At 53.2% G+C, this 57,671-nt stretch carries 47 protein-coding genes; 31 read left to right on the top strand and 16 right to left on the bottom strand.

Translation table 11 applies throughout. The annotated features are described in order from the left end of the window. Positions 1–138 precede the first annotated feature (138 nt). The 3 genes from JIN87_RS18175 to JIN87_RS18185 are packed head-to-tail and all read right to left on the bottom strand — an operon-like array spanning position 139 to position 2,138. Positions 139–1,041 carry a PDZ domain-containing protein gene (locus JIN87_RS18175; RefSeq protein ID WP_200357028.1) on the bottom strand — a complete coding sequence of 301 codons (903 nt, stop codon included), beginning with the start codon at positions 1,039–1,041 and terminating at the stop codon, positions 139–141. 55 nt (positions 1,042–1,096) lie between these two features. Next, on the bottom strand, positions 1,097–1,624 hold the full coding sequence (locus tag JIN87_RS18180) for a hypothetical protein (RefSeq protein WP_200357029.1): 528 nt from the start codon (positions 1,622–1,624) through the stop codon (positions 1,097–1,099). Then, entirely contained in the window at positions 1,614–2,138 is a 525-nt protein-coding gene (locus JIN87_RS18185; RefSeq protein ID WP_200357030.1) for an RNA polymerase sigma factor, read from the bottom strand. Before JIN87_RS18185 ends, JIN87_RS18180 begins: the two co-directional genes overlap by 11 nt. Positions 2,139–2,285: 147 nt before the next feature. Between JIN87_RS18185 and JIN87_RS18190 the strand changes: the two genes are divergently transcribed. From JIN87_RS18190 to JIN87_RS18200, 3 genes are all read left to right on the top strand, one after another. Next, complete coding sequence (locus JIN87_RS18190) at positions 2,286–2,855, top strand: hypothetical protein (protein ID WP_200357031.1); 570 nt, start codon at positions 2,286–2,288, stop codon at positions 2,853–2,855. A gap of 168 nt (positions 2,856–3,023) precedes the next feature. Continuing rightward, complete coding sequence (locus tag JIN87_RS18195) at positions 3,024–5,165, top strand: hypothetical protein (protein WP_200357032.1); 2,142 nt, start codon at positions 3,024–3,026, stop codon at positions 5,163–5,165. Between the two features lie 40 nt (positions 5,166–5,205). Next, entirely contained in the window at positions 5,206–5,733 is a 528-nt protein-coding gene (locus JIN87_RS18200; RefSeq protein ID WP_200357033.1) for a hypothetical protein, read from the top strand. A gap of 9 nt (positions 5,734–5,742) precedes the next feature. Here JIN87_RS18200 and JIN87_RS18205 read toward each other — a convergent pair whose 3' ends face one another. Next, positions 5,743–6,702 (bottom strand): DUF3137 domain-containing protein, encoded by a 960-nt coding sequence (locus JIN87_RS18205; RefSeq protein WP_200357034.1) that lies wholly within the window; start codon positions 6,700–6,702, stop codon positions 5,743–5,745. A gap of 30 nt (positions 6,703–6,732) precedes the next feature. After that, positions 6,733–7,293 carry a LemA family protein gene (locus JIN87_RS18210; RefSeq protein ID WP_200357035.1) on the bottom strand — a complete coding sequence of 187 codons (561 nt, stop codon included), beginning with the start codon at positions 7,291–7,293 and terminating at the stop codon, positions 6,733–6,735. A 573-nt stretch (positions 7,294–7,866) separates the two neighbouring features. Between JIN87_RS18210 and JIN87_RS18215 the strand changes: the two genes are divergently transcribed. From JIN87_RS18215 to JIN87_RS18240, 6 genes are all read left to right on the top strand, one after another. Next, on the top strand, positions 7,867–8,829 hold the full coding sequence (locus tag JIN87_RS18215) for a dioxygenase family protein (protein ID WP_200357036.1): 963 nt from the start codon (positions 7,867–7,869) through the stop codon (positions 8,827–8,829). Between the two features lie 38 nt (positions 8,830–8,867). Then, a complete protein-coding gene (locus tag JIN87_RS18220) occupies positions 8,868–11,261 on the top strand; it encodes an ankyrin repeat domain-containing protein (protein WP_200357037.1) in 2,394 nt (797 codons plus the stop codon). Positions 11,262–11,328: 67 nt separating this feature from the next. Beyond that, positions 11,329–12,084, top strand: a complete 756-nt coding sequence (locus tag JIN87_RS18225; protein ID WP_200357038.1) for a hypothetical protein — start codon at positions 11,329–11,331, stop codon at positions 12,082–12,084. Between the two features lie 151 nt (positions 12,085–12,235). After that, positions 12,236–13,600 carry an FAD-binding oxidoreductase gene (locus JIN87_RS18230; protein ID WP_200357039.1) on the top strand — a complete coding sequence of 455 codons (1,365 nt, stop codon included), beginning with the start codon at positions 12,236–12,238 and terminating at the stop codon, positions 13,598–13,600. Between the two features lie 23 nt (positions 13,601–13,623). Beyond that, positions 13,624–14,952 carry an MFS transporter gene (locus JIN87_RS18235; protein WP_200357040.1) on the top strand — a complete coding sequence of 443 codons (1,329 nt, stop codon included), beginning with the start codon at positions 13,624–13,626 and terminating at the stop codon, positions 14,950–14,952. Then, entirely contained in the window at positions 14,945–15,709 is a 765-nt protein-coding gene (locus JIN87_RS18240) for a glucose 1-dehydrogenase (protein WP_200357041.1), read from the top strand. The genes JIN87_RS18235 and JIN87_RS18240 overlap by 8 nt, the downstream gene beginning before the upstream one ends. A gap of 146 nt (positions 15,710–15,855) precedes the next feature. On the opposite strand, the gene JIN87_RS18245 is transcribed toward JIN87_RS18240, so the two are convergent. From JIN87_RS18245 to JIN87_RS18255, 3 genes are all read right to left on the bottom strand, one after another. Further along, positions 15,856–16,323, bottom strand: coding sequence for an energy transducer TonB (locus tag JIN87_RS18245; protein WP_200357042.1), 468 nt, complete (start codon positions 16,321–16,323; stop codon positions 15,856–15,858). A gap of 356 nt (positions 16,324–16,679) precedes the next feature. Next, entirely contained in the window at positions 16,680–20,003 is a 3,324-nt protein-coding gene (locus JIN87_RS28840; RefSeq protein WP_200357043.1) for a sensor histidine kinase, read from the bottom strand. A gap of 254 nt (positions 20,004–20,257) precedes the next feature. Continuing rightward, positions 20,258–21,145, bottom strand: coding sequence for a LysR family transcriptional regulator (locus JIN87_RS18255; protein WP_200357044.1), 888 nt, complete (start codon positions 21,143–21,145; stop codon positions 20,258–20,260). A gap of 128 nt (positions 21,146–21,273) precedes the next feature. On the opposite strand from JIN87_RS18255, the gene ahpC reads away from it, so the two are divergent. The 4 genes from ahpC to JIN87_RS18275 all read left to right on the top strand — a co-directional run bounded on the left by ahpC (position 21,274) and on the right by JIN87_RS18275 (position 25,423). Then, positions 21,274–21,837: an alkyl hydroperoxide reductase subunit C gene (gene ahpC / locus JIN87_RS18260; RefSeq protein WP_200357045.1), complete on the top strand. Its 564-nt coding sequence runs from the start codon at positions 21,274–21,276 to the stop codon at positions 21,835–21,837. Between the two features lie 152 nt (positions 21,838–21,989). Further along, positions 21,990–23,561 carry an alkyl hydroperoxide reductase subunit F gene (gene ahpF, locus JIN87_RS18265; RefSeq protein ID WP_200357046.1) on the top strand — a complete coding sequence of 524 codons (1,572 nt, stop codon included), beginning with the start codon at positions 21,990–21,992 and terminating at the stop codon, positions 23,559–23,561. 282 nt (positions 23,562–23,843) lie between these two features. Continuing rightward, positions 23,844–24,185: a YciI family protein gene (locus tag JIN87_RS18270; RefSeq protein ID WP_200357047.1), complete on the top strand. Its 342-nt coding sequence runs from the start codon at positions 23,844–23,846 to the stop codon at positions 24,183–24,185. Then, on the top strand, positions 24,182–25,423 hold the full coding sequence (locus JIN87_RS18275; protein ID WP_200357048.1) for an RNA polymerase sigma factor: 1,242 nt from the start codon (positions 24,182–24,184) through the stop codon (positions 25,421–25,423). The genes JIN87_RS18270 and JIN87_RS18275 overlap by 4 nt, the downstream gene beginning before the upstream one ends. A 34-nt stretch (positions 25,424–25,457) precedes the next feature. On the opposite strand, the gene JIN87_RS18280 is transcribed toward JIN87_RS18275, so the two are convergent. Further along, positions 25,458–26,243, bottom strand: coding sequence for a hypothetical protein (locus JIN87_RS18280; RefSeq protein WP_200357049.1), 786 nt, complete (start codon positions 26,241–26,243; stop codon positions 25,458–25,460). A gap of 278 nt (positions 26,244–26,521) precedes the next feature. On the opposite strand from JIN87_RS18280, the gene JIN87_RS18285 reads away from it, so the two are divergent. The 8 genes from JIN87_RS18285 (at position 26,522) to JIN87_RS18320 (ending at position 38,243) form a co-directional block, all read left to right on the top strand. Beyond that, positions 26,522–27,598: a family 20 glycosylhydrolase gene (locus JIN87_RS18285; protein ID WP_200357050.1), complete on the top strand. Its 1,077-nt coding sequence runs from the start codon at positions 26,522–26,524 to the stop codon at positions 27,596–27,598. Between the two features lie 22 nt (positions 27,599–27,620). Further along, on the top strand, positions 27,621–28,805 hold the full coding sequence (locus JIN87_RS18290) for a heparan-alpha-glucosaminide N-acetyltransferase domain-containing protein (RefSeq protein ID WP_200357051.1): 1,185 nt from the start codon (positions 27,621–27,623) through the stop codon (positions 28,803–28,805). A gap of 103 nt (positions 28,806–28,908) precedes the next feature. Continuing rightward, on the top strand, positions 28,909–29,535 hold the full coding sequence (locus JIN87_RS18295; RefSeq protein WP_200357052.1) for a TetR/AcrR family transcriptional regulator: 627 nt from the start codon (positions 28,909–28,911) through the stop codon (positions 29,533–29,535). Further along, positions 29,532–30,890: a TolC family protein gene (locus JIN87_RS18300; RefSeq protein ID WP_200357053.1), complete on the top strand. Its 1,359-nt coding sequence runs from the start codon at positions 29,532–29,534 to the stop codon at positions 30,888–30,890. The genes JIN87_RS18295 and JIN87_RS18300 overlap by 4 nt, the downstream gene beginning before the upstream one ends. A 23-nt stretch (positions 30,891–30,913) precedes the next feature. Continuing rightward, a complete protein-coding gene (locus JIN87_RS18305; RefSeq protein ID WP_200357054.1) occupies positions 30,914–32,083 on the top strand; it encodes an efflux RND transporter periplasmic adaptor subunit in 1,170 nt (389 codons plus the stop codon). Positions 32,084–32,106: 23 nt separating this feature from the next. After that, on the top strand, positions 32,107–35,286 hold the full coding sequence (locus JIN87_RS18310) for an efflux RND transporter permease subunit (RefSeq protein WP_200357055.1): 3,180 nt from the start codon (positions 32,107–32,109) through the stop codon (positions 35,284–35,286). 93 nt (positions 35,287–35,379) lie between these two features. Next, positions 35,380–37,464 carry a glycoside hydrolase family 52 protein gene (locus JIN87_RS18315; protein WP_200357056.1) on the top strand — a complete coding sequence of 695 codons (2,085 nt, stop codon included), beginning with the start codon at positions 35,380–35,382 and terminating at the stop codon, positions 37,462–37,464. A 29-nt stretch (positions 37,465–37,493) separates the two neighbouring features. Then, complete coding sequence (locus JIN87_RS18320; protein WP_200357057.1) at positions 37,494–38,243, top strand: hypothetical protein; 750 nt, start codon at positions 37,494–37,496, stop codon at positions 38,241–38,243. On the opposite strand, the gene JIN87_RS18325 is transcribed toward JIN87_RS18320, so the two are convergent. After that, positions 38,240–39,421, bottom strand: coding sequence for an aldo/keto reductase (locus JIN87_RS18325; RefSeq protein WP_200357058.1), 1,182 nt, complete (start codon positions 39,419–39,421; stop codon positions 38,240–38,242). The genes JIN87_RS18320 and JIN87_RS18325 overlap by 4 nt on opposite strands. A 219-nt stretch (positions 39,422–39,640) precedes the next feature. Between JIN87_RS18325 and JIN87_RS18330 the strand changes: the two genes are divergently transcribed. The 3 genes from JIN87_RS18330 to JIN87_RS18340 are packed head-to-tail and all read left to right on the top strand — an operon-like array spanning position 39,641 to position 44,106. Continuing rightward, complete coding sequence (locus JIN87_RS18330) at positions 39,641–40,453, top strand: fumarylacetoacetate hydrolase family protein (RefSeq protein ID WP_200357059.1); 813 nt, start codon at positions 39,641–39,643, stop codon at positions 40,451–40,453. Between the two features lie 32 nt (positions 40,454–40,485). Next, positions 40,486–42,066 carry an aldehyde dehydrogenase (NADP(+)) gene (locus tag JIN87_RS18335; protein WP_200357060.1) on the top strand — a complete coding sequence of 527 codons (1,581 nt, stop codon included), beginning with the start codon at positions 40,486–40,488 and terminating at the stop codon, positions 42,064–42,066. Between the two features lie 27 nt (positions 42,067–42,093). Then, a complete protein-coding gene (locus JIN87_RS18340) occupies positions 42,094–44,106 on the top strand; it encodes a YjhG/YagF family D-xylonate dehydratase (RefSeq protein WP_267909416.1) in 2,013 nt (670 codons plus the stop codon). Here the strand turns inward: JIN87_RS18340 and JIN87_RS18345 are convergent. Continuing rightward, on the bottom strand, positions 44,091–45,026 hold the full coding sequence (locus JIN87_RS18345; RefSeq protein ID WP_200357061.1) for a hypothetical protein: 936 nt from the start codon (positions 45,024–45,026) through the stop codon (positions 44,091–44,093). The genes JIN87_RS18340 and JIN87_RS18345 overlap by 16 nt on opposite strands. Before the next feature lie 172 nt (positions 45,027–45,198). Here JIN87_RS18345 and JIN87_RS18350 point away from each other — a divergent pair, with 172 nt between their 5' ends. The 3 genes from JIN87_RS18350 to JIN87_RS18360 all read left to right on the top strand — a co-directional run bounded on the left by JIN87_RS18350 (position 45,199) and on the right by JIN87_RS18360 (position 47,920). After that, positions 45,199–45,582, top strand: coding sequence for a Dabb family protein (locus JIN87_RS18350; protein ID WP_200357062.1), 384 nt, complete (start codon positions 45,199–45,201; stop codon positions 45,580–45,582). 180 nt (positions 45,583–45,762) lie between these two features. After that, positions 45,763–47,016, top strand: coding sequence for an NnrS family protein (locus JIN87_RS18355; protein ID WP_200357063.1), 1,254 nt, complete (start codon positions 45,763–45,765; stop codon positions 47,014–47,016). A gap of 58 nt (positions 47,017–47,074) precedes the next feature. Further along, the gene (locus JIN87_RS18360; protein WP_200357064.1) at positions 47,075–47,920 is read left to right on the top strand and encodes a CvfB family protein; all 846 of its coding nucleotides are present in this window, start codon (positions 47,075–47,077) and stop codon (positions 47,918–47,920) included. A gap of 367 nt (positions 47,921–48,287) precedes the next feature. Here JIN87_RS18360 and JIN87_RS18365 read toward each other — a convergent pair whose 3' ends face one another. Further along, a complete protein-coding gene (locus tag JIN87_RS18365; protein ID WP_200357065.1) occupies positions 48,288–48,704 on the bottom strand; it encodes a hypothetical protein in 417 nt (138 codons plus the stop codon). A gap of 486 nt (positions 48,705–49,190) precedes the next feature. Here JIN87_RS18365 and JIN87_RS18370 point away from each other — a divergent pair, with 486 nt between their 5' ends. The 4 genes from JIN87_RS18370 (at position 49,191) to JIN87_RS18385 (ending at position 53,119) form a co-directional block, all read left to right on the top strand. Continuing rightward, a complete protein-coding gene (locus JIN87_RS18370) occupies positions 49,191–50,078 on the top strand; it encodes an SDR family oxidoreductase (protein WP_200357066.1) in 888 nt (295 codons plus the stop codon). Continuing rightward, entirely contained in the window at positions 50,075–50,506 is a 432-nt protein-coding gene (locus tag JIN87_RS18375; protein ID WP_200357067.1) for a DoxX family protein, read from the top strand. Before JIN87_RS18370 ends, JIN87_RS18375 begins: the two co-directional genes overlap by 4 nt. A 215-nt stretch (positions 50,507–50,721) precedes the next feature. Beyond that, on the top strand, positions 50,722–51,414 hold the full coding sequence (locus tag JIN87_RS18380) for a TorF family putative porin (RefSeq protein ID WP_200357068.1): 693 nt from the start codon (positions 50,722–50,724) through the stop codon (positions 51,412–51,414). A 148-nt stretch (positions 51,415–51,562) separates the two neighbouring features. Further along, on the top strand, positions 51,563–53,119 hold the full coding sequence (locus JIN87_RS18385) for an adenylosuccinate synthetase (protein ID WP_200357069.1): 1,557 nt from the start codon (positions 51,563–51,565) through the stop codon (positions 53,117–53,119). Between the two features lie 41 nt (positions 53,120–53,160). On the opposite strand, the gene JIN87_RS18390 is transcribed toward JIN87_RS18385, so the two are convergent. The 4 genes from JIN87_RS18390 to JIN87_RS18405 all read right to left on the bottom strand — a co-directional run bounded on the left by JIN87_RS18390 (position 53,161) and on the right by JIN87_RS18405 (position 57,625). Next, the gene (locus JIN87_RS18390; protein ID WP_200357070.1) at positions 53,161–54,066 is read right to left on the bottom strand and encodes a 2-dehydropantoate 2-reductase; all 906 of its coding nucleotides are present in this window, start codon (positions 54,064–54,066) and stop codon (positions 53,161–53,163) included. A 664-nt stretch (positions 54,067–54,730) separates the two neighbouring features. Beyond that, a complete protein-coding gene (locus JIN87_RS18395; RefSeq protein WP_200357071.1) occupies positions 54,731–55,609 on the bottom strand; it encodes a diacylglycerol/lipid kinase family protein in 879 nt (292 codons plus the stop codon). Between the two features lie 62 nt (positions 55,610–55,671). Beyond that, a complete protein-coding gene (locus tag JIN87_RS18400) occupies positions 55,672–56,808 on the bottom strand; it encodes a glycosyltransferase family 4 protein (protein ID WP_200357072.1) in 1,137 nt (378 codons plus the stop codon). A gap of 25 nt (positions 56,809–56,833) precedes the next feature. Continuing rightward, positions 56,834–57,625 (bottom strand): FKBP-type peptidyl-prolyl cis-trans isomerase, encoded by a 792-nt coding sequence (locus JIN87_RS18405; protein WP_200357073.1) that lies wholly within the window; start codon positions 57,623–57,625, stop codon positions 56,834–56,836. Positions 57,626–57,671: the final 46 nt, after the last annotated feature.

The following is a 57,671-nucleotide window of genomic DNA, read 5'->3' on the forward strand; positions in this document are numbered from 1 at the left end:
ATTAAGATCGCGGCACAAGGCCGCTTCATTCAGTAGATTTCGTAAGGAGGAAAACTCTCCCCGCAAAATAGCGATGAACCCAAAAGATGGGTGACTGCCAGCTTTGAGCTCATTAAAAAAGGTCCTAGCTGAAGCGCTCTAGAAAGACTCTTGATGCGGGTGATCCTTGACCCAAATCGGAGCAGCCATCGTCTCGATGCGAACCATTTTCTGGATACGATTCACTTCCTTGAGCACGTTTTCCGGAAGCATTTCCTTCGCTTCATCTGTCATCGGTCCGTTGTAAGTCTCGTTTCCTTCCGCGTCTATGATCTTCACCGATTTTTCGCCATCTACTTCCTTAACCGTGTAGCTCATCCCATCATCCCCGCAAAACTCGAAAACGCGTTCGTCATCGTGTAACACAATTGTGGGCACATTTACTCCTTCGATGTCCTTTACAGCCATCTGCACTCGCTGAACCATGTGCTCGATTTCCTCGTTGAGCTCCATGCTGCGCTCGAGATCGAACTCTCCTCCGTCCCCTACCACTACGATTCGGTTGCCATCCTCAAGCTCGAGTTCACGCAAAGCCCTCATAGCATGCTCGCGAGATAATTCCTGAACTCGGGGAGGCACAGGCGCAGCAGGAGCAAGACGACTCTGTTCGATCTTCTTCTTTTTCTCCTTCTTCTTACTTCCCAATGTCACGCTGAGTGTCTCCTTTTCTCCCTTACGGATGATCGAAAGCTCATGCTCGCTCCCTGGCTCGCTGATTTTAACAAGTGTTACAGCCTGCTTCGTGCCGATCAAAAGCTGGTCGTCAAACTTCATGATGATGTCGCCTTTCTGCAGCCCCGAAGACTCGGCTGGCCCACCCGATACAAGCCCTTCAACGACCACTCCGACTCCGGGTTCCAATCCCAAGTGATCACTCAAAATCTCCGGCACGCTTTCGATATATACTCCCAAATAGCCGTAAGTGCCTTCTTCCCCTGCATGAACAGCCGGCCAAGTCGCCAATGCCAGCAAGGCCACCAATCCTAATTTAACACGCTTCATAATTCCACTTTCTCTCATAAATTCGTAGGTTCTGTTTCAATACACAATTCGCATTCTAAAAAGACTGGGCGGGAATCACGCGAATCTCGTTGCGATAGGTTTTCACCGTATAGGTACCTTCGCCCTCTTCCATCTCCCATACCTCCGTATCCAGATAACGGAGCGCGACACGCTGCACGGGCTTACCGTCCTCCAAGTAGTAAACGGGACTGGGCTCCGCTCCCACTAGCGTCGCGTAGCGTTCGATCGGGTGGGCGGCCACTTCAAAGGTCGCAGATTCAGAGCTTTCAGTAAAAGCTAGGGCGCCTCCGGCTTCATCAGCGATTCGCGGCGGTCCGGAACGGTGATCTAGTACCAAGAGCACCGCCCAAACCGCCGCCATTGCTGAGACCAAAGCCGTAAAAGTGGTTCCCCATACTATCTTCCCCCTCGAGCCACGCTCAGCCTGCGACTCATCTGTCTTTCCTGTTTCCCTTTCGAGAGCCTCTATATCTGCCGCGATCCGCGCTTTTAGAAAGCTGCTAGGACGCTTCGGTTCCATTCCGCGCAAACGTTTCTCAAAATCTTTCGATTCAATCTGCATAATCAAAAATCCTCACTTCTCTCCTCAAGGCCTCCAACGCGTAGCGGTAGCGGGAGGCCGCTGTATTTGGCGAAATCCCCAACGAATCTCCAATCTCCTGCAAGGTCAGCTCCGCCCAAACTTTCAACACGACCACCTCGCGTTGCTCGGGAGGCAACTTCGCGAGCGACGCCTCCAGCAACGCTGCCGTCTCCTGGTTCTCTACTGGACACTCGAAACTCTCCTGGCTTCCCGTAAGTGCCGCTTCGTCCGCCGAGTAGTTTTCCTCCCTGACTCGAGCACGCTTGGTCCGCCTTAGATAATCCAAAGCAGCCCAACGCACGCAGCCATAAAGGTGCGACTCCCGCTTCTCTTCCGGGTGAGACATTCGACTCTTCCAGAAACGCAGAAATCCCTCCTGGACCACATCCTCAGCGGTGGCCACGCATCCAACAAACTGTTTGGCAAAAAGCAGCATTTTTCCGGAGCGCTCGTCATAGAGGGCTTCCCAGTCCTGTAATGTGGTTTCGTTCAAGGTCTCTAGTCTCGAGCAATTTCTACCCCCAATACGCCACCCTCGCTACCCTTCGTCTAAGTTTTTTCGAAAATTCTCGGGCAATCACTGCATAAGCCGTGAATTCTCCCTTCACCATTCCCGCCCAACCACTCATTCTCCTGTTCCATGACACCTATCCGACTCCTGCTCGCTCTCGTAATTCTCCCCGTCCTTCCCCTTCAAGCCCAAGCACCTACGGACCAGCTAAGCGAAGAGGAATTCAAAGCAGCCGGCCTGCACAAACTCACTCCCGAAGAACTCGCCACTCTCAACCAACTCCTGACCCGAGCGCCCTCGCCCCCCGTCACCAGCGAACCCAACGCAGCTACAGCATCCACAAGCCAAGCAGCGCCGCAACCTCCCCCAGTCCAACCCGCTGCGTCCGCTCCAAAACCAAGCCCCACACAAACGGCTTCTCGCTCCGCTGACGACCTCTACGGCAAGGAGCAAGTGACCGTCGACACCAAGAAAGCCCCCAAGAAGATCGAATCCCGTCTTCAAGGCACTTTTAGCGGCTGGTACGGCAGCACAACCTTCAAGCTCGAGAACGGCCAAGTCTGGATGCAGCGAATCCGCGAAGTGCAAAAATACTCACCGTCCGAAAACCCGAAAGTCACCATTTTCAAGTCGCTTGGCGGCTATCGAATCCGCATCGAGGGCTACCGCCAAACCTGCCCCGTGAAACGCATCAAGTAACAGCTCTTCCAGCTCCCCTTACCTCACACCTTCCTCTAGCCCCCTAGATGTGACAAAATCAACGAAATCTGAAAGATTTCCTATAGAGTTCGCCCTTCACGTGTCGTAGATCGCCGATAAGATCCTGTGCAAAAATACGCGACTGTGAAAGCAGCCGTAATTGACCCCATGCACAGACTTCTCCGCAGCATATTCGTTCTAGCCACCGTTTTCTCTCTGACGAAAATCCACAGCCAAGAGCTCTCTATTAGCGCCCCTAAAGGCAACCAGCAGATCGACTACGCCTTATCGGTTCTAAGTTCCCAGCTCAAGTCAACGCCACGCAATCATCGAAGCTCAGGAGAAGAGCTCATTGTCGAAATCCAAGACTCCTCATTCTCGGAAATCCCGCCAGAACGCTTCAGAGTCACTCACGAGAAAGGAAGCAGCAAAATCATCGCCTCCGACTCGCGAGGTGCCATGTACGGAGTTCTTCAATACGCCGAGCTTCTATGCCAGAATCGCCCTGCAAACGAATTGAGATCCTCGAGCAACGAGCCCACCCTTCCGTTTCGCGCCATTAAATTCAATCTGCCCTTCATGTCCTACCGCACGGGAGAGGGGCTACAGTCCAACTACGAGACCTGTCGCGATCTCTCCTTCTGGGAAGACTTCCTCGATATGATGGCGGCCAATCACTTCAATACCCTCACCCTGTGGAGTCTTCACCCTTTCCACTACATGGTACGACCCAAGAACTTCCCAGAGGCGTCTCCTTGGTCCGACACCGAAATGGAAGAATGGCGTTCCCTTTGGAAGGGCATCTTCGCTATGGCCAAAGAGCGAGGTATTGAAACCTATCTAGTAAATTGGAACACTTTCGTGTCACCCGAGTTCGCCCGAGCGCACAACATCGCCGAGTGGAGCGAAACCTGGCAGCACTACGGGGCCAAGGTCGACGACCAGTCAGACGCCGAGCACGAGCTCGTCATCCGCTACACCCGCCAAGTCGTTACCCAAGTCATCGACGAATACCCCAACCTGACCGGGCTCGGAATCACGCTTGGCGAATTCATGGGCAGCATGGACGCAGATCAACGCCGCACCTGGCTCGACCAAACGTTCTTCGCTGGCATCGAGGACGCCTCGCGAAAGATAAAGTTTCTCTATCGAGCCCCTTTGTCCGCCAACAAAACCTCATCGCCTTCAACCAGCGCCGAAAACGACCGCAAAACCCGTGCCCAAATCGAGAGCCTCGACAACATCATCGACACCACGTATGTATCTTTCAAATACAACTGGAGTCACGGGCATTCCTCGCCGGACCTTTTCATGGTGCACGGAGGTCCGCTCTCGGATGCATACTGGAATCCAGAACCAGAAGAAGCGAATATCATTTGGACCGTACGCAACGAAGACTTCCACGTCCTACGCTGGGGTCAGCCAGATTTCATCCGCGAGCACCTCGAAACAGCCGTTAAACCCTATGTAGGAGGCTATATCGTCGGTTCGGAAATCCACATTCCCGCCTTCGACAATACTACTCGCTCCGGACCTCACAAGACATGGACCTGGCAATACGAGCGCCAATGGCTGCTCTGGAAATGCTGGGGACGCCTCCTGTATGATTCCACAACACCTGACACCGTCTTTGAGAAGGAGCTATCACATCGCTTTGGATCAGACACCGGAAAACGCCTCCTGCAGGCTTGGAGACTCGCCAGCCAAACACCTCTCCGATTCGCCTCCTTCTACCAAGGACGAAACGACCTCTCACTTTACACTGAGGGGCACGTCACATGGGACGAACCTGTACCCCCGGAGTTCATCAGCATAGATCGCCTCATAAACCGCCCAGTCCTCGACGCCAATCGCTATGTCAGCATCAAGGACTGGACGCACGGCGGCGAAACGACAACAGGGACACAGATCAGCCCACTCCAGCTAGCGGACGTGCTCTACGCCGACGCGAGAAAATCCATGTTGCTCGTCGACGAAATCAAACGAACTGCACCAAGCAATCCAACCTTGTCAGCAGAACTCGCAGATATCGAATGCTGGTACTGGTACGCCAAATACTTCGCCAACCAAATTCGCGGCGGCGTGTCCCTCGAGCGCTACCGTCTCAGCGGAGACAAGAGCCAGCAACAAGAAGCCGTCAGGCACCTCCGCAAAGCATCGACTCAATGGCGTATGCTCTCGCACACGATTCGCCGCTACAACCACCAGGAGATCCCTTTCTACGCTGGAGTCCCCTTTTCTTGGATCGACTATCTTCCCGCTACCGTGAAAGATATCGAGACCGCCCAACGCGCCACGCCATACCAATAGGAAGGCAACGCTCCATCGTTGCCACAACCCCCGTCAGACGATGAAGCAAACTCTACAACTTGCCCTTCTCCTTTTATTTTCTACCTCCCTTTCCGCTAACGAGGCCACACTTCACCCGAAACTCGAGCCCTTCCGCCCCATTCTTGGCATCACCTACTCAGGAGAATTCGCCCAATCCACTCCCGACAAGCCAGTCATAGACGTGGTCCGAAACGAACGCATTCTCAACGGCCAAGCCATTCGTTCCGTACATTCCTTAAACAATGGAGCCTACGGAGGCGAAACGATCTATCGGTGGGACGAAGAAAAACAAAGAATCGTCTACCACTACTTCACCACTCAAGGATTCATGACCACTGGCACCTTCAAACTTCAAGATGGCGTATTCACCGCCTTTGAAGAAGTCACTGGCGCCGCCAACGGAATTGTAGCCGTTCGCTCTTCTGGCAGTTTCACCCCGGAAAAGATGACAGTAAAATCTGAATACCAAAGCGAAGACGGCAGCTGGACCCCTGGACATACCGCTACTTACACTCCAACCCCAGAGGCAGAGATCGTTTTCAAGTAGCCGCTCGCCCTATTCCTTGGTCCAAACCCGATTGTTCAAATTCAGATCTTCGATCACCCCAAGCACCAGATCGAGGTCCTCTTTAAACTCGCGAACCAAAGCCATATCGACCGGGCCAAACATTTTCGGCTCGAAGCGGTTCTTTGTGCTACTGATCGCTATGTAGATTTTTGAATACAAAAACGAGATGTAGATTTGATCACCGAATTTACGTTTCAGCCTAACGATTCGTTCCATCAAAGCAGGAGACAAGATATAACGGGCCTCCACCTGATCATCCCCGTAGACGCAAAACTCCCGCTCAAACACCGGGTCTTCGAGCCGAATCACATCGGGCCTAGCAAAATTCCAGTCCTGCAATTTCCGCCCAAGAAAACCAAACATCTTTTCGGCAGTGTCCGGCAGCACGATCGTACGGGATGAGAAATCCTTGTTGAAATCGGCCACGAAAAATACGCCCTTGAAGATGGTATGCCAGCTCGTCTTCCGATTTTTGCCGCTGCCGCTAGTCGTTTTGTACTCCGCATGCAGCTCCGAAAACTCGAACTCCGTCTTGTCCAGCTTCCCACGTACATGATCCTCCACCCGGTAGCGATCAATTCCCTTCTGGAACAACTCACTCGCCTTGAAGGTGCTCTTTCTAACCCCAGAACCCGCTCCATACACAAAGCTATCATCGTAGGCAGATACCACCGCCCCCACGACCTCCTGTTTGAACGCTCGCTTGAATGGCCCCGTTATCGAAGCAAACACGATCCCTGCGATAACAACACCCGCAATCGCCACAAATGCGAGCGCATCCCCCTGCCCGTTCGCCGCCAGCATTACAGCAGCGAGAGCCGCAATCCCCACAACCGCGCCAGCACCTATTGCAGCCTTCTTCAAGACTTGACGCCGACGCTCTTCGAAACGCTCCAAAACGGGCTGAATCTGCGCTTCGAATGACTCCTTCGTATCCGCGTAGCTCATACGTTCACTTGATTTTGTAAAGCGAAACTACTAGCTCCCAAACAACTTGCCTACATCCACATTAGCACGCTCTACCTCCGGAATCTCGAACACTGCCTTCCTCTTATAATTCATCGCGTTCGCCATCATGTTGGAAGGAAACATCTCGATCGCGTTGTTATAGCTCGTCACCGAAGCATTGTAAGCTCTACGTGACGCGGAAATCTGCTCCTCTACTTCATTCAGTGAACGCTGCAGCTGAAGAAAATTCTCGTTGGCCTTAAGTTCCGGGTAATTCTCGACCGCCACCATGATGCCACCCATCGCTTTGGAAATTTGATTATCGAGATCAATCCGCTCATCTGCAGACAGCCCACCTCCGATCGCTTTCGCCCGGAGTTCAGTCACCTTGGTCAGGGTCCCTTCTTCATGCGACGCGTATTGCTTCACCGTAGCGACCAGGTTCGGGATTAAGTCATAACGCTTTTTCAGCATCGTATCCATGCCAGCAAAGGCGTTCTCAACCTGGTTCTTCTTTCCAACAAGACCGTTGTACATAACGACCAAGACCAGAAGTATCAGGACAACAATTACAATAAAGGCAATAGACATAACAAGCTATAGGGTTGGGATTCGTTTCGCGGTATTAGCGGATAGATTGTCCGCCACGCACATTATAAGACGAGAGCAAAGTCCCACGCGGATGTCCAACCACAAATAGCGTCGTGCAAAGCTAAGCGATGCACAACAATGCATCTTAGCATTGACCATCAGACAGATCCCCGTAACGTTTTGTTTACCCGAACAACCCACCAAGGCTGGTTTCCCCAGCCTTTTTCCTCAACCGAGGTCTGTTTCGCAATTTATCAGCTAACTTACCCTAAGCTGTTTAATCCACCTCTCATTTTATCGCGACCCTTCGTTCGGAGAATGATGCCCCTCAAGGTCTGGCAACACCCACATTCCATTTCTGGAACCCAAGCGTTTCGAAATCGGAACAGAGTCGGTTTCATCCTGACGTGCCCGAGACCTCTCTTATCACGAAGAGAGAGTAACCATCGAGGCTCGATTATTTAGAGCAATAGGTTGGCACAACAAATGCGATATTAGCGTAACATCTGCCGCTGCGAGACAGGATCATAAAAGAAACGAACCATAGCTCCTCTCAAAACAGGAAATCGAGCCATGTCAACTGACCCAAAAATCAATCGTCGTACCATGCTCCGCACCAGTCTCGGAGTTACTGCAGGAACCGTAGCAAGCACTCTCAGTATCGGAAAAGGAGATACAACGGACTGTACCGTTTCTCCAAAACAAACCGAAGGTCCTTTCTATCCGATTCACGAACAAGAGGACAAAGACGTCGACCTCACCCGAGTTAAAGGCCGCAAAAAACGAGCCAAAGGCAAAGTCGTCAATGTGCGCGGTCGGATACTCGACCAAAACTGCGAACCGCTTGCAGGCGTCATGGTGGAGGTCTGGCAAGCAAACGCCGCTGGGCGCTACAGCCACGAAAAAGACACGAACCCAGCTCCTCTAGATCCAAATTTCCAAAGTTGGGGTCAGACCACAACCGACCAGGATGGTTACTACGGTTTCAAAACCATAAAACCAGGCGCCTACCCGTTGAATCCAGAACGCGGCGAGAACAGCCCACGCCGCCCTCCACACATACACTTTAGAGTCGCAAAGCGAGGCTACCACGAACTCGTAACGCAGTGCTATTTTCCCGGCGAGGCGCTCAACGAGACCGACAGTATTTTTCAGGCTCTAAGCAAGAAAGAACAGAAGAAGCTAATTCTCGTTGCCCAAGACTCACCAAAGGAAGCGATCTACCATCTTGATCTGCACCTGCAAGCAGCTGAATCAGCAAACAGTACAACAGACTCTCTCGAGCAATACGTAGGACGTTACCAACTAGAGGAAAGCGGTACGCTTAAATACATTTCGATCACGCGTGAAGGCACAACCCTCTATGCCGAAATCGACGCTTTCTTCCCCAAAATCGAAATCATACCGAACGAACGCCGACGCTACTCGCTGGATACACGACAAAATGGATACGAAATCGATTTCGATACAAAGCGGCAAAAGCTCACCCTCTATCGATCCGACGCCCCCACGATTGAGGGTACGCGAACCAGTTAGACGTTGGTCCAAATCCGAACCTCAGCTCGATCCCCGTCATGTGCCCGTCACGTCTACCATTGTCTTCTAAGCCGCTAGCGACTCTATCAATCCTCACTTGCCTTATCCTGAACGTTTCCTCGGCCTCAGTCATCAAAGCGATCAGAGATGGTGATTACTCCCTTGCTCGAGCACTTGTTGATAGTCGTACGAATATCAACGCACGCGATGAATTCGGCAACACCGCTCTCCATTGGGCTGCGCTAAATCAACAGCCCCAGCTCATCAAAACGCTTCTGAAAAGCGGATCCAAGGTCGATCCTCAAAACAACTCGAAGGCAACACCGCTTATCTACGCAGTCGGTAACGCGAAAGCAGTTCGACTCCTTCTCGAACATGGTGCTAATCCAAATCACCAGACCGATTTTGGTACGACTCCGATTTTAGCTGCTGTTGAAAACGCCCAATCAAACGAAGTCATTAAGCTCTTACTTGAACAAGGAGCCGATCCCCTTCTTACCCCTGAGAGGTCTCCGCTAGACGCAGCTGCATCAAATGGAGACCTAGAATCGGTCAGACTACTGCTCGCCTCTGGAGTCCCCGCAACCAACGTCATTGATCCCGCCTGGAGGGGGTACGCTGACATAGTGAAAACGCTCTTAGACGCTGGGGCCGATATAAACGCGCCAGATCAATTCTCCGGGAACGCCCTCAACGCAGCCCTGTACGGACAAAAGCCGGAGATGGCGAAGTTCCTCATAGAGCAAGGAGTTGATCTCACGACACGCGCGCCGCGAGGCCCTGATGAAACTCCCACATTGCTCTGGGCCGCCTACAATATTGCAGGCGATTCAAGCGTAGCAGAATTAATGTTACACAAAGGAGCCGACCCGAATATATCCTCGGCACTTGGCGAAACCGCCCTTGATTGGGCACGGCTTAGAAACAACAAAGATCTAGAAAAGGTCCTGCTAAATGCTGGTGCAGAACCCGGAACCAAGAAAAAGAAGAAAAAGCAGATCCCTAACAATCAGATCCCGAGTGATTCTCACAAGCGAGATACATATATCCGTAAATCAATTACAAATGGGATCGATATACTGCAGCGAACTTCAGATGGCTATCTAAACGCAGGGATAGTCCAAAAACAACAGTGCGTTTCCTGCCATCAGCAGACCTTGCCAGCAATTGCCTTTGGGGCCGCCATGGAGCGAGGATTCGAGTTGGATAAAACCTCGATTGCTCGGCAAGTACAAGACCAAGTAATATACTGGTCTAACCACAACCGGATCGCGAAAGCCTATGAGATGATAGCGCCGCAACCGAATCCGTCAGTGGTAGTTGGATACGGTTTGTTAGGACTGTCAGCACTCGGTTATCCAAAAGACAGACTGATCGACTCGATGGCACGTCATCTAGCGAACAAGCAAACGCTGAACGGATCTTGGGCCGCGGACGACGTACGCCCTCCGATGGAAGGAGGCCCCATCGTTGGAACAGCCCTGGGAGTGTGGGCGATGAAAGAATGGCCGATCGCAGGATTTCGAAACGGTATGAATGAGATTTACAAGCGTGCCGGCACCTATCTCCATCAAGCTCAAGCTGATGATGTCAACCAGCAGGCGTTCCAATTACTAGGACTCGGAATATCGGGAGAAAAACCAAAGAAACTCCGCAAACGAGTAAATGAACTATTGGAGAAACAAAATGTGGACGGAGGTTGGGCTCAACTAGAAGAGTGGCCGAGCGATTCTTGGGCGACCGGCGTCACCTTGTACGCTTTACACGAAGCGGGGGGTATCCCTACCACACATGAAGCGTACCAACGTGGAATAAGATTTCTCCTGAGAACACAGTTTGCCGATGGATCTTGGTACGTACGCAGCCGATCCTGGCCTTTCCAACCGCATTTCGAGAGCGGATTCCCACACGGAAAAGATCAATGGATTTCCACTGGCGGCACTGCCTGGGCGATCTTAGCGCTCCTCCTGACTCAGGAAAAAGTGAATACAATAGGCACGATCGATTGGACCTCCATTGAAGTCCCAGAGAACTATTCAAAATCCCGCCCCACCACAGTGGTTGCGAACAAAGCAAACAGAAATGGGCCGAATGTCTCCTTCAACACCGACATTCAACCCATTTTGGAACGCTCTTGCTATGGTTGCCACAGCTCCAAAGCAGAAAAACTAAAAGGAGGTTTCGACGTAGAAAAGCGGGACAATTTCCTCGAAGGCGGACAATCGTTCGAGCCCGTCGCGATCATAGGGCAAGCAGAAGAGAGCGACCTAATTTGGATGATATCTGATCAAATCGAAGATTTGGAAATGCCGCCTCTTTCGAAAAGAGAAAAGTACCCACCTCTCTCTCAGGCAGAAGTCGATGCGTTTAAGGCTTGGATAAATCAAGGCCTGCCTTGGGGAGTCTCCTTAAAAACCGCAGACTTGAACTAGATCAACCATAGCCGCTCGCCCTCTCTATCTTCAACATCCCTCGGAAAAACCACTAACCACCAACTGTATGAAAAAACTGAAAATCCTACCCATCCTGTTCCTAGCAATCACGCCTCTCCTCGAGACTTTCGCCCAAAACATCGTAATGATAACGCGGAGACATGTACCAGCGGATCATATGCAAGACTACGCGAATCGAGAATCAACCTACTGGAAAGCCGTTGCAGAGAAACACATCACCGACGGAAGCCTTACGGCTTGGTCGGTATGGAGAAAAGTTGGAGGTTTCGACTTAAACAAAGGCCATAACTTCGTAGTCGTTTCGGTTTTCACCCCGGAGCAGTTCGCTATGACTCATTCATACCGTAAAACTCTAAAAAGCTTGTTTCCAGATGCCTCGGAATCAGAGATGCGGGTTAATAAGATCAGCACGGTTAAGGACAATTTGATGTATCGAAATCTGTCCCACTTTCACTCGGGCGATGCACAAGCGGTTCGAGTTAACTATTCGAAGGCGAAAAGCCGCGACTACTACAGGGTCGAACCCGAAATCTGGGGCCCATTCATCGACGAGCAAATGAAAGCCGGCACAACTAAAGTAGTGAGTTGGGGCTTCTACATTTTGACGAATCCAAGAGGCCGTGGCATGCACCACGATGCAATATCTGTAGACGGATTCGCTTCAGTTACAGACGCGCTTCTTGGAGGCAATTTTGATGAGGGGGTGGAGTTCCCAGAGAACATCGACGAGATATTCGACCGACACGAAAAAGTGGAATCCGTTGTATATAGCCTCGTCGCGAAAGCGGAGTCGAAAGACTAGCATGCAACCCCAAGGACCAACATTGAGATCGCGCCTAACACGACGGACTGCGATAAGAGTAAAGCTAAGCGTATTGGCGTCTTCACTACTCTTTCCACTGTCCAAGCTAGCCGCAGGAGCACTCAGAATTAGTACCCATACATGGGAAAAATTGTCTAAATCGATAACCGGCAATCTCTTTCTACGAAACGTTGGTTCTTACGAACTCACTCGTGTTTCCCTCATCTGGAACGCAAGAAAACCAAGCCTGAAGCCGGACGCCATTGTCCAGGCAAAAGACGTATCCGATGTACAGGCCGCCGTCCATTTCGCCAAGGCTAACAATTTGAAGGTTAGCATAAGGGGGAGAGGTCACCACGCCTCTGCCCCTTCCATGCGGAATGATGGAATTCTCATCGATATCTCGATGCTAAATTCCATCGATGTAGATTCAGCAAACAAAACAGCATCTGTCGAAGCCGCCGCCTTGGGTGGCAACATCACTCAAGTTCTGTCAGAACACGATTTAGCCTTTCCGATAGGGCACTGCCCCACCGTCCCTTTGAGCGGATTCCTGCTGGGCGGAGGACTCGGTTGGAATAGCGGGGCATGGGGAGTCGCTTGCAGCAATGTAACAGCAGTCGACGTCGTAACCGCGGATGGCGACTTGATCCACGCCGACGCTACTCATAACACCGATTATTATTGGGCGGCTCGCGGCGGAGGTGCTGGATTCTTCGGAATCGCAGTACGCTACAACATACGCTTGTATTCACTTCCTACGCACATTCATCAGCGCTCAATAAGTTATCCAATCGAGTCAGCTTCGATGGTTTCAAGGTGGTTAGATGAAGCAACAAGCGAGCTGCCTGCAAAAGTCGAAATTTCGGCGTTCCTCCAACAGTCTGAGACAGACTCTGGCGAACGCCGTCATGTGCTTTCAATTACCGCCACTGCCTTCGCTCATTCAAAGGAAGAAGCAAGAGATTGCTTGGCACCCTTTGACAAGGCGCCGCCCTCCAAACTAGGACCAGCAAGCGACACTGAAACTTCGTTCACTGCCCTTTCATCATTGCCAAGTAGTGGCGGGGCGATGCCAGCAGGCCTACCGAGATCCGCTGAGGATGCGTTCTTCACAGACTCGGCTCCTTCCAAGTACATCGAGAAAATCTGCAAATGGGCTCAGAAATCCCCCTCCCCGCAAAGCCTGATCCTCTTAGCGTTCCGACCGGGCCCGATTCCCGATCGCGAGAAAGAAGACATGATCTACTCAATGACCGCCTCTACCTTTGTAGCTGTTTACAGCGTGTGGTCCGAATCTAAACACGATGCAGAAAACATAAGGTGGGGACGGCAGACTGTCGCGGCCATGAAAGAACACACTAGCGGCTACTACGTTAACGAGTCCGACATCACTCTTTCAGAGGAACGACACAAACAAAGCTTCTCAGCAGTGAACTGGCAACGTCTCCAGACTTTGATACGCAAACACGATCCTGATGGACGATTTCACTACTTCCCCGCAACCACAGTCTAATCCCTAAAACACATCGCCACAGTATGTCTCGAATAGCCCTATCAGAAAGCAGGAAACTTCGTTTCGCTGTTTTCACTGCATACTACTTCATGCAAGGGCTTCCAATCGGCCTATTCATAATTGCCCTCCCTGCCTGGTTCACCGCCAACGACATTCCGAAGGAACAAATAGCAAGCTTCATAGGAATTGCCGGTCTTCCCTGGGCCCTCAAGCTTCTAGCAGGGCCAGTCATCGACAAGTTCAACTTCTTCCCCATGGGACTACGGCGTCCTTGGATCATCGCTATGCTCCTACTGATGATGTTGTCCTCGCTTGGCCTTCTCTTTGTAACGGATATCAAAACCCAGTTTTGGTTCCTAGCGGGAGTTTGCACCGCGATGAGCGCATTCGCCGCCATTGAGGATGTCGCAGTCGATGGGCTCGCAATTGCCATCATTCCAGAGGATGAACGTGGTCGAGCCAACGCGTTTATGGCTGGGGGACAAAGAGTCGGAATGTCGATAACAGGGGTCGTGGCGATCCAACTCCTGAATACAATTGGAGTTCCCGCAATCGGGCTCTACATCCTGATTGCTGCTTCCGTCATCCTGGTAGTCACCCTGCTCGTTCCTGAACGGCCTGGGGAAAGACATTTTCCCTGGAGCGATGGCGAAAGCCAGGTAGGAGAAGACGTAATCTCGGGCACCGCAGTTCAACGTACCAAAACGCTAATTAGGAGCCTAGTCTTTCCGATGAGTCTACTCCTCATCTGTGCTGCGTTCATCGATACTCTGTCCGAAGGCATGCTTGCTGTTTGGCGGCCACAAATCGCAATCAATCAGCTTAGCTACACTGACGCCCAATACGCAAACTGGTTTTCCATTTTCAGTTTCGCCGCTGCGATTATTGCAATCGCGTATGGACCTGTCATCGACAAGTTTGGAGCGTGCCGAGCGTATCGATGGGTCTTGCTCGTCTATTTTGGCTTCTTCATCATAGTATTCTTCTCCCTCAACCATTGGAGTTCGCCCTACCTGGTGCTAGGAGCCTTTTTCTTCCAATTGCTAGGAAGCTCTTTCCTATTCATCACTGGCATAGCTCTGGCAATGTCAGTCTGCCGCGTATCCATAGCGACAACACAGTTCGCCTGCTACATGGCGATATTCAACCTAGGTCGATCTACCGGATCCTGGGTATACCCAGAGCTAGTCGATTTCGCAGGATTAACCAGTATCGCAGCCGCCATTGCAGCCGTGACGATCATCGCTTGGTTTCTCCTCGGCTTCTTCGACCTCGAAAAACACAAGCAGCACCTAGCAAGAAACAAAGCCCTTCAACCTAAGAATCGAGTAATCCAAAACAACAATGCCTGAATTTGAAAACAAAACCATACTCATCACCGGGGGAAGCTCCGGTATCGGACGTTCGACTGCCATCGCCTTCGCCAAGGAGGGAGCGAACGTAGTTGTCTCCTCAAGACGCGAAGCCGAAGGAATTGAAACCGTCGAGCTCGTAAAAGATGCAGGCGGTAAGGGGCACTTCGTTCAAGGCGACGTCTCGAAGTCCCAGGATGTCCAAAAGATGGTAGGTGAGAGTGTATCCAAATTTGGAGGGCTCGATTTCGCTTTCAACAACGCCGGGATCGAAGGGAAGCCCTTCATCCCGACAGCTGACCTCGAGGAAGCCGACTGGCACCAGTTAATCAATATCAACCTAACTGGTGTCTTCCTCTCCATGAAATACCAAATTCCGGAAATCCTAAAACGCGGCGGCGGAGCGATCGTTAACATGTCCTCAATTGCAGGCCTGAAAGGGAGCCTTATCGGGATCGGATATGTCGCAAGTAAACACGGCGTCGCGGGGGCCACAAAGACTGCCGCCCTCGAATACGCTGCTCAGGGGATTCGTATCAACGCTGTCTGCCCAGCGATCATAGAAACAGATATGACAGATCGAGCTGGAGCTCTGGAGGATGACTCTGACCTAAAAAACATGCTCCTCGCCAAGCACCCCATCGGGCGATTCGGACAACCTATGGAAGTGGCGGATGTAGTCGTATGGCTGTGTTCCGAGAAATCCTCCTTCGTCACAGGCCAAACCATTCCAATCGACGGCGGTTACCTCACTTAGCACACCTTTGACCAAGCTCGACGTTCGATTCGAATTCGCAAAGCGGAACAGACTCAATACGCTGAAGCAGCAAGCACCTCAGCAACGAGAGCCCCGCCCTAACCGGGGCGAAGCTCTCAGTCATTTAATGAAGTGGTGTCGTCCAACTAGCCTGATTTGGCGACGAGCTTCATGTCTTTCACTACGATGCCTGCATACGCGTCACCCCCTGCCCCAGGTGACATCACCTTCACTGGCATGGATACCCTTATCGACACTGGCTCTCCAACACCGTTGGTAGCGGGAGTAAACTTCCAGCTTCGGAGCGTTCGCGTCATGAGTATCGACAATTCGGATTCAGACATTTCGGAGAATGGACCCGCATTTGAACGGATACTCTGGACCCGACCCTTCTTGTTGATCGTGTAGTACATTGTGATCTCAGTGCCTATTGTTGAGTTATGAACGCGAGGTGTTGAGTACGATTGGAGCACTGGATTAGAAACTCCTTCCACAGTAAAGTTGGGCAGCGTATAGGTGCGTGTTACCGAATCATCCGGTTGAGCGGATGCGGACGAAACTCCGCCGAGGACGAAAATGGCTACGAGGGCCGACAGTTTGTTGATGTATTTCATTTTCTTGAATTTAGTTCCTGTGTTGAGGCTTTTTGAGAAGCTACTTACGCGAATTTTGTTTCGCATTTCATTGTCATCAACAACCTCTGCTCTGACGCTTTGATTGCAGCAACAACAGCGAACAACCGCCGGAGAGCTGCTATGAAATCAGTTCAAGAATAGTCCAAGTCTCTACGGGGCGTCTTTATACAACGTAGTCAGGAACGCGTGATATCCCGCTCAGGTAGTCGAATTTTTCGCGGTCTCTTCCTCGCAACGCCCCCTACTCCGCCAACAGTGAAGGAGTCCGAAGACTAATTAAACGCAGAAAAGCAAAGAGTGTAATCCTGAATACAAGAAGTATGATGGCTGGGCGTTTATACATCTGCCGAGGTTTCAACAGCCAATTGATTTCCACCTCCCTCAACTGGGAGGGCGAAATCGATGGCGACCCTAAACCTAGATCCCTTCCCCTTCTCACTTTCGAGCGACACCTCTCCGCCTAGCAAGTGGGTCAACTTGTGCACGATCGACAATCCAAGCCCCACGCCACCATAAACGCGAGTTGATGATGGGTCCTCCTGTTCGAAAATATTGAATACACGCTCCTTCGATTCTTCGGAGATACCCACCCCAGAGTCGACAATCTCGAACAATACGCTAACTCGATCCGAGAAGGAACCATTGAGCTTCGCCCCGACCGATACAAAACCCTCGGGAGTGTATTTGACCGCGTTGCTAGCGAGATTTAAAAGGATTTGCTTCAGCAATCCAGCATCCGCCAACACGAACTTCGGAATCTCTTCGCTACATTCAACCTTCAGTTCGATCCCCTTCTTGATCGCGTCTGGCCTCACGATCGCGATGACGTCATTCACGACCTCTCCCAATTCACAAGGCGTTAAATTAACTTTCACCTTCTCGGACTCCAGCTTCGTATAGTTGAGGAGCCCCTCGATCAATCCCAACAAATGCGTAGAACTGGAGCGGATCGTATCAATGAAGGTATCATGATCCTCCTTCATATCCTTCATGCGCAAGAGCTCGCTCATACCCATAATCGCATTTAACGGCGTACGAATTTCATGGCTCATGTTCGCAAGGAAGAGGCTCTTCGCTTCACTCGCCGCCTCAGCCACCCTCAAGGCATGCTCCGTTTCCACCTTTGCAGCCAACGCCTTAGCTTCCGACTCACGCAACTTCGCTTCCGATTGTTTCCTAAATTCGATTTGGTCACGGAGCTTTAGATTCCGATAGCGGATTCTATGGGTCATGTATCTATGGGCTACAACGACTCCTGCTGTAACGAACACAAACAACGACAGCTTGAACCAGATCGTCTGCCAGAAATAAGGCAAAACTAACACCGGCAACACAATCGTATCGCTCCAAACACCATCGGACCCCGCACCTCGCACCTCTAGATGATACTTACCCGGCGGGAGTTGGTTGTAGGTCGCATTGTTTCGCTTATTCGCATACACCCAGTCCGCATCCAACTCTTCAATACGGTAACTAAAAACGCTTTTCTCTGAGTCACGAAATTCCAACAGAGAAAAATCCACTGACAGCGAATTTCCGCCCGGCGAAAGCTCCACCGTCGGAAGCGGCGACGCAGGTCCAAAAGAAACCTCCTCCCCATTCGCCAAAATACGAGTAATGAACAACGGCACATCTTGACGTTGTGTCTCGGCAACTCCCACGTCGCTTGCATCGAACCAAACAAACCCAGTCAAATTTGACAGCATCAACCTTCCAGTATCACTTGTACCAATACGCGTAAGCGGTCTACCTAGATCCGACTCTATCCGTCGAAAATCGCCAAACGAATCACTCTCCTCCAAATAACGAATCACTCCTTTGTGCGTGGCAGCCCAAATTTGCCCGCGATCATCCTCCGCAAGACCATAGACTAGGCCCGTGGAAAGAGTCCGGCGAACATCGTAAAACAAAAACGCGTTTTGCTTGCCTTCAAATCGAGCGATCCCCGAACGAGTAACCAACCACATTCGATCGTTCGAATCTCGAAACAAATCCTCAACACTCTCCTCCCGAATGGAACGAGGGTCATAAACGTCATCCCCCCATTCGACTCGCCCCATCGAGTCTGGATCAAAGCGAACCACACCGTTAGCGGTACCCAGCCAAACCAATCCATCCTGCCCCACTTCTATGTCCTCAACGAGGCTTGTCGCTGCATTTTCGATCTCTGGCGGCAAGTCTACCAACCTGCCCAACGAGGCATCGTATTTTTCCAGCAATTTCTGTTGGGCTATCCAAACGTTGCCCGATGCATCTTCGTGCATCGCGTCAACAGTTTTCGAATACACGCTCTCCCCTTCCGCCAAATCAGCAGTTATCCGCTCTACCTCGCCAGACGTCACGTCAATGCGTGAAGCCCCAAACGAGGTCCCCACCCACATAAATCCGGCATCGTCCGCGAGCAAGCGTGTCGCTCGATTATGGTGAATGCTATTCGCATCTCCCTCTTCATGCACAAAGCGCCTCAGGAAATTCAAGTCTTGGTCAAACTTGAAGACACCTTGGTTTTCCGAACCCGCCCAAATATTCCCATGCCTGTCTTCAGCAACCACCTCCCAAGCCGGAGCCTCATCGCCTGTATCAGGAGCGACAAGACGATTCACGACTCCCACACTCGTCTTGTAGGAATCAATCTTCAAAGCCCCATACGATTCGGTCCCCACCCAGAGCGTGCCTTCCCGGTCCTCGAAGATTATGTTGGCCCTAAAGTAATGCGGATGAAGAGAACGGTGCTCTACCACAAACGGATCAAACTGCCCCGTTTCCGTATTAAGTATGTGCATACCGTTATGCAGAGTCCCCATCCAGACTCTTCCACGTGAGTCTTGAATCAATTCTAGGGCGAAATAACTGGTGCTGCGATTGCTCTGATCTCCGCCCAATGCGATCGACATAGGATGAGAGCTGTCGTTTTCCAGATCGACCTTAGTCAAGCACGCTCCCGTCTCAGCGAGCCAGAGAACATTTTCCTCAAACTGCTCGATTACAAAAACGTCATTGGCAGGAAGAGCAAATGGAGCTGATTCAACCGTAAAGACCTCAGAGCGTCCTTCCCTTGGGTCGTAGTGCAAGACCCCGTCTCCCCCCGTTCCCATCCACAATGTTCCGTCAATCGCTCGGGAAACAGTATGTGTCGAGATCCGCTCGCGATGCATCTTCTCAGGCCAGATCGTATCCAGCACTTGACTACTCTTGTCCAAATATTGAAGCCCTCGGCTTCCAATAATGTACATCCCTCGTTCATCCACCTGGATCGCGTCGATCAAATCCATATGGCGTTCCGAGCCAGCGCCGGTCCCTAGTTGCTCAATGTCGCCAAAGTTTCCCGTTATCGGATCATACCAGTTAATCAAGGTGCTTTCGGAATCCGTGTGCGTTCCAAAGCGGCCCAGCCAAAGCTTACCCTCATCGTCGACAAAGGAATGATGGTACCAGTTGAAGTCGGGATGATTTGAACTCCCGACCTTCCGATAATACGTCTCTACGTTCTGGCCATCGTACCGATTGATTCCGTTCCGGGTGATAAACCAGATGAACCCCTGTTGATCCTGCTCGATGCTCAATATGAAATCCGAGCTCAAACCATCCTCTACCGACAAGGTGTCGAAAAGAAACGTCTCTCTCTCAAGCGTGCCAACTGCTGCCAGTTCGCTGGGCACAATCGCAGCGAACGCCAATACAAGTTGGCATAGCAATTTTCTGACATGGGGTTGGATCCGCAAGATTGGGGTATGGGTCGGATTTACAGGGTCGCCTGATTAACGAGCCTCACACCCTAGATCCAATCCCCTTCAATTCAAGTAGTCCCCCGCCACAATCACCATTTTCACGACATCTTAGCTAAATCCGTTCACCGACAATCCCATCCGCTTACCTGCAGGTTCAAATATTACATCTTCAGGCGAATTATATCCTAAGCGACGAAATCGGTCAGGCAGTCCTCGATCAATCCCATCAGCTTCCTCACGGCATCGCTAAGATAGCGATCGGGATGCTGTACCAAGGAAATGTCCCTCCCGATCTTTGCCCCTTCGATCTCTCGATAGCACAAAGCCTCGTCCAAGGACTCCAGAACCGCCATCTTCGGCAGCAGCGAAATCCCCTGCCCCTTAGCGACCAATTTCAGGATCGTGTCGATCTGAGCGCTCTCAAACGTAGCTTTCTGCCCTTCCGCCCCTTGCTCATAGAACTCCCTGATCTGTCGCCCCGCGCAATGAATCTGGCTCAAAGGCAAGAACGGCTCCTCTCGAAAATCCCCCACCTTCACGCTGCGTTTCTTCGCGAGAGGGTGATCTGCCCGCATAACCAAAACAAACGGCTCTCTAGCGATGACCTTCACGAGAAGACGAGGCTCTTCCACCGGTGTGGACATCAAAGCAAAATCCAAGGTCCCGTCCAAGATGCTCGCCAGCAAGCCCTCCGTAAAGTTCTCCTGCATCTTGAACGGCGGAATATCGTCCTGCTTGGCATGTCCAACCACATAGGGAATCAGGTAAGGCGCGATCGTCAAAGTCGCCCCGAAATGCGCCTCTCCGCCCGAGCTCACCGCATCCTTAAGCTCGTCGAGCGTACTCTGGTGCATTCGCAGCAGCGACTCCGCCTTGCCCTCCAAGTGACGCCCCACATTCGTCAATACGATCTGCCGCCCCTGACGATGAAAAAGCGGCCCGCCCAACTCCGTCTCAAGCTTCTTAATCTGGATGCTCAAAGCCGGCTGCGACACCCGACACTCCTCCGCCGCTCGCGTGAAATTGCGGTGGCGAGCCACCGAAGCGAAATACCTCAACTGCTGCAGTTCCATAAACGCTGCTTATCAAAAGCATATCTTTTATATATTTCAACTATCTTCAATTCTCTGCTAATCTCCCGCCCAATTCGAAAATCGGGCGTGACAAACGCCTCGAGAGACTACACCTCTCCTTCCACTTTATGGCTAAAATCAACGACACTATTCCTGAATTTGAAGTTCAAGCTTTCCACAACGGAGAGTTCAAAACCGTCTCCTCCGAAGACCTTAAGGGTAAGTGGGCGGTATTCTGCTTCTATCCAGCAGACTTCACTTTCGTTTGCCCGACAGAACTCGGCGACCTCGCTGACCACTACGAAGAGCTACAAGCAGCTGGCGTAGAAGTGTATTCGGTTTCTACCGACACGCACTTCGTACACAAGGCATGGCACGACGCATCCGAGACCATCAACAAGATCAAGTTCCCAATGCTCGGCGACCCGACTGGCGCGCTCACTCGCGGCTTCGACGTCATGATCGAAGAAGAAGGCCTCGCCCTCCGCGGCACTTTCGTTGTGAACCCAGAAGGCCTCATCAAGGTCGCAGAAGTTCACGACCTCGGCATCGGCCGTTCCGCTAAGGATCTCGTTCGCAAGGTCAAGGCAGCTCAATACGTAGCCAACAACGACGGCGAAGTTTGCCCAGCAAGCTGGCAGCCAGGCGAAGAGACGCTCACTCCGAGCCTCGACCTCGTCGGCAAGATCTAAGCCGCTGAATAACCAAATTTCACAACATCCCCTTCGCCCTCAAGCGAGGGGGATTTTTTTGAAAAACTCACAACAACAAATAGTTCGCGAACGTAATCCTTTTAGCTTAGACTACTCTAACGAATTTCGCTTCTCCACGTAAACAACACGAAATGAATCTCAGCCCGCAAATCATCGACACCCTCAAGGCCTACACCGAAAAGCTCACGCGTTCCGTGCAGCTTAAACTCTTCGATGGCCCGCACTCCAAGCGTCCTGAGCTGGTCGACATGCTGAGACAAGTCTCCACCGTTTCCGACCAAGTCGAATTCACCTACAGCGAAACCGGCTTCAACGTCCGCGAAGGCCTCACCTTCGAAATCCAAGCCGACCACAACCCCACCGGCATTCGCTTCTCAGGCATCCCAGGCGGTCACGAATTCAACACCTTCATTCTCGCACTCCTGCAATCCGGAGGCGTGCCCGTCCGTCTCGACGACGCCCTGATCCGACAAGTCGCCGCCATCGACGTGGAGCTCAGCTTCGAGGTCATCGTTTCCCTCGATTGCCACAACTGCCCCGACGTCGTGCAAACCCTAAACCAGTTCGCAACGATCAATCCGCTCATCTCCTGCGAGATGATCGACGGCGCCACTCACAAAGCCTTCGCCGACGAAAGAAACGTGCAAGGCGTTCCCGCCGTATTCCTCAACCGCAAACCATTTTCCAACGGCGCGATCACCGCTAGCGAGATCCTAGATAAGCTCAAGGACTACACGACCATCGCTCCCGTCAAAATAGCGAACGACGAGACTCTGTACGATGTCACCGTTATCGGAGGCGGCCCCGCCGCAGCCGCGTCCGCTATCTACACCACACGCAAAGGACTAAACGTCCTCATGCTCGCCGAAAAGATAGGCGGCCAGGTCGCGGACACCATGGGTATCGAAAACCTTATCGGCACCCCGAAGACCACCGGACCGGAACTTACCAAAAACCTTCGGGCCCATCTCGAGTCCTATCCAGTCAAAATCCGCGAAGAAGTACGCGTCGAATCCATCTCCCAACTCGAAGGCCAACACGGCTGGACTCTCAAACTCAATTCAGGCGAAGAGATTAAGACCAAAACTGCCGTGCTCGCCACCGGAGCCAAATGGCGCGAACTCGGCGTCCCCGGAGAAAAGGAAAACGTCGGCAAAGGGGTCGCATACTGCCCGCATTGCGACGGGCCCTTCTTCAAAGGAAAAGACGTCGTAGTAGTCGGCGGCGGCAACTCAGGCGTAGAAGCAGCCCTCGACCTCGCAGGCATCGTCAAATCCGTAACCGTAGTCGAATTCCTAGACACGCTCAAAGCTGACCAAGTATTAGTCGACCAACTACAGTCTACGGCAAATGCGAAAATAATCACCGGCACCTCCACCGAGAGCATCGAAGCCTCCCCTAAGGGAGTCACAGGCATGGTCTTGAAAAACCGCAAGACCGGAGAAACACGCGTTCACAGCACCGACGGCGTATTCGTCCAGATCGGCCTAGCCCCGAACAGCGCATTCGCTAAAGACCTCGTCGAAACCAACAAGTACGGCGAAATCGTAATCAACACCCGTTGCGAAACAAACAAGCCCGGCCTCTTCGCAGCCGGCGACGTCACCACCGTCCCCTACAAGCAGATCGTCGTATCCATGGGGGAAGGAGCCAAAGCAGGCCTCTCCGCCTTCGAATACCTCCTAAAATCCACGGCCAAATAGGAGGGCTACGTGTCTTCGCTTCGCTCGAGTGTCACTCACGTTCGGTACCGTCGTTGCCGTAGTGCCTAGGTTCGACTAAAACAAAAGTGTCAGGTCGGCTTCGCCGCACCGAGTGAAACGACACTTGAGGAGCTAAGCGACGAAAGATAGGTGCCTCCGGCATTAACCCAGGTTTGAAAAAAATTGGATCTCCGTGTCCAATTAGGCTGATCCCACGCATCATATTTATGTCGGCAATCCACCATTCCTGACATAACCAATAATTCTAACCCTATTGATGCTATGCCTAAACAAAACTACCTCTGTATCCAACGCAGCCCCGCAGGAAACTGCGAACCTCCACCTCCATCTCAAATGCAAGAGATGTTCGCCAAGTTCCAATCTTGGTCTGAAAAGTTCAAAGACAACTTTGTAGACATGGGCGGCAAGCTTGCCGAAGGCGGGAAAGTCGTCGGCGCCGAGGGCACGGTCGATGGCCCTTTTGCCGAGTCTAAAGAAATCGCCGGCGGCTATATGATAATCTCCGCCGAATCGATGGAAGAAGCGATCAAGATTGTCGAGGAAAGCCCAGGCATCGGCATGCCTGGCTCGACGGTCGAAATCCGTCAGATCCAGACTCCTTGAAGCGAGAGCTCGCAGAAAGCTTCTTCCGGCACGAGTACGGTAAGCTGACCGCTACCTTTTCCCGCCGATTTGGAACTCGCTATTTTCAGGACGTCGAAGACGCAGTCCAGTCTGCACTGCTAAAAGGCATGCAAACATGGCCCGTTTCCGGCGTCCCCGAGAACCCTTCCGCTTGGCTCTTTCAAGTCGCTCGCAACAGTCTTTTAGGCGAGCTTCGAAAGCGATCCAATCAGGGCCGACTACTCCAGGAACACTCTCAAGATTTTGCCGAGACCTCCGAAGGCGTAGCCGCTCCAAGCGAGTTGCAGGATAACCTCATACAGATGCTCTTCATCTCCTGCGACCACTCGATCCCGATCAACTCACAACTCGTTTTCGCTCTCAAAGCGCTTTGCGGCTTCAGTATCCAAGAAGTCGCCACACGACTTTTCGTCACAGAAGAAAACGCTTACAAACGATACGCCAGAGCTCGCAGAGCCCTTGCAAGCGACAGCATTGCCAAAGAACTTTCGAACGGAATCACCCACACTCAATACGCCCTTCGCCTCCCCTCCGTCCAAAAGGTACTCTATCTAATTTTCACAGAGGGGCACCTATCCACCCACTCCAATCTGCCGATCAGGCTCGAACTCTGCCAGGAAGCGATCCGACTCTCCAAAATCCTCGCCGAAAATCCTCATGGACAATCCCCAAGCACGTTCGCTCTGATTGCCCTCTTCCACCTTCTTTCTGCCCGGATGAGTTCACGACAAAAGGAAGACGGAAGCCTCCTTCTGCTCGAGGAGCAAAACCGTAGCCAGTGGGATCAAGAGCAGATCAAAGTCGGACTCGAATATCTCGCGAAGTCCGCCACTGGAGAGGAGTTTTCTCGCTACCATGCCGAGGCAGGAATTGCCGCAGAACATTGCCTAGCCCCATCCTACTCGGAAACACGTTGGGAAAAAATAGCAGAACTCTACCAATTACTGGATAGAGTATCCCCTTCTCCACTACATCGAATAAATAGGGCGATGGCAGTCGCCGAATTTAAAGGTCCGCAATTCGCGCTCGGTGAACTCTCTGAATTCGAACCACCGAGTTGGCTCAGCAGTTCCTACCAATACTACGCAGTCCTCGCTGACCTTCACTTCCGATCAAAAAAACAGGACGATGGAGCCCGCTTCCGCAAACTTGCCATCGATTCAGCCCCCAGCTCCGCGATTAAGAAACTCACTAAATCTCGTTTAGATCGTTACTAATGCTGCAACCATAGCTCTGTTAAAACAGCGAGCCTCAGCTCCTCAGCTCGGCACGGTATTCCATCAACATCTGATCCGCCTTCGCGATCAAGCTGAATGGAGGCACTTCAAACGATACCCAGCGGGGATCATCCGCGAAACCTAGCAAATCCGGATCACCGTACGGCAAATCCTCGCTCGCATCCACTTTTCGGATAGCGCCAGATTCTCCTAGAAGATAGTCCCGTATCCCCTCAATGGTTACATCTATGCGCTTTAGCAGTTTGCCGGCATAGGCATCCTGCCACTCCGACTCTAGAAGCACCGCTTTGGTCAAATCGACAAGTCGCTTCCTAAGCTTAGATTTCTGCTCCGCCGTCAACTCGTCCTTCAATCCATGGATCCCAATAAATGCGTCCAGCGCCTTATCGATCTCGCCAGCCTCCTCCATCGCCTGTACCTTCAGTTCGACTCGTGCCAAGCGTAGCATCTCAACCTGTGGATCGTAGTTTTCCACAGGTGGCGTGAACGGGACTCCACCAAAACTCGGGAGCAATTCCAGGTAGGCGCTCTTCAATTCCGAGATCTTCATCGCGTCCTCCTCGCTGTGAACCTCACCGGGACGCTTTGCAGGAATCCCAAGAATCTCGCCCGCATAGCCACCGTCCAACCTTGCGGCATCCGCTGCCTTTACCACCCCTTTCGGAATCTGTGGCGCAGTAACTCGATCCAGGAGAGAATCGAAACCGATCGCCATCGAATGTAGTGGAGAAGAGCCATTCTGAGGACGCGACTGGGTGGGTCGCTCCGAGTTTAGACCGAGGAGTTCATGAATCTGCATAGGTGTCCTTTGTTTGGGATTGGTGGGCAGAAAAGGACGGGCAAGGTACATAGCAACAGAAGCGCCAAAATCAGCACCAGAACGTCGCCTCCCTCGGAAGAAAAAGTCTGATATTCGGGGACTTACGAATAGACTCTAAGCGCTGCTGCCGGACCAGAATCGACAACCAGGAATCTATTGCCGCATCCACGCGTTCACCGGATAAATCAAAAACTAAAGCATCTTTGCAAAATTTTGCCTTAGCCGCTTTTATTATACTAATCAAAATACCCCGCCCTATGACTCGATTTCTGCTGCTCTCACTACTCGCGTTATCCTTCAATCTCCCCTTCGGGTCTTCGGACGAATTGCCCGTTCGAGGCTTGAGCATCAAATGCCCCGCAGCCCAGCAAGTCGACCGTTTCATATCCTTCGTCGACACCGAACTAGCCCCCAGAGGGATCAACCTGCTCGTGCTACGCGTCGACTACAATTTCGACTACCAAAGCCACCCGGAGCTGAAAGCCCCCAATCCCCTCAGCCTCGCCCAAGTCAAACAACTCGTGGACATGGGCAAGCGAAACGGCATCCGGATAATCCCGCAAATCAACCTTTTCGGACACCAGTCTTGGCACAGCACCCTCGGCCCGCTCCTTAGAGTGTATCCAGAATTCGATGAAACCCCAGAAATCGAGCTGCCCCCGGAGGGAACCTACAAGTGGCCAAACCAAGATGGACTCTACTGCAAAAGCTACTGCCCCCTCCATCCCGACGTTCACAAAATCGTCTTCGCCCTCGTCGACGAAATAACCGAAGCCTTCGAAGCAGACGCCTTCCACGCCGGACTCGACGAAGTCTTCTACATCGGACACGACCAGTGCGACCGTTGCCGCGGAAAGGACGTAGCCGAACTCTTCGCCGGCGAAGTCATCAAAATTCGGGACCATCTCGCCAAGACCAACAAGAAACTCTGGATCTGGGGCGACCGTCTTATCGACGCGGATACAACCGGTATCGGCATGTGGGAAGCCAGCGACAGCGGCACCCATCGAGCCATCGACCTCATCCCCACCGACGTCGTGATCTGCGATTGGCACTACGAAAGAGCGGAACCCACTCCCACATATTTCGCCTTGAAGGGCTTTAACGTGCTCGCCTGCCCCTGGGACAAACCGGCTCCCGCCCGACAACAATATGAGCAAGCGATCGCCTTCCGAGCCCATTCCAACCCTAAGCTAGCAGAACGCCACCAAGGAATCCTCCACACTTACTGGTCCTCCGCCAAACACTTCATGGATCTCTACGAAGACCCAACGGGAGCAACAGAGAAACAACTCGGCCCTATCAAAGTCCTCGAAGAAATTTTCCCAAAATGATAGTGCCCTTCTCCCCCTCCCTATGAACGACCGGATACAATCCATCGACATCTTCCGCGGAATGACCATGCTCCTAATGGTCTGGGTCAACGATTTCTGGAGCTTAACCGACATTCCCCATTGGCTGGAGCACATGGCCTATGACGAAGACGCCCTCGGTTTCTCCGACGTCATCTTCCCCGCATTTCTCTTTATTGTCGGACTATCGATTCCTTTCGCCAATCGAGCTCGCCAGAAGAAAGCTCAGAACCGGATCGAAATAGCCTACCACATCATCATCCGATCCGCCTCGCTGATTCTGATGGGAGTGTTAATGGTCAACCTCGAGAGCTACCACGAAGCATCCGCTTTTTTACCTCGGCCCATCTGGCAGATCGCCATGGCTTTAGGATTCTTCCTCATTTGGAACGTCTATCCCAAAGGAGAAGACTGGCGCTCAAAGCGAATCCTACTCAAGTCCGCGGGATGGCTAGTTCTCGCCACAATTACAGCCCTGTTTCGAAGCGATCCAGAAAGCGGATACAATTGGATCGAACCTCATTGGTGGGGCATTCTCGGCTTGATCGGCTGGTCTTACCTGATCTGCGCCTTGCTCCAATTATTCACTGGCGAAAAAATCCTCCCGATCGCTATCGCTTGGATAGGGCTAGTGCTCTTTAACATCGCATCGTTCGCCGGCTGGCTAGATTTCCTAAGCCCGGTCAAAAGCTACATCTGGATAGTAGGCGACGCGTCACTCCCCGCCCTCACCATGGCCGGTTGCTTCGCGTCGCTCCTCTACCTCCACCCCTCCACAAAACAAAAACCTCTCCAATACTGCTTCAGCCTACTGGCCCTCGGCCTACTCTGCCTCTTCGTTGGAGTTTTACTCCGCCCCTACTGGGGAATTTCAAAGATCCTGGCGACCCCGGCCTGGACCGAGATCTGTACCGGCATCGGCTTCGTGGCCTTCTCGGTTCTATTTTGGATCGCAGACATCAAAAAGGCGACGCGCTGGGCGTCTTTCCTCAACCCCGCCGGCACCGCCACCCTCACTTGCTACCTGCTTCCCTACTTTGTTTACGCCATCTTCATAATGAGTGGATTTAAGCTGCCACCCGCCCTCACGACCGGGACCATAGGCCTCGCAACATCGATGCTCTTCGCCCTCGCGATCGTGTATGCAACCGGAATCTTGAATCGATTCAAAATCCGTCTCGCTCTCTAGAACGACCGGCAACCCCATGCGAAAAAACGGGGATTCCCTGAAAGCCCCCAAAATTCAAACAATTATTTGAAATAGGCTTTTGAATCTGTTCGTTTGGCTCACGATGACTCGTGCCACGACCCGACAGAAAATCCTCTCCGCAGCCATTGAGAGCTTCGCTCAAAACGGCTACGCAGGCACGACTGCCTCCCAAATCTGCAAACGAGCCAACGCGAATATAGCCGCCGTCAACTACCACTTCGGTTCAAAAGACGCCTTGTTCGAACAAGCGATTGCAGAGGCCTTTTCAATCGCCGAACGCACCTACCCACTCGAAGACGAAAGCTGCGAAACACCTGAGGCTCAGCTTCGTTACTTCATGAGCTCGGTCATTCGACGCGTATTTGACGACGGACCCGCTGGCCGAATCGACCAGATCGTTTGCCATGAGCTCAATCGCCCCTCCGGCCCGAATCCTCTCGTCCTGCAGGAAATCCAAAAGCGACAAGGACAACGAGTCCGTAAGATACTCGGCAAGCTCCTAGACACACGATCCGAAAAGCTCCTCAACCAGGCCCACGCGAACATCGCCGCACTCTGCTTCTTCGTGAAAGTAGCCAAGCCTCTGCAAAAACGAATTTTCCCCGAGCCGCCTACACCATCACAGCTTGATCACTACATTCACGGTCAAATCGAGTTTGCTCTCGCCGGGCTCGCCGCTCTGAAAAACTCCTTCTCCAACAAGAAATGAATCGCACTCCCCTCCTTTCACTAACACTTACCGCCCTCGCCATCTCAGGTTGCGTCAGCACCGAAGACTGGCAGGAGAAAGAGACTCTCGCGACACCCGAGCAGTTCACGAAAGCGTCGGTCCCACAACTCGAAATCAAGGACTCCCTCATGGAGCTCTTCGACCACCAAGGTCTCAACTCACTTGTTGAATCAGCTCTCGAAAACAATCCGGAACTCCAGCGTTCGCGGGCTCGCCTAGACGAAGTGGCCTACAGCGTGACTCGAGCAAAGTCATCTCAACTCCCACAGCTCAACGCAAACGCCGCCGCACGGCGCAACGACCCAGTCGGCGGCTCTCCAGACAACACCTACAGCATCGGCCTAGACGCAAGCTGGGAAGTCGACATCTGGGGCAAGATCCGCTCCGACGTGCGAGCGAGCAAGGCGGATTTGGCAGCGGCAGAAGCCGACTACCTAAACGCCGAGCAATCGCTCGTCGGCCAAACGATGCAAGCATGGTTCAGTCTTGTATCCGCAGAAAAGATACTAGATCTCGACGCCCGCCGCGTGGAATCCTTCCAGTCGACCGAAAACTTGGTCTCACGCCGCTTCGAGCTCGGCGAGGCGACTTCCACCGCTCTCAACCTTGCAAAAACGGACCTCGAAAACGCCAAAGCAGACCTACAAGCGAGCCTTAACAACAGAGACCAAGCCGCGAGAACCCTCAACCAAATCCTCGGTTCCTATCCAGATGCCGAATACAACCACGAAACGCAGTGGCCCAGTCTCGACACCACTGTCTCAGCTGGACTCCCATCCGATCTGCTCACAGCACGCCCAGACGTAGTAGCGGCTTACGAAAGACTCATCGCCGCCGACGAACGAATAAAAGTCTCTCAGTCAGAACTATTCCCATCGTTCCGCCTGACTGCAGACGGAGGCAGAGCCAGTTCTGTCCTGGACGATCTATCAAGCTCTGCCTTCAATTCCTGGAGCGCCTTAGCTGCCCTCTCAGTCAATATATTCGATGCAGGAGCCCGTAGATCAAACATAGGAGCAGCCAATTCACGAGCAGAACAAGCTTACTTCAACTACCAGTCAGTAGTGCTCAACGCCTTGAAGGAAGTCGAAAACGCCCTCGGCTCGGAATACTATCTCGCCAGCGAAGAAACCGCTCGAGTCTCCGCCCTCGAAGCCGCACGCCGCTCCATGGAACGAGCTCAACGAGACTACGAAACCGGCCTCGTCACAATCCTCTCTCTTCTCGAAAGCCAACGACGCGTATTCAATACAGAACGACGAGTCATCAACCTCAAAGCTTCGCGCCTCAACAATCGAGTTCGACTCGCCCTCTCAGTCGGCAAGGGAGTCTAACCCGAACCCAATCATCATTCCGAATGAAAAACACGAAACTCATCATCAATCTGATCGGAGCTCCCGTCCTGCTTGTTGTCATGGTCGCCCTTGCTGTGCTTATGGTCAAAGGCCGAAAAGCACCGCCCACCTTCCCCAAAAAGGAAGTGGTCATCAGTGTCGTCGTAAACGAAGCCTCCCCGCAAACCGTCACCCCTGTAGTACAAACCTTCGGCACCACGCAAAGCTACTACAGCACCTTGGTCTCCAGCCAAGTTGGCGGAGAGATCATAGAAATGTCGCCCGACTTCGAGGTCGGAAACTCCCTCGCGAAAGGAGACTGGCTGGTAAAAATCAACCCGGCCGACTTCGAAGCAAACCTTGCAAGCAGAAGAGCCGCCCTCGCCAACGCCATCACCGCGCTGGCGGAGGAGGAAACGCGTAGCCTTCTCGCCAAGGAAGACTGGCTAAGCGCCGGAAAAGCTCTTTCCCAAGCGACCGACCTAACGCTACGCAAACCGCAACTCGCCGCAGCAAAAGCTGCCGTGCAATCCGCGAAATCCGCCGTCGCCCAAGCTGAACTCGATCTCGAACGGACCACCATCGTCGCCCCCTTCGATGCGATCGTCGACAAACGCACCGCCAGTCTCGGCGACGTCGTTTCCCGAGGAGCAGGCCTCGGTTCCATTCTAGCCCGCGAGCGTATCCAGGTGAGAGTTCCAATCACTCCTAGCCAAGCCGCCCGTCTCCGCCTCCCGCACTTCGGAGAGAACAACGACCCGCTCAGCGCCACCCTCACTTCCCCCACCATACCAAACGCGGAATGGGAAGCCTCCATCGGAAGAGTCGAGCCCTTGATCGATCCACGGAACCAAAGCGTATACCTCGTCGGGGACATCGAGGATCCCTTTGAAAATCAGAGAGCCTTTTTGCCGGTCGGCGCCTTTGTAAACGTGTCCATCTCAGCCGAACCAATAAACGAGGTCTTCACGTTCAGGGAGGCCGCGGTCGTGGAAGACGCTTTCGTCTGGGTTGTCAGCCCAGATTCGACGCTGGCGAAACAAGAAATCGACATCGTATTCACCCAGGAAGGACAGATACTCGCGAAGATCGAATCCCCCAAATTCCCGTTTCCGCTGCAGGCTCTAGAGCTCCCACTCGCCTCTCTTAAAGAGGGACAAAAAGTCAAAGCCATCCACACCGACTCGAACTAATCGACCCCCAATAGAAATTCGCCATGGCTGACGACCCTATTCAAAAACACCCGATCATCGCGTGGTTCGCGTCCAACTCTGTGGTTTCGAACATATTGATGTTCGTAATCCTCGGCTGGGGGATAAGCTCCGCAATAAACATCCGCAAAGAAGCATTCCCTTCTTTCGAAGCAGACTCCGTCACCATCTCAGTCCCCTTCAACGGAGGGGTACCCGAAGACGTAGAACGCGGCGTAGCCATCAAGATCGAAGAAGCCCTACAGGGCGTGGACGGCATCGAGCGTATCCGATCGACAAGCACAGGTTCTGGGGCAACCGTCACCGTTGACTCCCAAGAAGATTACCCCGTCGGCAGGCTATTCAATGACATAAAGGTTCAAGTCGACGCGATCTCGACCTTCCCAGGCGAAGCGGAAAAACCGGTCATCAAAGAAAACAAACGGAAAAACTCCGTCATCTGGATCGATGTCCACGGCGAGGTGGACGAAGGCGTTCTCAAAGAAACCGCACGCGAGGTGCGCGACGAACTCCTCAAGCTTTCCGACGTAAATCAGGTAAACGTTTTTGGCGACCGTGACTACGAAATATCCATCGAACTCACCGAAGATAAGCTACGGGCCTATGACATCACCTTCGACGAAGTTGCCCAAGCCATTCGAGACAACTCCATCGACTTGTCTGGGGGCTTGCTCCGATCCGATCGTGGCGACATCGCCCTCAGATCCAGAGCCCAAGCTTACAACGAAAAGGACTTCGCCCGCATCCCGCTCAGAACCAACCCAGATGGCACCCGCATCCACTTGGAGGACGTCGCCATCATCCGAGACGGCTACGTAGACCAACAGTATCTCAACCGCTTCGACGGCGAGCCAACCGTCAGCCTTCAGGTCACGACAGATGGCGACAAGGACATCATCGTCGCTTCAAAACAAGCCGCCGCTCTTGCTTCCACCTATGAGCAACGTTTCGGACTCCCTGAAGGCGTTACGCTCTCGGCTTGGAACGACGGATCCGAGTCGATTCGCAGCCGCCTCGAACTTCTCACGCAAAACGGCCTGCAAGGCGTATTGCTCGTGCTGCTATCACTTAGCTTTTTCCTAAATGTCCGACTCGCCGCCTGGGTCGCCATCGGCATCCCCGTATCGATCGCAGGAGCTATGCTCCTATTTCACCTTCCTGTATTCAATATTTCACTCAACCTGATTACCGCGTTTTCCTTTATTATCGTACTCGGAATCATCGTCGACGATGCGATCGTCTTGGGGGAATCAATCTACACGGAGAAAGAAAACCAGAAACACTGGAAAGATCCCGACGCAAACATACGGTCCACCGTACGCGGCGTATCCAGAGTTATCACTCCTGCGACCTTCGGAGTGCTCACCACCATCGCCGCCTTCTTCCCGCTCACACAAGTTTCCGGCCGAATGGGCAACGTCTTTGGTCAGATCGCGATCGGCGTCATCTTCTGCCTCATTTTCTCCCTCATCGAATCAAAATTGATCCTCCCCTCCCACTTGGCTCATATCAACGTTCACTCAAAGCCAGGAAACCCGATATCCAAATTCTGGGCACGCTTCCAAGGGCTCTTCGGAAAAGGATTGAGAAAATTCATCGACTCCACCTATCGCCCCGTCTTGATCAAAGCGATCGAGTACCGCTACGTAACGCTCTCGGCATTTCTGGGCCTCCTCGTCCTGATCGGCTCATTGCTGCCTTCCGGTAAACTTAGATTCGTCTTCTTCCCCGATATTTTCCAAGACAACGTCGCCGCCAACCTCACCCTCGAAGAAGGTCTCCCCGTCTCCCACCTCCACGAGAGCACCCTGCAAATCGCCGAAGCGATTCGCCTCGTCAACGAGGACATCATCAAGGAGTTCGGAGAAAGCGCCGTGCGACACATCCAGATTTCCTCTCGCTCCAATACCAAATCAAGCGTCTCGGCGAGTCTTACAACATCCGAAGAACGCGACATCGACACCGGACAGATCGTCAATCGCTGGCGCAAGAAGGTGGGCGAGATCGCCGGAGCCAAAGCGCTCTCCTTCAGCGGCCGAGCCGGTCCGCCTAGCCAAGGATTGTCGCTTCAGCTAGAAAGTAAGAATCTCGAAGCCCTTCAGGAAGCAGCCGACGCTCTTAAGGAGCGAATCTCCACGTATCCGGGAGTTTACGACATCAAAGACAGCTTCAGCTCCGGTCGCCCCGAAATCCTAGTCAACCTCACCCCCGCCGGCCAGGCCTCCGGGTTCAGCCGACGCGATTTGGCCAGCGCCATCCGTTCCGCCTTCTTTGGCAAGGAGGCCCAACGCATCCAACGCGGACGCGACGAGGTAAAAGCCATGGTACGCTACCCTGAGGACGACCGTGGCCAACTGGACACCTTACGCGACATGCGCGTTCGCTTGCCCGACGGGACCGCTCTCCCATTCTCCATCGTTGCGGAAACCGATTTCGGGGAGTCACTAGCCGCCATCGAGCGCGCCGACTACAACCGCATCGTTTCAGTCTCCGCCGAGGTGGACAAGACAGTCACCTCCGGAGACGAGATCCTGGCTGCTCTCAACATCGAATATTTCCCCGTCTTCGCTCTTGAACATCCAGAGGTAAACCTCGCTCTACGCGGCGAGGCCGAACAACGGGGCAAATCCATCAAGTCCCTGCAAGATGGGCTAAAGCTATCGCTCCTACTCATCTTCATCCTCTTGGCGATCCCGCTGAAATCTTACATCAAACCGTTCTTCATCATGTCGGTCATCCCGTTCGGCATCATCGGAGCCTTGCTCGGCCATTTCATCGTGGGCATCCCAGTGTCGATCCTCTCCCTCTTCGGAGTGCTCGCCCTCTCGGGCATCGTCGTCAACGATTCGCTTGTCCTCCTCGCTCGAATCGACGACCTGAGGAAACAAGGGGCAAGCCTCAGAGAAGCCATCATCGAGGCAGGACCGCAGCGCTTCCGAGCGATTTTGCTCACCACGCTGACCACCTTTATCGGCCTCGTCCCGATTCTCCTTGAACCAAGCGTGCAAGCCCAGTTCCTCAAGCCCATGGCCGTATCGGTCGGCTTCGGAGTGGTGTTCGCCACAGCCATCACGCTCATTCTCCTGCCGGTGCTCCTCATCACTTTTGATGAAACCGTCTCATCGTCATTTCGCTACTACCGGGACGCCATCAAACGAAAGTGGGGAACCCAAGAAGAGGAATAGAGCACTCGCTGTTCTATAGAAAGTCCAAGGCGCACCTTTACGCATACGGGAATTGAAATAGTTTTCGCACTCACGTAGTCAGAAAACGATTTCATGAAGCCAGAAAACCCTTCTTTTCACGCACACCACTCTCCTATGGGGGCGCTCGCCTCCTTCACTTGCGGCGCCCACGGAGCCAAAGGTGGCATGGGCCTCGAGCTTCCAGCCGCCTTCCAAGGTGAAATCTCCATAGGCTATCTCGACGCGGAAAACACGCTGAGTCTCCTCCCTCTTTTTGAAGGGAGCGAATCCTCCGAGTCCGAACGCTACGTCGAGGGTGCCGAAGGCACCAGCGGCAAACTCAAGGTTCTGCAAGGTGTTCAGCGCGACTACAAGTGGGCGACCGACACCATTGGAGCTGAGGGCGTCTCGCTCGAAATCGCGACCCCCTTCTTCCCGATTCCTGATCCGGCCGAAGCCATGCCGAGCGAACTGGGATTCGCCAGCTGCCCCGTCGTACACCTCACCCTACGATTCACAAATGACAGCACAACCAGTCGCCGCGGCATTTTCGCCCTCGGAATCGATCGACGCTGGAGCTCTCTTGAGGAATCGACCGGCGGTTCCTTGACCGGAGCCACAAGCCAAGGCCAAATCGGATTCGCGACCGACACCGATGGCGTAAGCTGCTGGATGGACTTCGATCCAATCTCAGCAATGAACCGCCAACACTCCACGCCAGAGTTCCTCCTCGGCCCCACCGCTGGACTCGAGGTCGAAGTGGGTCCTGGCGAAGAAAAGACCATCGAAATCGTACTCGGGTTCTTCAAGTCCGGCCCCGCCACGTACAACCGAGAACTTTCCTATTATTACACGCAACATTTCACCAACCTGTCACAGGTTCTCGAATACGGTCTAGCGAGTCGTGAGGACTATCTCGCAATCGCCGCAGAACGAGATGCCGAACTGGAAAAGGCGACGCTCAACGACGAGCAGAAATTCCTCATCGCCCACGCTACTCGCAGCTACTACGGCTCAACTCAGTGGCTCTGGGATGGGGCGAAATCCGTCTGGGTCGTCAACGAGGGAGAGTACTTGATGATGAACACCTTCGACTTAACCGTCGATATGCTCTTCTTTGAGATGCAATTCAACCCATGGACCGTTCGAAACATCCTTGAGCAGTTCACGGAACGATACTCCTTCTACGATTCCGTTTTCGATCCCCAAGATCCGGATACACTTTATCCAGGAGGACTCTCTTTCACCCACGACATGGGAGTCATGAATCACTGGAGCCCCGCAGGTCGCAGCTCTTACGAAGTCGGAGGCCTAGACCGAGCCTGCTTCTCCCACATGACCTGCGAGCAACTCACAAATTGGGTTCTCTGCGCAGGTGTCTACTACGCCCAGACCCGGGACGAAGGCTTTCTGCGAAAGCACCGTCAAACGCTCGTCGAATGCTATGAGTCGCTGCAAAACCGCGACAACCCCGATCCCGCGAAGAGAGACGGCATCATGAGCTTCGAATCTTCACGCACTGAAGGCGGCGGCGAGATCACGACTTACGATTCACTCGACCACTCCCTCGGCCAATCCCGTCGAAACATCTACCTTGGCGGAAAAATGTGGGCATCCTATGTGGTCCTGGAAAGCCTCTTCACTGAAAGCGCTCTCGAGGAGCTTGCAGACAATGCAGCGGCATCCGCCAAACTCGCAGCTGATACCTTGACCAAAGGGTTTAATGAGGAGCTCGGCTTCATACCTGCCGTCTTAGAGGAAAACAACCAAAGCGCCATCATCCCAGCGATCGAGGCCCTCGTCTATCCACACGTCATGGGCCTCACTCACGCGACCGATCCGGAAGGCCCGTTCAGCGAATATATCGCAACTCTCAAAAAACACTTTCACCACATCATGGATACAGGCATGTGCCTTTACGAAGATGGAGGCTGGAAACTATCTTCATCCGCAGACAACTCCTGGATGTCCAAGATCAATCTCTGCCAATTCGTGGCTCGGGCGGTTCTCGGCTTCGACTTCGGCGAAGCCCAATTCAAAGCCGACCAAGCCCACGCCCGCTGGGAACGAGAAGGCTCCAAGCTCTCCGCCTGTTCCGACCAATTCCGCTCCGGAGTCGCCCATGGCTCGCTCTACTATCCGAGGATTGTGACGAATATTCTTTGGCTCTCGGAGTAATCGGTGTAAAGCCACCGTAATCCGATTTTATGCCACTTCGCGAGATCCAGCTAAACCTCGAGGGGAACGAAGGGCACGAGCCCGAGCACTTTTGCCTCGAGCACGTCGAACATATCTTCATGGACAACCTTCCCAAGAAGATAGATATCGATGGGCACGAAAAGCTAATCATTAACTGCTTCGCAAAGCGGTCGGAGGACCTCGACCGCTTTGTCTCGCTAAAACCGACGATCGGAAGCTTCGCCAGTTTCGAAATGTCGGGTTTCGACACCGAAACGTTCCGTAAACACTCAATTCCAGAAAAGGAAAAAGTCGCCGCGCTTTGGATACGTAATGCCTTAGCTGAACTATCGGAACGTTTCGAGATACCCATCGAAGCGATCAACACCGCCCATGCCCGCACAGTTGAATCTGGTTTTAGAAAAGAGTGGATCCGCAAACAGAGCTCGAAATCACGAGGCGACCGGAAACTGCGACTGGAGACACATTGCGTCTACGACCACAGCGGCATCTCCGTCACTCTCCATATCAAAAGCAGGCAAAAGACGATCGCTAAAACAAGTCCAGATTCCGGTCGCAAGATGCGTGGAATCAAATTCGACTATGACTCGGTTGTTTGGGAGGAAGATTGCGTCTGCATAAAAAACGCCTTCGGAGACCCGTATCTTCGATTCCGTATTCTAGAGGACAATACGGTAGAGCTGCTAGGCTCCACCAAAGCCGTCCGCCTCATGCAAAGAGGCGAGTCGCTGATCATCAGCACCAACAAAAACGCCTAGCTCTCGCTCTGACGTTTCACCTCGGCCGCGTTAAACATGGCGTGGGCTTCGTCTAAAATCTCGGGGATACGATCAGCGAACGGGCTCCCCGCGAGCGATTCTTTCAACGCAACCGGGTCCACATCGCTCACCTTTTGACCAGGAAACCAGTGGGCCGCGTTACCAAGCAAATTGTAACGCATCTTCCCCCACTCCACGATATCCAAACTCTTGCCGTAGGTGTAGAGGCGCAAGATCTCCTTTACGTTAATATCGCCAGGCACATCCCACCACTCAGGAAGCCCCTTCCACCAGCCATCGCACCACTCCTTTCCTAGGATCGAGGCCATTTCGGAACGAATCCGATTCAGAGCCGGAGTCATTGTTTCCTCTGCTGAATCGTAGTAATCGAGCATTTTCACATGTGTATCGAAATCCTGTGGACAGCTCACCCCCATACTCAAGGTATGCACTTCTGGCCGCGAAAGACAGAACAAGGCATTCCACTGCATCGGATCCAGATCGCCGCACAGCTCCTTAAGTTTCGCCGGAGGATCGTAGAGCCTTCCGCCCTTGTCGTTCGGACTGATGATAAACACTCCCATGTCCTTTTTGTGAGCGAGCTGGATCGCCTCCCAATTCAGCTCATTGACGAAGTACCAATGCAAGTTCACGTAGTCGAACTCACCCGTCGCCACCGCATCGCAAATTTCCTGCGTTCCTCCATGGGTCGAAAACCCAACAAAGCGAATACGACCTTGAGCCTGCAGCTTACGCACGACTTCCAAGCAGCCCCCATCGCGCACAGTCCAATCCAAAGTCTCCGCATTGTTGATACCGTGAAACGAAAACAAATCCACATGATCCAACTGCAGGTACTCCATCGACTTCTCGAAAGTCTCTAGAAACTTCTTCGGATCCGGGTCGGGAGCGACTTTCGTCTGCATGATGAAGTCGTCGCGATTTATCTTTGGCAGGACTTGCCCAAGCTGCATCTCCGACGTACCGTAGCCACGTGCCGTTTCAATATGATTGGAACCGACTTCGAGAGCGAATTTCACTGCCGCCTCCAGGTTCTCCTGACCACTTTGCTTGATGCTCTCCAGAGGCTCGTCCGACCAACTCTGCTGGAATCTCATCCCACCGCAAGTGATCACCGGCATCTGTAGCTCCGTCCTTCCGTATCTCCGATATCTCATCTCAAAACAGCTCTGCTATCGAATAAACACGGCAACGCCACCCAAAAAACTGCAAGAGCACGTGACGATTAACGCTTTTTCCCGCTATGCAGAGCGAAGCTGTCTTCATAACTCAACGTTTAATGAAATCTGCCCCGTCTAACTATATTTTTCGCTTACGAATGCCCGAGGAAGAGCCCTTAATCGAATTTGAAATCCCCACCCCCGTTTTCCCCTCACATGATCTTGTCACGCCATAATATCTCCAACGCCGACCGCTGGGCAATCGACGGCATGCTTCTGCCACCTGAAACTTCGCTTAGCTCGCTCTTGCAGATGAGTCGAAGGGAAATGATGTCCAACCTCGCTTCAATCGCATCCGCGGAGGCAGTCAATGGAGAGCCGCTCGCTCCGATCGACGCCGATCAGGAAGTTTGGGCTTCCGGTGTCACGTACATGAGCAGCCGTCTCGCTCGTGAGGCCGAATCCGAAACAGCTGACGTTTACGAGAAGGTATACGATGCCGACCGCCCTGAATTGTTCTTCAAATCCAATGGCTGGCGCGTAGTAGGTCCCAACGGAAACATACGCGTTCGCAGCGACAGCGCTTGGGACGTCCCCGAGCCCGAGCTCACCCTCGTCATCAACGCTCATGAAGAAATCGTCGGCTTCACCGTTGGAAATGACGTTTCATCTCGCAGCATCGAGGGCGAAAACCCGCTCTACCTTCCTCAAGCCAAAGTCTACAATCAATCTTGCGCCTTGGGTCCCGCGATCAAGCTGGTAGACAGCGAATCGCTTCGCGACCTTCCCATTCATTTGCAAATCCACCGTTCAGGCAGCGTAGTATTCGAGGGCGAAACTCGGACCTCGCAAATGAAACGGAATCTCGAGGAACTCGTTTCCTACCTCTTCCGTGAAATGGATTTCCCAAACGGAGCCCTCTTGATGACTGGGACTGGGATAATCCCCACCGAGGAATTCACTCTGCAATCAGGAGACCTCGTCCGTATCCAAATCGATGATATGATTCTCGAAAACCCAGTACTCTAGCTCGAAACCCAAAGAACAACATTTTCAACACCATGCAAAAAATCCTATCCAACGGAAACTGGATCAAATCCAACAACCCAACTGGTTCATTCCACGCCTATAATCCCGCAACAAGGGAAAAACTGGACGAACGTGAATTTCCAAATTCAAGCTGGGAAGAAATCGAGAGCCTCATCGAAAACGGCCACGCTGCAGCTCAAGATCTACTTGATGTTTCCCCGAATGCGCTAGCGGACTTCCTAGAAACCTACGCCGCAAAAATCGAAGCCGCTACTGACACGCTTGCTGAGATCGCAAATCAGGAAACCGGGCTCCCAGTTACACCTCGCCTCGCGGGCGTTGAGATTCCGCGCACCGTAAACCAGATCCGACAAGCAGCCGCCTCCGCTAGGTCCGGTGATTGGTCGCAACCAACGATCGATACAGCTACCAACATTCGCTCCATGCACGGAGCTCTGGGTGGTCCAGTGGTTGTATTTGGCCCGAACAATTTCCCGTTCGCCTACAATGGAATCGCAGGAGGTGACTTCGCCTCCGCTATCGCAGCCGGCAACCCAGTAATCGCAAAAGCGCATCCAGCCCACCCCTACACAACTCAGTTGCTCGCCGAACTCGCGCAGGAGGCAGTGGCACAACACGATCTTCCTTCAGCCACAGTTCAGTTATTCTACAACACGGAAAATGAGAACGGTCTGAAGCTCGTCGCACACCAGAAGGTCGCTGCCGTAGGATTCACCGGGAGTCGTCCCGGCGGCCTTGCGCTGAAATCAGCGGCTGACCAAGCTGGTACACCGATATTCCTGGAAATGTCGTCAGTAAACCCGGTTTTCGTATTACCAGGCTCACTACAAGAGCGCGGAGCAGAAATCGCAACCGAGCTTCACGGCTCATGCACGCTGGGAGCGGGACAATTCTGCACTAAGCCGGGACTCATCGTTGTTGAGAAAGGAGCCGAGTCAGATGCCTTCATCGAGGCGATGACCGAGAGCTTCACCAGCACACCAGCAGGAGTGCTCTTAACCAGTGGAGGCGAGACGGCGGTCTCTTCTGCAGTGGAACAACTCTCGGCCGCCGGGGCTAAGGTTCTGGCAGGCGGAAAACTCTCCGACACTGCCCACTACGGATACGAACCCACTCTGTTGAGCGTAGGAGCCGACACCTTCCTGGAAAATTCTGAACAGCTACAAAGCGAAGCGTTCGGGGCAGTATGCCTAATCGTCATCGCTCGAAGCGAAGATCAGATCCTGCAAATCGCATCGCAGCTGGAGGGAAATCTCACTGGCTCGATCTTTTCCGCAAACGATGGCTCGGAGGATTCCTTCTATACAAAGCTGGCCAAGACACTTCGTACGAAGGTAGGCCGACTCCTCAACGACAAGGTTCCAACAGGTGTGGCAGTGTGCGCCTCCATGAATCACGGTGGACCGTATCCAGCGACTGGACATCCTGTATTCACGGCAGTTGGCTTTCCCGCAAGTATCATCCGTTTCAGCGCGTTGCACAGTTATGACAACGTTCGCCATGATCGCTTGCCTCTAGCCATCCGAGATAAGAATCCGAGCGGCAGCCTGACCCGCTTGATCGATGGTGAGAGAACGACAAAGGACGTTTAGACGCCCCTCCCTTCCACATTAAGCGCATTGGCTTCGAAACACACAGTCGAACAAGTACTGCCCGGAGCTGACCCGCTTCTAAAAACTCGTACAAAAGGAGTTGGGCCAGTCGGACAACTTCCCGTATCCAAGGAGCAACTTCGCGAAGCGCCTAGCGGTGACCTATTCGGTCTGACTCAAAATGCGGGAATGGGTTGGCGAGCGTCCGAAATTGGACGCGATCCCTACCTCATAATCAGTACCGCAGGCGGTCTTCGTCATCCGGACGGATCCCCAATCGCTCTCGGCTACCACACGGGACACTGGGAAATCGACCGCTTGGTTAAGATTGCTGCCGAAACATTCAGTGCCGAGGGAGCTCTCCCGTTCGCAGCAGCTTGCAGTGACCCTTGTGACGGGAGATCTCAGGGAACGACAGGCATGTTCGACAGCCTGCCCTACCGTAACGACGCAGCAACTACTATGCGTCGACTCATCCGCTCCCTCCCGCGACGGAAAGGCGTACTCGGCATCGCCACCTGTGATAAAGGCTTGCCAGCAACCTTACTCGCGCTTGCCGGAAGCGGGGATCTCCCTGGTGTGATTGTCCCCGGAGGAGTCACCCTCCCTGCAGAGGGAGGCGAAGATGCGGGAAAAGTTCAGACCATCGGAGCGCGATTCGCCCAGGGGGCGATCAGCTACGACTACGCCGTAGACATGGGCTGCAAGGCCTGCGGTTCTCCTGGGGGTGGTTGCCAATTTCTTGGCACGGCAGCGACCTCTCAGGTCGTTTCAGAAGCCATGGGACTCAGTCTTCCGCACAGCGCGCTATGCCCCTCAGGCGAGCCAGTCTGGAAGGATCTAGCCAAACGTTCCGCAATCGCGCTTTTAAGGCTATCCGAAGCTGGAATCACCGTATCCGATATCCTGACTCAAAAGGCTATCGACAACGCAATGATCGTACACGCAGCCTTTGGAGGTTCGACAAACTTGCTGCTTCACATCTCGGCGATCGCTCACACTGCAGGTTTACGAACACCAGTAGTTGAAGACTGGACACGCGTTAACCGAAGCACCCCAAGGCTTGTCGATGCCTTACCAAATGGCCCACGCAACCACCCTACAGTACAAGTCTTCATGGCAGGCGGCGTGCCTGAGGTTATGCTACATCTCCGCGAGATGGGACTCCTACATCTCGACGCCTTGACTTCTACGGGCCAATCTCTCGGTGAGAACCTCGCTTGGTGGGAAAAGAGCGACGCAAGATCCCAAGCGCTCGAGCGACTCCGAGAACTTGATAAGGTCGATCCAGAAGAAGTCATCTTCGGCCCAGCTTACGCTCGCGAGAAAGGCTATACCTCCGCGCTCGTCTTTCCCACTGGAAACATAGCCCCTGATGGATCCGTCATAAAAGCCACCTCGATCGATCCGACAATGGTCGATCAGGAGAATTGCTTCCACCACGAGGGGAAGGCTCGCGTCTTCGCCAGTGAATCTGCAGCCATCAAAGCGATTAAGAGCAAAGGAAAGGACGCAATTAACAAAGGTGACGTCATTGTACTCATCGGCTGCGGTCCTACCGGAACAGGAATGGAGGAGACCTACCAACTCACTTCAGCCCTAAAACACTTATCCTGGGGCAAGCATGTTCCCGTTCTGACGGATGCTCGTTTCTCTGGCGTTTCCACAGGGGCTTGTATCGGACATATCGGCCCTGAAGCGCTTGCTGGCGGTCCAATTGGAAAGTTGAGAGATGGAGACCGAATCGAAATTCACATCGATCGAAACGAACTTACCGGGAGTATCAACTTCCTCGGGACAGATGAAGGCGACCCACTTTCCGCGAGCGACGCTGCTGATGTCCTCCAAAAACGCGAAACACATAGCTCCGTTTCCCCGCACCCTCAGCTCCCCGACGACACCCGGCTCTGGGCCGCCTTACAGGATGTCAGCGGCGGCACATGGAACGGATGCGTCTACGACGTCGACAAGATCATCGAAACGCTGGAAGCTGGAAAAAAGGCGATAGCCGAATCGAGAGAGCCTCAGGAGGACTCCTGAAAATAGTTTCGGATCTCGATCACGTCATCTTGCTTGATCGCTACCAAAAACGCTTTTCCACCCACCAGCCACAAGGTGAGGTACTTGCTGTGCTTCGAATAACGAACATCCCTGACTGACTCGTATCCATAACGAAGCTCTACTTGCCTGCCTCGTGGCAAAATCTGGATACCTTGTGGCGCGAACGTTATTCTCTTCGGAAAACGACGATAGCTCATAGCTGTCCCAATCAATACCGACACGAGCATCCCTATCGGATACCACAAGCGAGTTCCCCAAGAGTGATCACCCATGCTTCCCGTAGCATCCTCCTGGAACCAATCCAAAATGTTTGGCAGCAAGTCCAGATAAGCGAATCCGAACAGAAGCGCCTGTACCGCCAAGCCCAAAGACACTCCAAAACTCAACAGAGGAGCTAAACCATTCTTTAGCTCGATTGTGGGAGCGGTAGTCTTCTGGTTCACCGAAGCTCCAGTTTCCTTCGCCGGATCCTCTTCATACGCCCCCACGTTCTCTTCAGGATCAGGCTTAACGTATTCACAATTCCAGCACTCGCTCAACGAGTCAGGAACGCTTTTCGAGCAGGCGGGACATACCCACTCGATCTCCTTCTCCTCCTGAGCGCGAGGAAGAGCAAAAGGACGAAAAGCCTCCGGCAATGCCTCCTGATATTCCTCAAATTCAATCTCTCCGTCCTGCCAGCGATCGTATTCAAAACTCGCTTCGTAGAAGCTCTCGTAGTCCTCTGGCCTAAGGGCCCGACCACGGCCGCATTCGGTGCAACCAAGCGAACATAGCTTGTTTCGCTCCTTATCAATCTCGAAGTGCACGCTGTGCGCTGTCGCTCGCGAACAGTGGCTACACTTCGCGATCAGACAAACCACTCCGAGATTTCGGTAGACATGTAAATTCTGGTGCATCTGAAAAAAGCGTGGCAGGTTAGAGAGCTTTCAAAACAAGCGCTGCCTATTCGCTGAAAACAAGCTTTTCTGGCAAGGTGAATTTTCCTAGCAATCATCTTGAACTAACCCGCGTTTTCCCTTCAGCCGACTCTTGAGAAGGCTCTCTCTTACCCAATTAAAACCGTCTATTATGAAAAAAATTGTTCTCACTATCCTAAGCCTCGCCGTCCTCGCTCTGGGAGCTGTCAATCTCAGCGCCGCCCACCATAAAAACAAAGCGACTCCGCACACTGTGATCCACGTTGTTACCGTGTCATGGAAGGCAGACGCTAGTGATGACGCGATCCAGGCCGCACTCGACGGCGTCGTCCAGCTCCAGAAGGATTACGACGGAATCACCCGCGTCTGGATCAAGACCATCAAGGCCCAGGGCAATCGAAGCCACGCCTTCGTCATGGAATTCAAGGACCAGCAAGCCCTCGTCGACTACGCCGGTAGCGACGCCCAAAAGAAGTGGTACAAAGTCTACTACCCAGTTCGCGAAGGCAGCACGACCTTCGACATAACGAACTAACACACTTTCCGAAACAAGTTTTAGGGCCCGTCTTCAGTTTTCTGAAGGCGGGCTTTTCATTTTTCTCAACGGGCTCCAACGCCGCCCCCCCTTTTCCTTACTTCATGGTAGTTTTTTCTTTATTTGACCTCTCGCGAATCTAAACTGACTGCAGACATTTCGAACGAAGAAACCTCAGCCATGAGCCAACAACGATTTCACGTCTTTCATCCGCAACAGCGAAACCGGCCGCCAAATAGCTTTTACACGCTCGCCGAGAACGAACCGTTCCGAATCTTTTTCCCCCTGGGAATGTTGCTGGGCATCATCGGCATCGCCCTATGGCCGCTACACTACGCAGGAGTCATTGAAACGTATCCGCTAGCCAGCCACCTACGCCTCATGATTCATGGATTTCTGGGCAGTTTCGTGATCGGATTCCTTTTCACCGCAGGGCCTCGACTACTGAGTTGCCCGCAGCCCAATGGATCGATCATCGAAGGGCTGCTGATCGTATCAATTCTCCAATCAGTATTCGCCTTTCTCCACCCTATCGCGGCAGACGCTCTGTTCCTCTTCCAGCTATCCGCTGTCCTCTTCCTCGGACTCGTAGGATTCAAGCACAGGTCCGACCTGCCACCGCCTGGATTCATCCTCGGAATCGCCGGACTGCTAAGCGCTTTGGTCGGTGCTGTCCTCATGCTTATGACCGATCTGGGCAAGGGAGGCAGCCTAGGCTACCAACTGTCGAGAATCCTCCTCTTCCAGGCCTTCCCGGTACTGCCGATCATCGGCATCGGCGCCTTTTTCTTTCCCAAACTGACCAAAGATAAAAACCCACAGGACCTCCCTGTAAGTCGCTACCCCAGCAAACAATGGCTGGTCAGAGCGAGCTACGCAGCAACCGCCGCTTTCGCATTCGGATTTTCCGTCTACTTGGAAATCAAGGGGAACCATCAATTCGCTTACCTCTTGCGAGCCGCAACCCTCGCGACCTATCTGTGCCTGGAAACGCCTCTATTGATTCGATCTCGAGGCGACAGCTCCCAACGACTGCACCTCATCGCCTGCTCGATCGCCATTGTCTCCAGTTTTGCAGCGATCGCCTTCTATCCCGCGCAAAAAACAGCTTGGCTGCATGGCTTCTTTATTTGCGGGCTCTCGGGAGCGATCGTACTCGTCGCAACCCGAGTCGTCTTCGGTCATAGCGGCAGACCTCTCCTCGCTCTGGCAAGCCGGAAACCTCTGCTCTGGGGCATCCTCTTCCTAGCGATCGCCGCCAGCGCCCGCGTGTTCGCAGACTTTCGACCTGACATCCGAATCACACATTACCTCTACGCGGCCACCTTTTGGCTCGTGGTCGCAGCGGTCTGGTTAAGCAAAGTCGCACCTAAGGTCAGATTCGAAGAGCCTGAAGAACCAAGCAATCCGCTCGCGCCGCCACGTCCACGTTAGTCGAAACCGAGCCAAAGCTTGCGCGACCGCCAGACGCGAGCCAGCTTCCCTAGCTACTATGGCAGAGCTCGGCAAACAGAACGAATTGGCGATCGTTAACGAATCCCCACACGGCCTATATCTCGATGGAGGAGATCTTGGCGACATCCTGCTTCCCAGCGCCTACGTGCCACGAGACCTCACCCCAAACTCCAAAATTTCGGTCTTTGTCCACCTAGACTCCGAGGATCGGCTTGTCGCGACCACCGAACGCCCCAAAGCGGAGGTAGACCAATTCGCCGCCCTGAAAGTAGTCGAAGTGAACCGCCGCATGGGAGCCTTCCTCGATTGGGGGCTCAGCAAAGACCTATTGCTACCCTTTCGAGAAAGCCGTGGCAGAATTGAAGTCGGCGACACCAGGGTGGTTCGAATCTACATCGATCAAGCGAGCGGACGAATCGTCGCAAGCGAGCGGCATTCTCGCTTCCTTAGCGATGCCCGCCCACGCTACCAGCCACAGCAGGAAGTCGACCTGATCGTCGCGAGCGAAACCCCTTTGGGCTACAAAGCGATCGTCAACAACACCCACGTCGGCCTCCTCTACGAAAACGAACTTTCCGATCCACTGAGCGTCGGCCAATGCTTCAAAGGCTACGTCACAAAAGTCAGAGCAGACGGAAATATCGACCTACGACGCGACCGCTCCGGTTACTCCCGAGTAGCTCCGCTCGCCGAACAAATTCTCGACAAGCTCAAAGCAAACCAGGGCCGTCTGGAGCTCGACGATCGATCTTCCCCCGACGCGGTACGAGCCGCCTTCAACGTCAGTAAAAAGGCGTTCAAGCAGGCTCTCGGCTCCCTGTACAAGCAACGAGCGATCAGCTTCTCGGACGGAGGCGTCGACCTCATCGACCCCAAACCTTGAACGCATCAGCTCCAAGGGGCATAGGGCGGCTTCCTAATGGTCACTAGGCGACACCCGCACCTAAGGCAGGGTTAACTACTCTCGCCCCTGACTAAAATGGACAGTTTTCAGCAAAAGATCACTTTTTTTGAACATCTGCCTATTTCATCCGTCATACATCGCGTAGGACATCGCTTAGCGAGTCCTCATTTGGGGTAACAAAGAAAACAAGTTAGCGGATCGCTTAGGGGTAGGCGATCCGCTTTTCTTTTGTTACCGAGCTTTGAATACATCTCCCTACAAGCAACAAGCGAACCCCATAAAGGGATTCGCTTGCCAGGGGTAGGACTCGCCTGTTCGGCGTCGTAGTTTGGGCTTGTAGCGCCAGCTATTTCGCAGCTAGCAAAAAATTTCCATATTCGTAGACGTAGCTATCAGGAACGAGATTTGTACGAATTTCCTCCGTGCCGGAATAGAAGTGCATTTGCTCGGGCATTTCGTAGCTCAACAATGTAAGGATAGAAACAATACGGCTCTTGCCCGCCTCCAGATCCCCAATACGCCGGCAAACAAATGAAGCTTCACCAAAGCGGTCGAACCGCATCACGCAATAAGCGTCTTCCACATCCTCCACAGCCGTCACACGCGCCGTAAATTCAAACCAAGCCGTCTGCTTCAGGAAACGTACCTCCTCGCCTTCCCTCACCACTCCGGCCCGCTTGTTCTCGATGATCTCCACATCCAACAACCCCGGACCAAACGTGTCGCTTGAAAGCATCGTCACATTCTCTTTCCGACTTTTCACCAAACCATCTCCGGTAAAGCAATACGGTGCATTTCCACGTATTTCATAAACCGGAATCAAGGATCCCTCCTCCAGACAATACAGCGAACTCTGCCCCTGCAGCGACCCACACGAAAGAAAACAGAAGAATACTAAAAAGGTAATATTTCGTGTTGTTATTTCCCTCATAATGCAGTCGATTTCTACTATCCATAAGATCGCCTAAACGCCCTTATTATCAACGTCTCCAACCCGATTGATAACTAACTTACAAACCTCTAGCATGTCTTTTACAGGACCTCGTGGACTCCCTTAATTCAAGGCTCCAATCTTCCTCAGTTTTTACCCATCGAGCTCTGGAAATACCTAGTTAACGCAGTGCAAACCGAAGTAGTTCAACCGTATCCAAAACAACATGACATTCTGTCAAGTCTAGCAGTTGAATTTTAATAGCAACAGATCGAAACAAGACACTCCCGCTTTAGGGTTTCGAAAACGAGCCACACCGTGAATCCCACCTATCAAGTCGTCCTCATTACTGGCTGTAGTTCAGGCATCGGCTATGAGCTCATCCAGCGCTTCGATCGGAAAGGATACCGCATCATCGCCACGGCCTTGCCAAACTCTCTCGCGGAGCTCGAATCGAGCCCAGCTGCTCAAAGCCAACGCATCACAGCCAGAGGCCTTGACATAGCGGATTACGAAGCCACCACCCGCTTGGTTCGGGAAACAGAGCAAAGCATCGGCTCGGTCGACATTCTCATCAACAATGCCGGCATCTCCTATCGCTCTACTGTCGAAGACATGACGGACGAGGACGAGCAGCGACAACTCCAGGTCAACTACTTGGGCCCGATGCATCTCATCCGCACCTGCCTGCCGGAAATGCGTCGCAAGCGCTACGGACGCATCATAAACATCTCCTCAGTTGGCGGCATGATGGCGATGCCAACTATGGCCTCCTACTCCGCCTCCAAATTCGCGCTCGAAGGGGCTAGCGAGTCCCTTTGGTACGAACTTAAGCCATGGGGCATACACGTCAGCCTCGTGCGTCCCGGCTTCATCAACTCTCTCGCATTCACCAAGGTTCAATACTCTCGACGCAAAGCGGCCGGCGAGAGTTCGCCCGAGTACGATTCCCACTACGAGAACATGAAGACCTTCGTTGAGGGCATCATGCAACGTACCCCCTGCACATCGAAGGACGTAGCGCGACGCATCTTCAAACTGAGCCGCCAGAAACGCCCCAAGCTTCGCGCCGCAGGAACGCCAGACGCCAGCCTCTTCTATTTTATCCGACGAGTCTTGCCTCGCTTCGTCTACCACAGGCTTCTCTACAAAACACTGCCCGGCGTATCCAAGTGGGGCCCGGGCAAACCACAGGACAAATCATGAGCCGAGATTTTGCCGACCTGGTTTTTCGCCTGCTCTTCAGCTTGATCTTCATCGGGCTCGGGGGAGAACACCTTCTCAGCGACGAGCTGATACAGAAACTCATGCCTGAGTGGATGCCCGGTCCCAGATTTGTATCCATTTTCTGTGGTATCATCCTCTTCACAGGCGGGAGCATGATCGCCGTCGGCTATCGCTTAAAGCTAGCAGCCATCCTCCTCGGCTCCTTTCTGGTGCTAGTAAGCGCCGTTGTCCACGCCCCGGCCCTTCAAGGGATAGCATCCCCTGTCGCAGACCCCCGAGATCAATGGCTTTGGGAAACCCTGCAGCGTAGCAATTTCGTCAAAAACCTCTGCCTGCTCGGCGTTTGCATGATGCTCCCATTCTACACCCCCGGCAGGTGGTCTCTCGAACGTATGCTTAAAAAGTAAAGCGTAATTACTATTAGCTCCCTTCACAGAGGGAGCTGCTCTAGCAAAGGAAGACTAATTGCAAACCGAGGTCTTTTTTTACTTTTCAAAGCTCTGATCAATCGCATGTTTCGCCCCGCTTCGTAAAAAATACGGAACTTAGACGTATGTTTACGAAACTAAGACGCGGGCTCTCCGGAGCTCGTATCAAATCAAACTACAATACAGATCAGAAAATGAAAAATAAGACTATCGCTATCCTAGCGGCAGCCGCAGGCTTCGTGTCTGCAAGCAACATCAACGCCCAAGAACTCTCTTGGGAAGCAACCTACGGAGTAGAGTCCGAGTACGTTTTCCGCGGCGTCAAGATCGCCGACGAAAGCATCCAAGGCGGCATCGAAGGTTCATACGCAGACGCATACTTCGGCGTCTGGGCACATGAAGCGTTCAACAGCGACTACAGCGACACCAGCGAGTTCGATTTCTACGCAGGTTACGGAGTAGCTCTCGACGACACTTACTCGCTCGATTTCGGTGGTACCCTCTACCACTACCCAGATGCGGATGGTGACGACACTGTTGAAGCCTTCATCGGACTCACAGCCGACGTACAACTCGCGCCAAGCCTCTACTTCTTCTACGACTTCGACATCGAAGCCATCACTGTAGAAGGAGCGATCGGCCACTCCATCGAAGTTGACAGCCGTTCAAGCGTCGATCTCGGAGCTGCGTTCGGTTACGTCGACATCGACAACGACATCCTCGATGCAGACTACATCTACTACTCTGCGACAGCGGACTACGTGTACTCCATCAGCGAAAGCACAGACGCAGCCTTCGGCGTTCGTTACAGCAACAACGACATTGGCCTCTACCCGCACGAGGACGGTAACCTCTGGGGCGGCGTAACGTTCACAACAAGCTTCTAATCTCTTAGCGAGATTCCCAGTTTCCAAGTCCGCCCCCAACCGGGGCGGGCTTTTTTTGGGAAATTGGGGACAAGTTTTGCTGGATCTCAGGCCGGATCCTCTTCATTTTCTCGCGGCTTTGGTCCTAACCGCCAAAGCAGATAGAGACATGGCCCTTACAGAGTACAAAAGCAAATTCATCGCCGACTGCGGCATCAGCATGGGAGACGAAGGCAAAGGTCGCCTCATCTCCGAAGTCGTCGAAGAACTCCGCGAAAAGACAGGCGTGGAAAATCCCGTCCAAGTCGTCCTCAAAGTAAACGGAGGCGCCAACTCTGGCCATACCGCTGGCGGCCTGAAGCTGAACCTCCTCCCAGCCGGCGTTGTCGATCAATCGGTCGCCACTCTTGCAATCGGAGCGGGCGTCGTAGCCGACCCACGCAAATTCCTCTGGGAACTCGTGCCCGTAGACCACAAAGGCTATCGTGTCACCGAACGCCTCGCCATCGACGAGCGTTGCATGGTGTCAGACGTTATCCACCGCCTCCTCGACCTCGCTTGGGAATGGTATCGAGTCAACGTCATCAACGAGGAACCACGCGGCAGCACCGGACGCGGCATCACTCCCGCCTACCTCGACGAAGTCGGCCAATTCCAAATCACCTACTCCGACTTCCTCGCAGACCAAGACCTCTACGCGAAGAAAGTCGCTCAACGCGCCGATCGCGCCTGCCGCGTCATCCAGCACGTATGCCAAGTGACCGAGGACGCATGGAACGGCTTCTTCGACACACTCACCGACGCTGAAGGACGCGCCAACGAGGAGGCCCTCAAGCTAGGTCTCTTCGAAACCAGCGAGTTCGATTTCACTATCTTTAAGGGCGAACAGCCTTTCACCCTCAACACCGACAAGATCGTCGAAATCTACTGGGACGCCGCCCAGAAACTGGCCGACAAGATCGTCGATGTTCGCGAAGTCGTCCGCGGAGCGCAAACCGCAGACCGGTATGTGATCGGCGAATACGGCCAGGCCTACTGGCTCGACAAACGCCAAGGATTCTCGCCCAACGTCTCCGCATCACACACTTACGCTCCCGAATTCTTCAGTTCCGCTTGCCAACCCGTCCAGCCCCTGCACGTGTTCGGCGTCGCCAAGGCCTACGACACCAAGGTTGGTACCCACGTTTTCATCACCGAAGAAGATCCCGAGCACCCGCTCTTCGTCTTGCTTCGCCGCTTGGAGTTCGGTGTCTCCACAGGTCGCCAACGAATGGTCGGCTGGTACGACGCAGTAGAAAAGGGCGACACGCTCCGCTACGGCGGTTTTGACGATCTGATGATCAATAAGATCGACGCCCTCACCCACTCGGGAGATTGGAACGGCAACCTCAAGATTTGTATCGCCTACGAGGATACCGAAGGAAAACGCTACTACCGCGTGCCTCGCAGCGAAGCCTTCCGCAAGACCCTCAAGCCGATCTACCAAGAGTATGCAGGCTGGACTCAAGACATCTCCAAGTGTCGCAGCTTCGGCGAACTCCCCGCCGAAGCAAAAGCCTACGTCGCCGGCATGATGCGAGCTCTTCTCGATTCCGCCTACCACGGTGAAGACTGGCCGGAAGAACTTCCAAATCTCCGATACGTCGGAGTCGGCCCAATGCCGTCACAAGTCATTCGCGACATCCCAGAGATCCGCGAACTTCTTAAGCACGACAAGCCTCTGTAAATCTGCGAACGGCCATCGTAATCGATGGCCGCCTCTGCGGACTATTTGCAAATCCGCTTCAAAAGAGCGTACAGCATCTCAAGCTTCGGCATCGCCACGCCTGCAGCCTTGGCCTGTCGAAGCGGCTCGCCCCAAATCGCCTCGACCTCTACGGGCCGCCCTTCCACAAAATCGATCATACTCGAAGGGCGATACGGCCCCATCGGCTGCGTGATCTCGATCTGATAATCAGCGAATCCATCACGAAAGGTGTATCCAAACTGGTTCGCTGCCGCCATGATTTCCTCCATCAGCGCCTTCGCTTCAGAGCAAAGCTCGGGCGATTCCACAATGACGTCGGTACAAACGCCTCCGGCCGCTATCGCTAGCCCGTTGAAAGGGACATTCCAAACCAGCTTCTTCCATTGGATCCCCAGCAAGTCAGGCTCGAACCTAGCTTTTACTCCAGCTTCAGAAAAAACCGAGACAAGCGTTTCAGCCTCACTCGCATCCGCCCCATCACTCGGCCCGATGCTGACCGAGCCCTTCATGAAATTCTTCACCACCGCCGGGGCGATCCGATTCAAACAAACGAAACAAAGGCCTCCAAAAACCTTGTTGTTCGGAAATCTCGCTTTCAAGAACTGGTCATTGCCTAGACCATTTTGAAGCGTGAGCAACTGGGTTGTTTCATCTACCAGTGGGTCAAGCATCTTAGGCAGGCTTTGATTCGCAGTCGCTTTGATCGAGACGATCACCAGATCGCTCACCCCTATTTCCTCGGAATCGCCAAAAGCCGCGACCCGATCGAGCGTAAACTCGTCGTCTGTACGAATGACCCGAACGCCATCGCGTTTAGCAACCTCCAAGTCGCTCCTCATCAAAAACGCCACCTCATGCCCGTTTCGTTGCAGAAGAGCTCCGTAGTAGAGCCCTATGGCTCCTGACCCCACAATCGCGATTTTCATATCTTGGAGCAGCTAAAAACCCAGCTATCGCCGTAGCAAGTCCGCACAGTAAAGAGATTCCCTGAATTGTGACAACGGGGTTAACTCCCAATCTTTTTCACAACTTGTTCCATCGATCAGGAACAATCACCAGATTTTACCAAAAAATAGGGAGAACACCCTGCATTCGCATTTCCCGAAAATCACTGGCTGAAACTTGCTAATTTGGCCCATTGCGCCGCGAACGTTACATCTCCCACATCTAGGGGAAATCCTTGTGGGCAGGATTTTGTCACAATCCAACTCACTCTTTCAAATTAGCGATAACAGCTCGACTCACGATTGCCCCTTTCCATCTCTACTCCAACGACTTACATCCGTCTCCAATAAGGGCCACGACGAAGCTATCCATTGTTTCAAATTTGAAACCAAACAACGACTGGATGACACTCCTGTGACGGTCGGAAAAGTCGCCCTCTCTATGCTTCAATTTCGTTTCAATTAAAAACGAAGGCCTTTGCGAACAACTCGAGACCGTTTTACATTCCCATCCTCCCCTATCGCGCCCTTGCTCATGCCTCTCGGGCAGTTGCTCCCAAGTTATTCACAATGGGTTTTCAGGGTATTTTTCCCCGATATATCTCATTTTCGGCCCCTATACGTGGTGCCCCCCATATAATGCCTATCAGCAGGACATCGCCACGATACGGAGCGATTTCGGGCGCGCTTTTACAGTGAGCGTTTCACCGCACTGGAAAATCTCCCCATCAACATGAAAGATACCTCCAGCCTCCATGTTGAGCGTAAAGCTGTCCGCGCAAATCGGAGTCACACGCGGACTATGATAGAGCTTCTTGCTGAACATCCGCCAAATAAGAATCACGAAACTGAGCAAATGCGGCTGAGCGATCGCGACGAGATTCAACTTCCCATCCGTCATCGAAGCATCGGGAGCGATAAACGCATTGCTTCCGTACTGCGACGAATTAGCGACCGCCACGATGTAAGCGCTTAAAGTTCTAGACCCGTCCGGCGTTTCGATGTCGCACTTCAGCGACTTATAAGCTCGAAACGCCTTCCACCCCTCCCGCATGTAATTGATCAGGCCACGCCCCTTCGTCTCATTGAACCTGCGGCCCACCTCAGCATCGAACCCGATACCCATCACGTTAAAGAATGGATGCCCGTCCGCTTCGCCCGTATCCACTTTGATCGCAGAGCCGGAAGCAGCCAATTTCAATGCGTCATCAAATCCTAGCGGAAGTCCGATATGGCGAGCCAAGCCGTTGCCCGATCCCATCGGAACGAGCCCAAACTCGCAATCGGTACCCACCACGACTCGACCGACTTCGTTGATCGTACCGTCTCCTCCGACAGCCACAATTCGCCTCGCACCCTGCTCTAACGCTTTCGTCGCCAGTTCCGGAGCATGCCCGCCCCGCTCAGTTTCCCAAACAACCGCATCCAGCTTTCGCTCCGAGACGAACGCTTTTACTCGGGCAACGCGTTCGTTTCCTTTTAAACGCTTGCCGGAGATGGGATTAACGATGAAGGCGAGTTCCATGGTGTTCTGAGATACACCTCAAGATGCATGAATCAAAAAAAAGCAACCTCCGATCCGCTTTCTCATTTTACGAGAGCACGCAAGGAAACCTGAAAACTGTCCACAACCGCATCCCAACTAATGCCTTCCGCGGTCAACCGAGCATCACGCCGCAGCTTCTCAAACCGACCGTCGTCTAGTCTACGCAACGCCTTCGCTTGCTCGACGAAATCCTCTTCGTCGCCAAACCGAGCGAGCTGACCGTTCTGGCCACTCTCCACATAAGATCGGCCAGCTGCATAATCATAGGTACAAACAGCCAATCCCGAAGCCATCGCTTCCGTCACGACATTGCCAAACGTTTCGGTAACGCTAGCGAATAGAAACAAATCCCCCGAAGCGTAATGCCGAGCGAGATCCTCCCCTTTCCGCATTCCCGCGTATATCACATCCGGATACTTCCGCTTCAAGCGAGCCATCTCCGGACCGCCTCCAACGAGAACCATACGATCACTCGGATTCACAGCTAAAATAGCCCGATAGGCACGCATCACCAGATCTATGTTCTTCTCCTTCGCAATTCGGCCCACGTACACGATCGCCCGCCCACCTTCGGGAATCTCCCACGAACACCTCAACTCCTCGTCCCGCTTACCTGGGCAAAACAGATTCGTATCCACGCCACGAGACAAAACTCCAGTGTTACGATACCCCTCCGCAGCCAAGCCATCGGCCATCTGCCGCGTAGGAGCCAGCGTGCAATCACAGAAATTGTGCACCATCCGCAGGTAGGCCGACATTCCCCTTTGCACAAATCCCACACTGTAGTGGTCGCTGTACTGGTCGAAGTTAGTGTGAAAAGTCGAAGCAACAGGGATCTTCAAAAGCCTTGCCGCGATCAACGCAGCCACTCCCAAGGGTCCCTCTGTGGCGATATGCACCACATCTGGGCTGCGCTCCTTCCACATGCGGTGCAAGCTGAAGCCCGCCGGTTCCCCCATTCTCAAGCTCGAATAACCGGGGATCGGAACCCCTGCCACCACGAACTCCTCAAATGGCTGCGACTCGGCCACAGCATCCACCTCCTCGTGCTCCTGCACAGGCCGGGTAACTTGCAGCTCCCAACCACGCTCTGCCAGCCCATGACAAAGACGTCCCAAAGTCATGGATACGCCATTTACCTCGGGCGGAAACGTCTCAGTAACCAGAGCGAGTCTCACGGCTGCTCGGACTTTTTGCCCAGTCCTACTGGAGCCCTTGCTGTTGCTGCAGTTGCTGCATCTGAGCTGCCGCTTCAGCAGCCGCAGCCTTGGCCTCTTCGTCAGAGAGCACCTTGAGAAGCTCTACTTCGAAGATCAGGGTAGATGCTGGCGGAATTCCCGGACGAGGGTCATCTCCGTAGCCAAGACGAGAAGGAACATACAGCTTGATCTTACCTCCCTCGCCAATCAGCGGAATCCCTTGCGTCCAAGCGGGAATCACCTCGCTCAGCTTGAAGGTGATCGGCCCCTTGTCTTCCGTTGAATCAAAAACCGTATTGTCGAGGAAGCGACCTTCGTAGCGCACCAAGACCGTATCCGTCTCCGTAGGACGCACTTCACTGCCTGGCTCCTTGATCTGGTAAAACAGTCCTGTCGCCAGCGAAAGCATGCCCGGCGTTCCAAAAAGCGAATCAAAAAACTCCTCGCCCGCACGTGTATTCTCCTCGAGCTGGCGCGCCTGAATCGTAACCTCGCGCTTCGAGAAGTACTCTTGCAACGCAAACTGGGATTCCCTCAGGTCAGTCGGAGCCTGCTCTCCGTCGACGTGACTCATCATTCCCGCTGAAATCCAGTCGATCTCCTGCGGATCGAGCTCGAGATCTCTCAAATTAAAACGCTCCGCCAGCAACCAACCCCATGAACGCAACAACTCCTCGTCAGTGTAAGTCGGTTCCTCTTGCTCCATCTCCTCAGGCAAGGGAATCAGATCCGCCAATTGCCCAAAACTCGGCAACGCAGCTGCAAAAAAGGAGGAAATCGCTAGAATCTTTCTCATAAAATATTAGGCATCAATCGGTTAACACCACCCAATCGCTACAGAA

Origin of the sequence: Pelagicoccus mobilis (assembly GCF_016595505.1) — a bacterium.
In the GTDB taxonomy this organism is placed as follows: Bacteria; Verrucomicrobiota; Verrucomicrobiia; order Opitutales; family Opitutaceae; genus Pelagicoccus; species Pelagicoccus mobilis.

Excerpts from the sequence above, each read along its gene's own strand:
- JIN87_RS18350 (WP_200357062.1), top strand. The coding sequence starts at position 45,199 with ATGAAAAAAATTGTTCTCACTATCCTAAGCCTCGCCGTCCTCGCTCTG.
- JIN87_RS18290 (WP_200357051.1), top strand. The coding sequence starts at position 27,621 with ATGAACGACCGGATACAATCCATCGACATCTTCCGCGGAATGACCATG.
- JIN87_RS18195 (WP_200357032.1), top strand. The coding sequence starts at position 3,024 with ATGCACAGACTTCTCCGCAGCATATTCGTTCTAGCCACCGTTTTCTCT.
- JIN87_RS18305 (WP_200357054.1), top strand. The coding sequence starts at position 30,914 with ATGAAAAACACGAAACTCATCATCAATCTGATCGGAGCTCCCGTCCTG.
- JIN87_RS18205 (WP_200357034.1), bottom strand. The coding sequence starts at position 6,702 with ATGAGCTACGCGGATACGAAGGAGTCATTCGAAGCGCAGATTCAGCCC.
- JIN87_RS18325 (WP_200357058.1), bottom strand. The coding sequence starts at position 39,421 with ATGAGATATCGGAGATACGGAAGGACGGAGCTACAGATGCCGGTGATC.
- JIN87_RS18395 (WP_200357071.1), bottom strand. The coding sequence starts at position 55,609 with ATGGAACTCGCCTTCATCGTTAATCCCATCTCCGGCAAGCGTTTAAAA.
- JIN87_RS18220 (WP_200357037.1), top strand. The coding sequence starts at position 8,868 with ATGTGCCCGTCACGTCTACCATTGTCTTCTAAGCCGCTAGCGACTCTA.
- JIN87_RS18280 (WP_200357049.1), bottom strand. The coding sequence starts at position 26,243 with ATGCAGATTCATGAACTCCTCGGTCTAAACTCGGAGCGACCCACCCAG.
- JIN87_RS18200 (WP_200357033.1), top strand. The coding sequence starts at position 5,206 with ATGAAGCAAACTCTACAACTTGCCCTTCTCCTTTTATTTTCTACCTCC.
- JIN87_RS18360 (WP_200357064.1), top strand. The coding sequence starts at position 47,075 with ATGGCAGAGCTCGGCAAACAGAACGAATTGGCGATCGTTAACGAATCC.
- JIN87_RS18225 (WP_200357038.1), top strand. The coding sequence starts at position 11,329 with ATGAAAAAACTGAAAATCCTACCCATCCTGTTCCTAGCAATCACGCCT.
- JIN87_RS18405 (WP_200357073.1), bottom strand. The coding sequence starts at position 57,625 with ATGAGAAAGATTCTAGCGATTTCCTCCTTTTTTGCAGCTGCGTTGCCG.
- JIN87_RS18300 (WP_200357053.1), top strand. The coding sequence starts at position 29,532 with ATGAATCGCACTCCCCTCCTTTCACTAACACTTACCGCCCTCGCCATC.
- JIN87_RS18345 (WP_200357061.1), bottom strand. The coding sequence starts at position 45,026 with ATGCACCAGAATTTACATGTCTACCGAAATCTCGGAGTGGTTTGTCTG.
- JIN87_RS18285 (WP_200357050.1), top strand. The coding sequence starts at position 26,522 with ATGACTCGATTTCTGCTGCTCTCACTACTCGCGTTATCCTTCAATCTC.
- JIN87_RS18295 (WP_200357052.1), top strand. The coding sequence starts at position 28,909 with ATGACTCGTGCCACGACCCGACAGAAAATCCTCTCCGCAGCCATTGAG.
- JIN87_RS18235 (WP_200357040.1), top strand. The coding sequence starts at position 13,624 with ATGTCTCGAATAGCCCTATCAGAAAGCAGGAAACTTCGTTTCGCTGTT.
- JIN87_RS18245 (WP_200357042.1), bottom strand. The coding sequence starts at position 16,323 with ATGAAATACATCAACAAACTGTCGGCCCTCGTAGCCATTTTCGTCCTC.
- JIN87_RS18240 (WP_200357041.1), top strand. The coding sequence starts at position 14,945 with ATGCCTGAATTTGAAAACAAAACCATACTCATCACCGGGGGAAGCTCC.
- JIN87_RS18175 (WP_200357028.1), bottom strand. The coding sequence starts at position 1,041 with ATGAAGCGTGTTAAATTAGGATTGGTGGCCTTGCTGGCATTGGCGACT.
- JIN87_RS18310 (WP_200357055.1), top strand. The coding sequence starts at position 32,107 with ATGGCTGACGACCCTATTCAAAAACACCCGATCATCGCGTGGTTCGCG.
- JIN87_RS18315 (WP_200357056.1), top strand. The coding sequence starts at position 35,380 with ATGAAGCCAGAAAACCCTTCTTTTCACGCACACCACTCTCCTATGGGG.
- JIN87_RS18380 (WP_200357068.1), top strand. The coding sequence starts at position 50,722 with ATGAAAAATAAGACTATCGCTATCCTAGCGGCAGCCGCAGGCTTCGTG.
- JIN87_RS18270 (WP_200357047.1), top strand. The coding sequence starts at position 23,844 with ATGCCTAAACAAAACTACCTCTGTATCCAACGCAGCCCCGCAGGAAAC.
- JIN87_RS18215 (WP_200357036.1), top strand. The coding sequence starts at position 7,867 with ATGTCAACTGACCCAAAAATCAATCGTCGTACCATGCTCCGCACCAGT.
- JIN87_RS18320 (WP_200357057.1), top strand. The coding sequence starts at position 37,494 with ATGCCACTTCGCGAGATCCAGCTAAACCTCGAGGGGAACGAAGGGCAC.
- JIN87_RS18180 (WP_200357029.1), bottom strand. The coding sequence starts at position 1,624 with ATGCAGATTGAATCGAAAGATTTTGAGAAACGTTTGCGCGGAATGGAA.
- ahpF (WP_200357046.1), top strand. The coding sequence starts at position 21,990 with ATGAATCTCAGCCCGCAAATCATCGACACCCTCAAGGCCTACACCGAA.
- JIN87_RS18335 (WP_200357060.1), top strand. The coding sequence starts at position 40,486 with ATGCAAAAAATCCTATCCAACGGAAACTGGATCAAATCCAACAACCCA.
- JIN87_RS18255 (WP_200357044.1), bottom strand. The coding sequence starts at position 21,145 with ATGGAACTGCAGCAGTTGAGGTATTTCGCTTCGGTGGCTCGCCACCGC.
- JIN87_RS18190 (WP_200357031.1), top strand. The coding sequence starts at position 2,286 with ATGACACCTATCCGACTCCTGCTCGCTCTCGTAATTCTCCCCGTCCTT.
- JIN87_RS18385 (WP_200357069.1), top strand. The coding sequence starts at position 51,563 with ATGGCCCTTACAGAGTACAAAAGCAAATTCATCGCCGACTGCGGCATC.
- JIN87_RS18375 (WP_200357067.1), top strand. The coding sequence starts at position 50,075 with ATGAGCCGAGATTTTGCCGACCTGGTTTTTCGCCTGCTCTTCAGCTTG.
- JIN87_RS18210 (WP_200357035.1), bottom strand. The coding sequence starts at position 7,293 with ATGTCTATTGCCTTTATTGTAATTGTTGTCCTGATACTTCTGGTCTTG.
- JIN87_RS18390 (WP_200357070.1), bottom strand. The coding sequence starts at position 54,066 with ATGAAAATCGCGATTGTGGGGTCAGGAGCCATAGGGCTCTACTACGGA.
- JIN87_RS18330 (WP_200357059.1), top strand. The coding sequence starts at position 39,641 with ATGATCTTGTCACGCCATAATATCTCCAACGCCGACCGCTGGGCAATC.
- ahpC (WP_200357045.1), top strand. The coding sequence starts at position 21,274 with ATGGCTAAAATCAACGACACTATTCCTGAATTTGAAGTTCAAGCTTTC.
- JIN87_RS18355 (WP_200357063.1), top strand. The coding sequence starts at position 45,763 with ATGAGCCAACAACGATTTCACGTCTTTCATCCGCAACAGCGAAACCGG.